This is a genomic window from Paracoccus sp. C2R09, assembly GCF_018860625.1.
Taxonomy (GTDB): Bacteria; Pseudomonadota; Alphaproteobacteria; order Rhodobacterales; family Rhodobacteraceae; genus Paracoccus.
In genome coordinates this window covers 428,347-485,453 of the sequence record NZ_JAHKQB010000029.1, presented here as the reverse complement: position 1 = coordinate 485,453, position 57,107 = coordinate 428,347, and the positions used below count along the sequence as shown (strand labels likewise).

General features: G+C 65.7%; 53 protein-coding genes and 3 tRNA genes (1 of these 56 running past the window's edge). 26 read left to right on the top strand and 30 right to left on the bottom strand.

The annotated features are described in order from the left end of the window. On the bottom strand, positions 1-626 hold the beginning of the coding sequence (locus KO490_RS14265; protein WP_216020056.1) for a peptide ABC transporter substrate-binding protein. 976 nt of this gene lie to the left of the window's left edge; only the first 626 of its 1,602 coding nucleotides appear in the window; its start codon is at positions 624-626; the stop codon falls past the left edge of the window. Positions 627-754: 128 nt separating this feature from the next. Here KO490_RS14265 and cobU point away from each other — a divergent pair, with 128 nt between their 5' ends. The 5 genes from cobU to KO490_RS14240 all read left to right on the top strand — a co-directional run bounded on the left by cobU (position 755) and on the right by KO490_RS14240 (position 5,503). After that, positions 755-1,285 carry a bifunctional adenosylcobinamide kinase/adenosylcobinamide-phosphate guanylyltransferase gene (gene cobU / locus KO490_RS14260; RefSeq protein ID WP_216020055.1) on the top strand — a complete coding sequence of 177 codons (531 nt, stop codon included), beginning with the start codon at positions 755-757 and terminating at the stop codon, positions 1,283-1,285. Beyond that, on the top strand, positions 1,272-2,225 hold the full coding sequence (cobT, locus tag KO490_RS14255) for a nicotinate-nucleotide--dimethylbenzimidazole phosphoribosyltransferase (RefSeq protein ID WP_216020054.1): 954 nt from the start codon (positions 1,272-1,274) through the stop codon (positions 2,223-2,225). Before cobU ends, cobT begins: the two co-directional genes overlap by 14 nt. A gap of 1 nt (position 2,226) precedes the next feature. Then, the gene (locus KO490_RS14250; protein WP_303463295.1) at positions 2,227-2,934 is read left to right on the top strand and encodes an adenosylcobinamide-GDP ribazoletransferase; all 708 of its coding nucleotides are present in this window, start codon (positions 2,227-2,229) and stop codon (positions 2,932-2,934) included. A gap of 119 nt (positions 2,935-3,053) precedes the next feature. Then, positions 3,054-3,656 carry a TRAP transporter small permease subunit gene (locus tag KO490_RS14245; protein ID WP_216020052.1) on the top strand — a complete coding sequence of 201 codons (603 nt, stop codon included), beginning with the start codon at positions 3,054-3,056 and terminating at the stop codon, positions 3,654-3,656. Beyond that, complete coding sequence (locus KO490_RS14240; protein WP_216020051.1) at positions 3,653-5,503, top strand: TRAP transporter large permease subunit; 1,851 nt, start codon at positions 3,653-3,655, stop codon at positions 5,501-5,503. The genes KO490_RS14245 and KO490_RS14240 overlap by 4 nt, the downstream gene beginning before the upstream one ends. Positions 5,504-5,562: 59 nt before the next feature. Here the strand turns inward: KO490_RS14240 and KO490_RS14235 are convergent, their stop codons facing one another. Next, a complete protein-coding gene (locus KO490_RS14235; protein ID WP_216020179.1) occupies positions 5,563-6,681 on the bottom strand; it encodes a TRAP transporter substrate-binding protein in 1,119 nt (372 codons plus the stop codon). A gap of 239 nt (positions 6,682-6,920) precedes the next feature. Here KO490_RS14235 and KO490_RS14230 point away from each other — a divergent pair, with 239 nt between their 5' ends. Then, positions 6,921-8,342, top strand: coding sequence for a PLP-dependent aminotransferase family protein (locus KO490_RS14230; protein WP_216020050.1), 1,422 nt, complete (start codon positions 6,921-6,923; stop codon positions 8,340-8,342). Positions 8,343-8,375: 33 nt separating this feature from the next. On the opposite strand, the gene eno is transcribed toward KO490_RS14230, so the two are convergent. From eno to KO490_RS14215, 3 genes are all read right to left on the bottom strand, one after another. Further along, on the bottom strand, positions 8,376-9,650 hold the full coding sequence (gene eno, locus KO490_RS14225; RefSeq protein WP_216020049.1) for a phosphopyruvate hydratase: 1,275 nt from the start codon (positions 9,648-9,650) through the stop codon (positions 8,376-8,378). 68 nt (positions 9,651-9,718) lie between these two features. Next, positions 9,719-10,429, bottom strand: coding sequence for an endonuclease/exonuclease/phosphatase family protein (locus KO490_RS14220; protein WP_252727185.1), 711 nt, complete (start codon positions 10,427-10,429; stop codon positions 9,719-9,721). A 42-nt stretch (positions 10,430-10,471) separates the two neighbouring features. Continuing rightward, positions 10,472-11,869: a YdiU family protein gene (locus KO490_RS14215; protein ID WP_216020048.1), complete on the bottom strand. Its 1,398-nt coding sequence runs from the start codon at positions 11,867-11,869 to the stop codon at positions 10,472-10,474. 111 nt (positions 11,870-11,980) lie between these two features. Between KO490_RS14215 and obgE the strand changes: the two genes are divergently transcribed. Further along, positions 11,981-13,012 carry a GTPase ObgE gene (gene obgE, locus KO490_RS14210; protein ID WP_216020047.1) on the top strand — a complete coding sequence of 344 codons (1,032 nt, stop codon included), beginning with the start codon at positions 11,981-11,983 and terminating at the stop codon, positions 13,010-13,012. Continuing rightward, on the top strand, positions 13,009-14,112 hold the full coding sequence (gene proB / locus KO490_RS14205; RefSeq protein WP_371822365.1) for a glutamate 5-kinase: 1,104 nt from the start codon (positions 13,009-13,011) through the stop codon (positions 14,110-14,112). The genes obgE and proB overlap by 4 nt, the downstream gene beginning before the upstream one ends. Positions 14,113-14,128: 16 nt before the next feature. On the opposite strand, the gene KO490_RS14200 is transcribed toward proB, so the two are convergent. Then, positions 14,129-15,058 carry a lysophospholipid acyltransferase family protein gene (locus KO490_RS14200; protein ID WP_252727184.1) on the bottom strand — a complete coding sequence of 310 codons (930 nt, stop codon included), beginning with the start codon at positions 15,056-15,058 and terminating at the stop codon, positions 14,129-14,131. Between the two features lie 25 nt (positions 15,059-15,083). Continuing rightward, the gene (gene pepN / locus KO490_RS14195) at positions 15,084-17,657 is read right to left on the bottom strand and encodes an aminopeptidase N (protein WP_216020045.1); all 2,574 of its coding nucleotides are present in this window, start codon (positions 17,655-17,657) and stop codon (positions 15,084-15,086) included. A gap of 181 nt (positions 17,658-17,838) precedes the next feature. Between pepN and KO490_RS14190 the strand changes: the two genes are divergently transcribed. From KO490_RS14190 to KO490_RS14175, 4 genes are all read left to right on the top strand, one after another. After that, positions 17,839-18,615 carry a hypothetical protein gene (locus KO490_RS14190; protein ID WP_216020044.1) on the top strand — a complete coding sequence of 259 codons (777 nt, stop codon included), beginning with the start codon at positions 17,839-17,841 and terminating at the stop codon, positions 18,613-18,615. Positions 18,616-18,804: 189 nt separating this feature from the next. Next, complete coding sequence (locus KO490_RS14185) at positions 18,805-20,379, top strand: Re/Si-specific NAD(P)(+) transhydrogenase subunit alpha (RefSeq protein WP_216020043.1); 1,575 nt, start codon at positions 18,805-18,807, stop codon at positions 20,377-20,379. A 10-nt stretch (positions 20,380-20,389) separates the two neighbouring features. Beyond that, entirely contained in the window at positions 20,390-21,832 is a 1,443-nt protein-coding gene (locus KO490_RS14180; protein WP_216020042.1) for an NAD(P)(+) transhydrogenase (Re/Si-specific) subunit beta, read from the top strand. A 197-nt stretch (positions 21,833-22,029) separates the two neighbouring features. After that, the gene (locus KO490_RS14175) at positions 22,030-22,377 is read left to right on the top strand and encodes an arsenate reductase family protein (protein WP_252727183.1); all 348 of its coding nucleotides are present in this window, start codon (positions 22,030-22,032) and stop codon (positions 22,375-22,377) included. Between the two features lie 33 nt (positions 22,378-22,410). Here the strand turns inward: KO490_RS14175 and KO490_RS14170 are convergent, their stop codons facing one another. From KO490_RS14170 to KO490_RS14155, 4 genes are all read right to left on the bottom strand, one after another. Further along, entirely contained in the window at positions 22,411-22,839 is a 429-nt protein-coding gene (locus tag KO490_RS14170) for a TIGR01244 family sulfur transferase (RefSeq protein ID WP_216020041.1), read from the bottom strand. Positions 22,840-22,917: 78 nt separating this feature from the next. Then, on the bottom strand, positions 22,918-23,631 hold the full coding sequence (gene gph, locus KO490_RS14165) for a phosphoglycolate phosphatase (protein WP_252727182.1): 714 nt from the start codon (positions 23,629-23,631) through the stop codon (positions 22,918-22,920). A 126-nt stretch (positions 23,632-23,757) separates the two neighbouring features. Further along, positions 23,758-24,969, bottom strand: coding sequence for an MFS transporter (locus tag KO490_RS14160; protein WP_216020040.1), 1,212 nt, complete (start codon positions 24,967-24,969; stop codon positions 23,758-23,760). A 46-nt stretch (positions 24,970-25,015) separates the two neighbouring features. Further along, positions 25,016-26,617 (bottom strand): sodium:solute symporter, encoded by a 1,602-nt coding sequence (locus KO490_RS14155; RefSeq protein ID WP_216020039.1) that lies wholly within the window; start codon positions 26,615-26,617, stop codon positions 25,016-25,018. Positions 26,618-26,901: 284 nt separating this feature from the next. Here KO490_RS14155 and KO490_RS14150 point away from each other — a divergent pair, with 284 nt between their 5' ends. The 3 genes from KO490_RS14150 to grxD all read left to right on the top strand — a co-directional run bounded on the left by KO490_RS14150 (position 26,902) and on the right by grxD (position 27,848). Then, positions 26,902-27,072, top strand: coding sequence for a hypothetical protein (locus KO490_RS14150; protein ID WP_216020038.1), 171 nt, complete (start codon positions 26,902-26,904; stop codon positions 27,070-27,072). Positions 27,073-27,171: 99 nt separating this feature from the next. After that, positions 27,172-27,414: a BolA/IbaG family iron-sulfur metabolism protein gene (locus tag KO490_RS14145; protein ID WP_216020037.1), complete on the top strand. Its 243-nt coding sequence runs from the start codon at positions 27,172-27,174 to the stop codon at positions 27,412-27,414. Positions 27,415-27,485: 71 nt separating this feature from the next. Beyond that, positions 27,486-27,848: a Grx4 family monothiol glutaredoxin gene (gene grxD / locus KO490_RS14140; RefSeq protein ID WP_216020036.1), complete on the top strand. Its 363-nt coding sequence runs from the start codon at positions 27,486-27,488 to the stop codon at positions 27,846-27,848. A 33-nt stretch (positions 27,849-27,881) separates the two neighbouring features. On the opposite strand, the gene KO490_RS14135 is transcribed toward grxD, so the two are convergent. From KO490_RS14135 to KO490_RS14110, 6 genes are all read right to left on the bottom strand, one after another. Next, a complete protein-coding gene (locus tag KO490_RS14135) occupies positions 27,882-28,451 on the bottom strand; it encodes a phage holin family protein (protein WP_216020035.1) in 570 nt (189 codons plus the stop codon). A 7-nt stretch (positions 28,452-28,458) separates the two neighbouring features. Further along, on the bottom strand, positions 28,459-28,890 hold the full coding sequence (locus KO490_RS14130; protein WP_216020034.1) for a YqjD family protein: 432 nt from the start codon (positions 28,888-28,890) through the stop codon (positions 28,459-28,461). Between the two features lie 117 nt (positions 28,891-29,007). Further along, positions 29,008-29,091 (bottom strand) — tRNA-Leu (locus KO490_RS14125). An 83-nt stretch (positions 29,092-29,174) separates the two neighbouring features. Continuing rightward, positions 29,175-30,125 carry a lipoyl synthase gene (lipA, locus tag KO490_RS14120; protein ID WP_216020033.1) on the bottom strand — a complete coding sequence of 317 codons (951 nt, stop codon included), beginning with the start codon at positions 30,123-30,125 and terminating at the stop codon, positions 29,175-29,177. 69 nt (positions 30,126-30,194) lie between these two features. Further along, positions 30,195-31,097, bottom strand: coding sequence for a LysR substrate-binding domain-containing protein (locus KO490_RS14115; RefSeq protein WP_216020032.1), 903 nt, complete (start codon positions 31,095-31,097; stop codon positions 30,195-30,197). A 122-nt stretch (positions 31,098-31,219) separates the two neighbouring features. Next, the gene (locus KO490_RS14110; RefSeq protein WP_371822358.1) at positions 31,220-32,275 is read right to left on the bottom strand and encodes a DUF6456 domain-containing protein; all 1,056 of its coding nucleotides are present in this window, start codon (positions 32,273-32,275) and stop codon (positions 31,220-31,222) included. A gap of 285 nt (positions 32,276-32,560) precedes the next feature. Between KO490_RS14110 and KO490_RS14105 the strand changes: the two genes are divergently transcribed. Then, positions 32,561-32,890 (top strand): DUF6477 family protein, encoded by a 330-nt coding sequence (locus KO490_RS14105; protein ID WP_216020031.1) that lies wholly within the window; start codon positions 32,561-32,563, stop codon positions 32,888-32,890. On the opposite strand, the gene KO490_RS14100 is transcribed toward KO490_RS14105, so the two are convergent. Beyond that, positions 32,887-34,455, bottom strand: coding sequence for a helicase HerA-like domain-containing protein (locus KO490_RS14100; RefSeq protein ID WP_216020030.1), 1,569 nt, complete (start codon positions 34,453-34,455; stop codon positions 32,887-32,889). The two genes, KO490_RS14105 and KO490_RS14100, sit on opposite strands and share 4 nt — an antisense overlap. A 417-nt stretch (positions 34,456-34,872) precedes the next feature. Here KO490_RS14100 and KO490_RS14095 point away from each other — a divergent pair, with 417 nt between their 5' ends. Next, entirely contained in the window at positions 34,873-35,679 is an 807-nt protein-coding gene (locus tag KO490_RS14095; RefSeq protein ID WP_216020029.1) for an invasion associated locus B family protein, read from the top strand. A gap of 73 nt (positions 35,680-35,752) precedes the next feature. Here the strand turns inward: KO490_RS14095 and KO490_RS14090 are convergent, their stop codons facing one another. The 4 genes from KO490_RS14090 to KO490_RS14075 all read right to left on the bottom strand — a co-directional run bounded on the left by KO490_RS14090 (position 35,753) and on the right by KO490_RS14075 (position 40,144). Then, on the bottom strand, positions 35,753-36,961 hold the full coding sequence (locus KO490_RS14090) for a beta-ketoacyl synthase (protein WP_216020173.1): 1,209 nt from the start codon (positions 36,959-36,961) through the stop codon (positions 35,753-35,755). Positions 36,962-37,071: 110 nt separating this feature from the next. Further along, positions 37,072-37,338, bottom strand: coding sequence for an acyl carrier protein (locus tag KO490_RS14085; RefSeq protein WP_216020028.1), 267 nt, complete (start codon positions 37,336-37,338; stop codon positions 37,072-37,074). A gap of 11 nt (positions 37,339-37,349) precedes the next feature. Further along, the gene (lpxD, locus tag KO490_RS14080; RefSeq protein ID WP_216020027.1) at positions 37,350-38,450 is read right to left on the bottom strand and encodes a UDP-3-O-(3-hydroxymyristoyl)glucosamine N-acyltransferase; all 1,101 of its coding nucleotides are present in this window, start codon (positions 38,448-38,450) and stop codon (positions 37,350-37,352) included. Between the two features lie 74 nt (positions 38,451-38,524). Continuing rightward, positions 38,525-40,144: a murein L,D-transpeptidase gene (locus KO490_RS14075; protein ID WP_216020026.1), complete on the bottom strand. Its 1,620-nt coding sequence runs from the start codon at positions 40,142-40,144 to the stop codon at positions 38,525-38,527. Between the two features lie 304 nt (positions 40,145-40,448). Between KO490_RS14075 and KO490_RS14070 the strand changes: the two genes are divergently transcribed. Then, a complete protein-coding gene (locus KO490_RS14070) occupies positions 40,449-41,009 on the top strand; it encodes a DUF882 domain-containing protein (protein WP_216020025.1) in 561 nt (186 codons plus the stop codon). Between the two features lie 143 nt (positions 41,010-41,152). Beyond that, entirely contained in the window at positions 41,153-41,740 is a 588-nt protein-coding gene (locus tag KO490_RS14065) for a TetR/AcrR family transcriptional regulator (RefSeq protein WP_216020024.1), read from the top strand. On the opposite strand, the gene KO490_RS14060 is transcribed toward KO490_RS14065, so the two are convergent. Continuing rightward, positions 41,737-42,354, bottom strand: coding sequence for a TetR family transcriptional regulator C-terminal domain-containing protein (locus KO490_RS14060; protein WP_216020023.1), 618 nt, complete (start codon positions 42,352-42,354; stop codon positions 41,737-41,739). The two genes, KO490_RS14065 and KO490_RS14060, sit on opposite strands and share 4 nt — an antisense overlap. A 141-nt stretch (positions 42,355-42,495) precedes the next feature. Here KO490_RS14060 and KO490_RS14055 point away from each other — a divergent pair, with 141 nt between their 5' ends. The 6 genes from KO490_RS14055 to KO490_RS14030 all read left to right on the top strand — a co-directional run bounded on the left by KO490_RS14055 (position 42,496) and on the right by KO490_RS14030 (position 48,807). Then, positions 42,496-43,815, top strand: a complete 1,320-nt coding sequence (locus tag KO490_RS14055) for an aspartate aminotransferase family protein (RefSeq protein WP_216020022.1) — start codon at positions 42,496-42,498, stop codon at positions 43,813-43,815. A 109-nt stretch (positions 43,816-43,924) separates the two neighbouring features. After that, positions 43,925-45,169, top strand: coding sequence for a Zn-dependent hydrolase (locus KO490_RS14050; RefSeq protein WP_216020172.1), 1,245 nt, complete (start codon positions 43,925-43,927; stop codon positions 45,167-45,169). A 109-nt stretch (positions 45,170-45,278) separates the two neighbouring features. Then, positions 45,279-46,052 (top strand): ABC transporter ATP-binding protein, encoded by a 774-nt coding sequence (locus KO490_RS14045; protein WP_216020021.1) that lies wholly within the window; start codon positions 45,279-45,281, stop codon positions 46,050-46,052. 13 nt (positions 46,053-46,065) lie between these two features. Beyond that, positions 46,066-46,959: an ABC transporter permease gene (locus KO490_RS14040; protein WP_252727210.1), complete on the top strand. Its 894-nt coding sequence runs from the start codon at positions 46,066-46,068 to the stop codon at positions 46,957-46,959. After that, entirely contained in the window at positions 46,956-47,798 is an 843-nt protein-coding gene (locus KO490_RS14035) for an ABC transporter permease (RefSeq protein ID WP_216020019.1), read from the top strand. The genes KO490_RS14040 and KO490_RS14035 overlap by 4 nt, the downstream gene beginning before the upstream one ends. Before the next feature lie 22 nt (positions 47,799-47,820). Next, complete coding sequence (locus KO490_RS14030; protein ID WP_371822357.1) at positions 47,821-48,807, top strand: ABC transporter substrate-binding protein; 987 nt, start codon at positions 47,821-47,823, stop codon at positions 48,805-48,807. A gap of 3 nt (positions 48,808-48,810) precedes the next feature. Here KO490_RS14030 and KO490_RS14025 read toward each other — a convergent pair whose 3' ends face one another. The 7 genes from KO490_RS14025 to tig all read right to left on the bottom strand — a co-directional run bounded on the left by KO490_RS14025 (position 48,811) and on the right by tig (position 55,873). Further along, a complete protein-coding gene (locus KO490_RS14025) occupies positions 48,811-51,930 on the bottom strand; it encodes an efflux RND transporter permease subunit (protein WP_216020018.1) in 3,120 nt (1,039 codons plus the stop codon). Between the two features lie 4 nt (positions 51,931-51,934). Beyond that, positions 51,935-53,074, bottom strand: a complete 1,140-nt coding sequence (locus KO490_RS14020) for an efflux RND transporter periplasmic adaptor subunit (RefSeq protein ID WP_216020017.1) — start codon at positions 53,072-53,074, stop codon at positions 51,935-51,937. Positions 53,075-53,210: 136 nt separating this feature from the next. Next, positions 53,211-53,285 (bottom strand) — tRNA-Val (locus KO490_RS14015). Positions 53,286-53,347: 62 nt separating this feature from the next. Further along, positions 53,348-53,872 (bottom strand): histidine phosphatase family protein, encoded by a 525-nt coding sequence (locus KO490_RS14010; RefSeq protein WP_303462549.1) that lies wholly within the window; start codon positions 53,870-53,872, stop codon positions 53,348-53,350. Positions 53,873-53,893: 21 nt separating this feature from the next. Next, a tRNA-Gly gene (locus KO490_RS14005) sits at positions 53,894-53,967 on the bottom strand. A 46-nt stretch (positions 53,968-54,013) separates the two neighbouring features. Further along, positions 54,014-54,436, bottom strand: coding sequence for a DUF1489 family protein (locus tag KO490_RS14000; protein WP_216020016.1), 423 nt, complete (start codon positions 54,434-54,436; stop codon positions 54,014-54,016). Positions 54,437-54,538: 102 nt separating this feature from the next. Continuing rightward, complete coding sequence (gene tig, locus KO490_RS13995) at positions 54,539-55,873, bottom strand: trigger factor (RefSeq protein WP_216020015.1); 1,335 nt, start codon at positions 55,871-55,873, stop codon at positions 54,539-54,541. A 157-nt stretch (positions 55,874-56,030) separates the two neighbouring features. Between tig and selD the strand changes: the two genes are divergently transcribed. Beyond that, on the top strand, positions 56,031-57,092 hold the full coding sequence (gene selD / locus KO490_RS13990; protein WP_216020014.1) for a selenide, water dikinase SelD: 1,062 nt from the start codon (positions 56,031-56,033) through the stop codon (positions 57,090-57,092). Positions 57,093-57,107: the final 15 nt, after the last annotated feature.

Sequence of the window (57,107 nt, the reverse complement as noted above, 5' to 3'; positions counted from 1 at the left end):
CCGTTGCCCACCAGGTTCGCGGGCTGGGTCCAGGCGTCGCCGTTTTCCTCGACCACGGATTGCGGGACCGGGAAGGTCGTCGCATGGGACAGCGTGTTCAGGAAATAGGGGGTCGGCGTGGTCAGCTTGACTTCCAGCGTCTTGTCGTCGATCGCGCGGACGCCCAGCTGATCGGGGGCGGCTTCGCCCGCGACGATCTGGGTCGCGTTCTCGATGTTCATCAGCTCGATGTACCAGGCGTATTCGGAAGCCGTCTCGGGGTTCACGACGCGCTGCCAGGCATAGACGAAATCGCCTGCGGTGACCGGTTCGCCGTTCGACCAGTTCGCGTCACGCAGCTTGAACGTATAGGTCAGCTGATCCTCGCTGACCTCGTGGCTTTCGGCGACGCCGGGGATCATGTTGCCCTGCGCGTCCTCGTTCATCAGCCCCTCGAACAACGAACGCAGCACGTCCGAGCCCTCGACATCGGTGTTCTTCGCCGGGTCCAGCGACTTGATCGCGTCCAGCAGCCAATAGGTATAGGTCTGGTTTTCGGCCAGCGTGTCGCCCTCGGCGATCTCGACGGCATAGGCGGGAAGCGACAGCGCCGCCAGCAGGGCGGTGGTCGTGAAAAGCTTGGTCATCCCATCTCCTCCAAGTTGAAGTTCGGCGTCTTCTGCACCGGAATGGCGCGAAGTTACCTATGATGCAAAAATCGGCAAGCGGCTTTGGTGCTTCCCAAGCCCCTCGGGCTGTGGAATGGATGCTGACCATGACGCAAAACGGACATATCACGCTGGTCACCGGCGGTGCGCGGTCGGGCAAATCGGTCCTGGCCGAAAGGCTGATCGGACGCCATCCGGGCAGGCCGATCTATATCGCCACGGCCGAGCCCCGCGATGGCGAGATGTCGGAAAGAATAGTTCAACATCAATCACGTCGGGGTGAAACCTGGGACCTGCACGAGGAACCGCGCGCCCTGGCCCGCGCCCTGCGCGCGACCGACGGGCAGGGACCGCGACTGGTCGATTGCCTGACGCTGTGGTTGGCCAATTGCGAAGGCTCGGCGGATTTCGGCGCGCTTGCCGCGACGTTACGTCAACAATGCTGCCCTGTCGTGATCGTGACAAATGAACTGGGGCAGGGGATCGTCCCGGACAATGCCCTTGCCCGCCGGTTCCGCGACGATCACGGGCGGATGAACCAGATCGTCGCCGAGCTGGCCCACGAGGTGTGGATGTCCGTCAGCGGTCAGCCCCTGCGACTGAAACCGGGAAGGGACCCGATAGATGAGCCGATTTGACCAATCCGCCGCCGAGGCCGCCCGCGTAAGGCAGGATCAGCTGACCAAGCCGCAGGGCGCGCTTGGGCGGCTCGAGGATCTGGCCGTCTTCATGGCGGGCTGGCAGGGTCGCGAACGGCCCCGGATCGACCGGGCGCAGGCGCTGGTCTTTGCGGGGAACCACGGCGTCGTCGCGCAGGGCATCACGCCCTTCCCGCCCGAGGTGACGGCCGCCATGGTCGCGAATTTCGATGCGGGCGGCGCGGCGATCAACCAGCTCTGCCGGGTTGCAGGCGCCGATCTGTCGGTGGTTGCACTGGATCTGGATCGCCCGACCGCGGATTTCACCACGGGACCCGCGATGACCGCGGCCGAGGTGACGCAGGCCATGGCGCACGGCGCCGATGCTGTGGACGCGGATGCCGACATCCTGATCCTGGGCGAGATGGGGATCGGCAATTCGACCATCGCGGCGGCGCTTGCGGCATCCGTGCTGGGTGGGCGGGCCGAGGATTGGGTCGGGCCGGGCACGGGATCGGTGGGCGAACAGCTTGCGGCCAAGATGCGCGTCGTGACCGAAGGGCTGGCCCTGCACGCGCCGGACAGCGCCGAGACCACGCTTGCGGCCTTTGGTGGCCGGGAACAGGCGGCGATCTGCGGCGCGATCCGCCGCGCAAGGGATCTGGGGATTCCGGTGATCCTGGACGGGTTCATCTGCTGCGCGGCGGCCATCGTGCTGACGCGTGACGATCCGGATGCCCTGTCGCATTGCCTGGTTGGCCACGAGAGCGCCGAGCCGGGCCACCGTCAGCTGATCGCCGCGATCGGAAGTCGGCCGATCCTGTCGCTGGACATGCGCCTGGGCGAAGGATCCGGCGCGGCGGTCGCGCTGATGGTCCTGCGCGCGGCGCTCGAATGCCATGACGGAATGGCAACCTTCGCCGAGGCCGGCATTGGCTAGGGTGCGACAGCTTCTGCTGGCCACGGCATTCCTGACACGGCTGCCGGTCGGGCGGTTCCTGCCGCCCCGGATGCTGCCCCTGAACGAGGCGCTCTGGTCGTTTCCGCTGGTAGGCATGCTGATCGGAACGATCGCGGGGCTGCCCATCCTGATCTTCGGGCAGGGGCTGCTGCAGGCCGCGCTGGCGGTTGCGGCGGCAAGCCTTCTGACCGGCGCCCTGCACGAGGATGCGCTGGCCGATTTCGCGGATGCCGCCGGCGGCCGCGACCGGGAAACCCGGCTGGCCATCATGCGAGACAGCCGGATCGGAAGCTTCGGCACCATGGCGCTGATCTGCGTGACGGCGATCCGCATCGCCGCGCTGGCGCATCTGCCGGTCACGGCCCTGATCGCGGCTGCGGGTGCTGCGCGGCTTGTGCCCGTGCTGCTGATGCGGGGCATGCGGCCCGCCCGAACCGATGGTTTGGGCCATGGCGCAGGCCGACCGGACGGCGCGCAGGTGCTGGCCGCGCTGTGCTTCGCCGGAATGGCCCTGCTGATCGGCCCCGCACCCCTGGCGGCGATGCTGGCGCTGACCGGTGCCGCGATCTGGACCGCGCGGCGTGCCTGGCACCTGGTCGGGGGGCATACCGGCGACGTGCTGGGCGCGGCCACCATTCTTGCCGAAACCGCAGCGATTTGCGCGATGGCACTGATTTCGCTTCCCTGATCGACGGAATTCTTGACCGGGACGCTTCGCTTGCATCATACCGAAATGCACGGAGACAAGACCCGGCGGGAACCGGGGGCGCGGGCGGTCACGCCCCGCCATGAGGGAGGGACGACATCATGGGTGGCCTACTGGCCCTTTCGCGCGGCATCGACCGCATGACCACAGCCATCGGCAGAAGCGTGGCCTGGCTGATCCTGCTGGCGATCCTCGTCAGTGCGATCAATGCCATCGTGCGCAAGGTGTTCAGCATATCCTCGAACGCATGGCTCGAACTGCAATGGTACCTGTTCGGGGCGGCCTTCATGCTGGCCTCGGCCTATACGCTGCTTCAGAACGAACATATCCGCATCGACGTGGTCTATGGCCGCTGGTCGCGGCGGGCGCAGCATTGGATCGACCTGGCCGGAACGGTTCTGTTCCTGCTGCCCTTCACCGCGCTGATGATCTGGGTCGTCACGCCCAAGCTGATCGAGAACATCGCCGAGAACGAGGTCTCGATGAATGCGGGCGGCCTGCTGATCTGGCCCGCGCGCGCGATCCTGCTGGCGGGCTTCGTCCTTCTGTTCATCCAGGGCCTGTCCGAGATCGTGAAGAAGATCGCCGTCATGCGTGGCCGGATCCCCGATCCGCACCATCGCACATCGCCGCATGAAAGCGTCCTGCATGAGGCAGAACTGATGACGGGCGGCCATGGTCACCTGCCGGAGGATCGCAAGTGATCGATCTCATCGCGCACAACCTTGCGCCCATCATGTTCTTCTCGATGGTCGTCTTTCTGCTGTTCGGATATCCCATCGCCTTCGCGCTGGCGGCGAACGGGCTGCTGTTCTTCTTCTTCGGCGTTTTCCTGACGCCGCTCTCGGATCAGGTGAACCTGGGTTGGAACCTGCTGGGGGCGCTTGGCGACCGGGTCTTCGGTGTCATGCGCAACGACACATTGCTGGCGATCCCGTTCTTCACCTTCATGGGGATCGTGCTGGAACGGTCCCGCATGGCCGAGGAGCTGCTGGACACGATCGGTCAGCTGTTCGGGCCCGTCCGCGGCGGTCTGGCCTATGCCGTGATCCTGGTGGGCGCACTTCTGGCGGCGACCACGGGGGTTGTCGCGGCCTCGGTGATCTCGATGGGGCTGATCTCGCTGCCGATCATGATGCGCTACGGCTATGACAAGCGGGTGGCGACGGGGGTCATCACGGCATCGGGGACGCTGGCGCAGATCATCCCGCCCAGCCTGGTGCTGATCGTCCTGGCCGACCAGCTGGGCCGTTCGGTGGGCGACATGTATCGCGCCGCCATGCTGCCCGCGCTGGCACTGGTCGGCGTCTTCATGATCTATGTCCTGGTCCTGACCATCATTCGCCCGAAATCCATGCCCGCCCTGCCGCCCGAGGCGCGACAGCTGGGGTCCGGGGGCTGGTCGCTGCTGGGGGCGGTCCTGGCATCCGTCGCGATCTACTGGCTGACCGAACGGCTGATGGGCCCCAGCCTGGGCGATGACAGCCAGATCTGGGCCGCGGCGCTGACCGTGGTGATCATGCTGCTGATCGCGCTGGCCGACGAACGCCTGCGCACGGAGCTGCTGTCGCCCATGACGCGGCAGGTCATCATCGTGATGATCCCGCCGCTGGCGTTGGTCTTCCTGGTGCTGGGCACGATCTTCCTCGGGATTGCCACCCCGACCGAGGGCGGCGCGATGGGCGCGACCGGCGCGCTGATCCTGGCCGCGATGAAGCGCCGCCTGTCGCTGAAGGTCGTCGATCAGGCGCTGCTGGCCACCGTCAAGCTGTCGGCATTCGTGATGTTCATCCTGATCGGGGCGACGGTCTTCTCGCTCACCTACTATTCGATCAACGGACATATCTGGGTTCGCGATCTGCTGACGGCACTGCCGGGCGGGGAATACGGCTTCCTCATCGCCGTCTGCGCGATCATCTTCTTCTTGGCCTTCTTCCTCGATTTCTTCGAGCTGGCCTTCGTGATCGTGCCGCTTCTGATCCCCGCCGCAAACGCGCTGGAGATCGACCTCGTGTGGTTCGGCGTCATCCTTGCGGTGACGATGCAGACCTCGTTCCTGACGCCGCCGGTGGGCTTCGCTCTGTTCTACCTGCGCTCCGTCGCCCCGAGCGAGCCCTATCAGGACCATGTCACCGGGCGCACCATGTCGGCGGTGACGACGCTCGACATCTATCGCGGGGCGGTGCCCTTCGTCGGGCTGCAGGTGCTGATGATCGCGGCGGTGATCATCTTCCCGGGCATGGTCATGCACTACAAGGGGCCGGTCGTGGACACCTCGAACGTCAAGATCGAGATCCCGATGGGCGGCGGGTTCGGCGGCCTTGGTGGCGGTCTGGGCGGCGGTCTGGGCGGCGGCCTGGGTGGCCAATCGGGCAGCCAGTCGGGCGGCGGTTTTGGATCGCTCGGGGGGCTGGGCGGCGGGTCGCCGTTCGGCGAACAGCCCAGCCCCACGCCGCCCGAGGAACCGGCCCAGGACCCCGAAGCGCCCGCATCCTCGGGCGGCATGGGGCTGGGCTTCGGCAGCCCGCCTCCGGGCCTGTCGGGCAACTGAGAAACGAAAAAGGGCCGGCGGATCGCCGGCCCTTCGCATTGGTGATGCCCCGTGGGCGATCAGCCTTCGGTCGCCAACGCGCCGTTGCGCTGCTGGATCATCATGAAGGTGTCGAAGGTGTATTCGGTCGTCTGCTGGTACAGATACCATTCGTCGCGATAGGCCAGCATCGCCTCGTACTGGGTCTTGAACGACTCGTTCTCGGCCGAGATCTCGTCATAGACCTCTTGCGACGCGTTGAACGCGGCGGTCAGCACCTCTTCGCTGAACGAGCGCAGCTGCGCGCCGGTGGCGACCAGCTCCTTCAGGGCGGCGGGGTTCTTCATGTCGTATTTCGCCAGCATGTTCTGGTCGGTCGCCTGGCAGGCGGTGCGGAACAGCGACTTGTAGTTGTCGGGCAGTTCGTCCCACTTGCCCCTGTTCACGAAGAAGCTGACCGTCGGGCCACCTTCCCAGAAACCGGGATAGTAGTAGTAGGGCGCGACCTTCTGGAAGCCCAGCTTGCTGTCGTCATAGGGGCCGACCCATTCGGCCGCGTCGATCGTCCCACGCTCCAACGAGGGATAGATGTCGCCGCCCGCGATCTGCTGGGGCACGACGCCCAGCTTTTCCATCACGCGACCCGCCAGACCCGAGATGCGCATCTTCAGGCCCTGCATGTCGGACAGGCCGTTGATCTCCTTGCGGTACCAGCCGCCCATCTGCGCGCCGGTATTGCCGCCCGGATAGCTGATGAGGTTGTGCTGTTCCAGGAAGGTGTTGTACTGCTCGATCCCGCCGCCGTGATAATTGTAGGCCGCCTTGGCGCGTGCCGACAGGGTGAAGGGCAGGTCCGCACCGCAGGCGAATGCCGGGTCCTTGCCCCAGTTGTAGTAGCCCACCGAATGCGAGCATTCGACCGTGCCGTCCGTCGTCGCGTTGATCGCGTCCAGACCCGGAACGATCTCGCCAGCCGAGAAGACCTGGATGTTGAACTTGCCGTCGGTGGCCTCGTTCAGGCGCTGCGACAGTTCCTCGGCACCGCCATAGATCGTGTCCAGCGATTTTGGGAACGACGAGGCAAGCCGCCACGAGACCTGCGGCGCCTCCTGCGCGATGGCGGGCGCGGCAAGCACGCTGCCTGCGGCCGCCGTCGCGCCGCCGACCGAGGCCGTGGTCAGAAAGGACCGGCGGTCCAGCTTCTTCTGGTCTTTCATATGTCTTCCTCCTCTGCGGGCGTGGCCCTTCACGGCCTGTTCTCCGCCCCTCCGTCTGCGCAGTTTAGCCCTGCGCACCATTCTGTCGAGGGTGAATGGATGCCGAACGCACGATTATTTCTGCGGGATTACGCGGGTTTGGCGCTTGTTGCGCGCCGGTTTCGATTGTGTCGGTCAGATTGTCGCATTAATGTCTTTCGGGCGCTGATGAAAGGATGGGCATGGGAATGCGGATCGAGGACTGGGACCCGGACCTTGCACGGCATTCCGGGCCGAAATTCAAGGCCTTGGCAAATGCCCTGCGCGAGGCCGCCCGTTCGGGCGAGCTGGCGCCCGGCACCCGTCTGCCGCCGATGCGCGATCTTGCATGGCGATTGAAGGTGACGACCGGCACGGTGGCGCGCGCCTATCAGCTTGCCGCCACCGAGGGCGTCGTCGAGAGCCATGTGGGCCGGGGCAGCTTCATCGCCGCACCGCGTTCCGACAGGCCCGCACCGCAGCCGCTGCTGTACGAAAGCGTCGATCGTGCCGATGGCGGGGACGAGATCGCGGATCTGCGCGTGCCGCGCCTTCCCGATCTGGGCCAGTCCGCAACCATCGGCCGCATCCTGGCCCAGGTCGCGGCCGAGATGGACGAGGACGTGCTGGATTACACCCCGCTTCGTCGCGATCTTGCCTGCCGGGAGATCCTCGTGGACTGGATGGCGCATCGCCCCGTGGGCGGGCTGGATGCGGACGATCTGGTGCTGACCAATGGCGGCCAGCACGCGATCACGCTGGTGATGTCGCTGGCATTGGCGGATCGACCGGGCAAGGTCATGGTCGAATCCCTGACCTATCCGGGGATCGTCCAGGCCGCACGGCTGATGCGGACCGAGACGCTGGCCGTCGCGATGGACGATCAGGGCATGATCCCCGCAGATCTGGAACGCGTCACCCGCGAAAGCGGCGCGCGGCTGATCTGCCTGACCCCTTCGGCGCAGAACCCGACGCTGGCCTCGATGGGTCACGAGCGGCGGTCCCAGATCGTCGCGATCGCGCGGCGGCACGACCTGCAGATCATCGAGGACGAATGCTATGCCCCCAGCCGCCATACCGACGCGCTGCCGACGCTGCGGATGCTGGCGCCCGAACGCGTCTGGCATGTGGCAAGCCTGTCCAAGGTCGTCGCGGCGGGCCTGCGTTTCGGCATGATGATCTGCCCCGAGGGCATGGGACAAAGCGCGCGGATCGCGGCGCAGCACAGCCATATGGGAATATCGCTGCCGATCCTTGCGCTGGTGCGTCGCCTGATCGAGGGCGGAGAGGCCGCGCGCATTGCGCATGACGTCCTGGTCGAGGTCGAGGATCGCCGTTGGCTGGCGCTGGACATGCTGGGCGGGCTGGGCGCGGTGACGCAGCCGGGCGTGCCGCTGCTGTGGCTGCCGCTGCCCGCGCCCTGGCGGGCCGAGGATTTCGTCGCGCGGGCTGCCGCATCGGGCGTCATCCTGCGCCCCGCGTCGGATTTCCGCGTCGGAAGTGGCAAGACCCCCGAAGCGGTTCGCATATCGCTGAATTGCAGGCAGGATCGCGCGCGGTTGGCCGAAGCCTTGGCCACCATCGCGCAGATGGCGCATTCCGGCCCGGATATCGGTCCGGAATGACGAAGGCGGCCCGCGAAGGGGCCGCCTGTCAGGTCAGCGAAGGATCGAGCGGCCGGCGTAGACCGCGGTCTCGCCCAGCATTTCCTCGATGCGGATCAGCTGGTTGTATTTCGCAAGCCGGTCCGAACGCGCCAGAGAGCCGGTCTTGATCTGACCGCAATTGGTGGCGACGGCCAGATCCGCGATGGTCGCGTCCTCGGTCTCGCCCGAACGGTGCGACATCACGCTGGTAAAGCCCGCGCGGTCGGCCATGCGCACTGCGTCCAGCGTTTCCGACAGGGTGCCGATCTGGTTAACCTTGACCAGCAGGCTGTTGGCGCAGCCCTTCTCGATGCCGTCGGACAGGCGGGTCGGGTTCGTCACGAACAGGTCGTCACCTACCAGCTGGACCTTGTCGCCCAGTTTGTCGGTCAGCAGCTTCCAGCCTTCCCAGTCGTCCTCGGAACAGCCATCCTCGATCGACAGGATCGGATAGTCGGCGCAGAGCGCGGCCAGGTAGTCGACATTCTCGGCCGGGGTCAGCGACAGACCCTCACCCTTCATCTCGTACTTGCCGTCCTTGAAATACTCGGTCGAGGCGCAGTCTAGCGCCAGCATGATGTCCTCGCCCGGCTTGTAGCCGGCCTTCTCGACGGCCTTCAGGATGAAGTCCAGCGCATCGCGGGTGCTGGACAGGTTCGGCGCGAAGCCGCCCTCGTCGCCGATGCCCGTGGACAGGCCCGCCGCCGACAGTTCCTTCTTCAGCGTGTGGAAGACTTCCGAGCCCATGCGGACGGCTTCGCGGATGTTTTCCGCGCTGACCGGCATGATCATGAATTCCTGGATGTCGATCGGGTTGTCGGCATGTTCGCCGCCATTGATGATGTTCATCATCGGGACCGGCAGGACATGCGCCGAGGTGCCGCCGATATAGCGATAGAGCGGCTGGCCCGTCGCCTCGGCCGCGGCCTTGGCGACCGCCATCGACACGCCCAGGATCGCGTTCGCGCCAAGGCGGCCCTTGTTGGGCGTTCCGTCCAGTTCGATCATCAGCGCGTCGATGGCGCGCTGCTCGGTGGCGTCCTCGCCGACCAGGTTCTCGGCGATCTCGCCGTTGACGGCGGCCACGGCCTCCAGCACGCCCTTGCCCATGTAGCGCGACTTGTCGCCGTCGCGCTTCTCGACCGCTTCATGCGCGCCGGTCGATGCGCCCGAGGGGACGGCCGCGCGGCCCATGGTGCCGTCTTCCAGCGTCACGTCGACCTCGACGGTCGGGTTGCCGCGGCTGTCCAGGATCTCACGCGCGAAGATATCAACGATGATGGTCATAAGCCCCTCCTTCAGAAGAATGTTAGCGCCTTCATAGCGGCGCGATGCCGCACCTGAAAGCGACAATTTCATGGCATGGCGATCCGCGCCCAGATCGGCAGGTGGTCCGATGCGTCCCGCGCCTGCGCCCCGTGAAAGACCCCGCTGTCCTGCAAATCCAGGTTTCGCGACATCGCGATGCGGTCCAGCCGCAGGCGCGGAAGCGGCGCGGGCCAGGACGGTCCGGGCGCAATCACGCGAAAGCCCGCCAGCGATTCAAGGCCCCGGTCATCGGACCATTCGTTGAAATCGCCCATCAGGACGATGTGGTCTTCCGATATCCGTGCGGCCTGCGCGGTGATGCGCGCCAGCTGCGCGCGGCGCGACGACCGCACCAGCCCCAGATGGACGCCGATCACCGTCAGCCCCGGCAGGCGCAGCGCCACGGCACCGCGCGGTTCCAAGCCGGGCAGGGGCAGGCGGCGCATGACCGCGATCTCGGCCAGGTGGGGGCGCATCAGGATGGTCTGACCGTGCCAGCCGAGGCTGCTTTCGCTGGTCCCGGACATGCGTGCGGGCACAAGGCCGGTCTCGGATAGGATCAGCTTGCGGGGCAGGGCCTCGAGCCGCGCCCCGAGACGAAAGTCCACCTCTTGCAGGGCGATGATGTCGGGGGCCAGGTCGCGGATGACGGCAAGGTTGCGTTCGGGGGCATGGGGACCGGTCAGCCCGCGGCATTTGTGAAGGTTGTAGCTGGCAAGCGTGAGCATCCGGTCCTCGTTCCCGTTCGGGCCGATCATGCGCGCCGCGCGCCCGACCGCAAGGGGCGCGCGGCAGTTAATTCAGGTCCCGCAGAAGGTATTGTGCACCGCCTCGGTCTTGGTGGGGGCCACGGCCAGATCCGCCCATTCCGCGCGGTCGTCGAAGGGATGGGTGCAGGCATCCAGCAGCCTGCGGAACGGATCCATGTCGCCCGCGACGGCAGATGCGATGGCCGCCTCGATCCGGTGATTGCGCGGGATGCGGCGCGGGTTGGCCCGCTGCATCCGCGCGCGGTCCGGCGACAGCGCCTGCCACTGGGCCGCCCATGCATCGAAACCCTTGCGGTCCATGAACTCGTCACGGGCATCGCCATGCGTCAGGGCGTCGAAGACGCGGGTGAAATCCGCACGCTCGACCGCCATCAGGGTCAGCAGGCGTTCGACAAGCGCTTGATGCGCCGTGCCGTCGATGCCCAGCTTCGCGCCGAAGCGTTCCAGCCAGGCCTGCTGATAGAGCGGCGCGAAGCGATGGACCGCCTTCGTGGCAGCCTCGACCGCGGTTTCCTCGTCACCCATCAGCGGGATCAGGCAGGTCGCGAACTGGGCAAGGTTCCACACCGCGATCTGCGGCTGCTGCGCCCAGGCATAGCGCCCCTGCCGGTCGATCGAGGAGAAGACCGTGTCGGGGTGATACCCGTCCATGAAGGCGCAGGGGCCATAGTCGATCGTCTCGCCCGAGATGGCCATGTTGTCGGTGTTCATCACCCCGTGAATGAACCCGAGCGACATCCAGTCGGCGATGGTCCGGGCCTGCCGTTCGACCACCGCGTCCAGCAGCGCCAGCGGGTCGCCGCAATCGGGGTAATGCCGCGCGATCACGTGATCGGTCAGGTGCTGCAGGCGGGTCTTGTCATCGCGGACGGCGAAATACTGGAAGGTGCCGACGCGGATATGGCTGGCGGCCACGCGGGTCAGCACGGCGCCCGGCAGGCCGCCCTGTTCGCGGAACACCAGATCGCCCGTGGACACCGCAGCCAGCGCGCGGGTCGTCGGCACGCCCATGGCGGCCATGAATTCGCTGACCAGGTATTCGCGCAGCACCGGTCCCATCCATGCGCGACCGTCGCCGCGACGCGAAAAGGGCGTCGGCCCCGAGCCCTTCAGCTGCAGATCGAAACGCGCGCCGTCTGGCGCGATCACCTCGCCCAGAAGCACCGCGCGGCCATCACCCAGCTGGGGTGAAAAGCCGCCGAACTGGTGACCGGCATAGGCCTGGGCGATGGGCTCGGCCCCCTCGGGGACGGCGTTGCCCGCAAGGACGCCCAGTCCGTCGCCGGCAAGATGCCCCGCATCCAGTCCCAGCCTCTCGGCCAGCCCCTCGTTCAGGGCCAGAAGCTGCGGGCTGCTGACGGGTGTGGGGTCGATGCGTGCAAAGAAGCCCTGCGGCAGGCGGGCATAGCTGTTGTCGAAATGGATCATCGCGAACTCCTTCGTCACAAACATAGGTGCGCCGCGGCGCTTTGCCAGTGCGGCGGGCTTGCGCCATATGGCTCAAGCGCGTATCCGCAGGGCCGAACAAGGAGCCTCGCGATGAAATTTCTGGACCTCGCAAAAGTCTATATCCGCTCGGGCGGGGGTGGCGCCGGCTGCGTGTCCTTCCGTCGCGAGAAATTCGTTGAATATGGCGGTCCCGACGGTGGCGACGGCGGCAATGGCGGCGACGTCTGGGCCGAGGCGGTCGACGGGCTGAACACGCTGATCGACTTCCGCTATCAGCAGCATTTCTTCGCCAAGTCCGGCCAGCACGGCATGGGCAGCCAGATGACCGGCAAATCCGGTTCGGACATCGTGCTGCGCGTGCCCGTCGGGACCGAGATCCTGGAAGAGGACGAGGATACCGTGATCGCCGACCTGACCGAGGTCGGTCAGCGCGTGCTTCTGGCGCGCGGCGGCAATGGCGGCTGGGGCAACCTGCATTTCAAGACCTCGACCAACCGCGCGCCGCGCAACGCCAATCCCGGCCAGCCGGGGGTCGAACGCACGATCTGGCTGCGGCTGAAGCTGATCGCGGATGGCGGCCTTGTCGGTCTGCCCAATGCGGGCAAGTCGACCTTCCTGTCCACCGTGTCGAATGCCCGTCCCAAGATCGCGGATTATCCCTTTACCACGCTGCATCCGAACCTGGGCGTCGTGGGCATCGACGGACATGAATTCGTGATGGCCGACATTCCGGGCCTGATCGAGGGCGCAAGCGAGGGCAGGGGCCTTGGCGACCAGTTCCTGGGCCATGTCGAACGCAGCAACGTGCTGCTTCACCTGATCGACGGCACCTCCGAGGATGTGGCGGCCGATGCGCGCACCATCCTGACCGAGCTGGAGGCCTACAGCCCCGTGCTGATGGACAAGCCCCGCGTGACGGTCCTGAACAAGATCGATGCGCTGGACGAGGATACGATCGCGGAACGCCACGCCGCGCTCGAGGCCGAGATCGGCGGCAAGGTCCGCCTGATGTCCAGCGTCGCCCAGCAGGGCGTGCAGGAGGTTCTGCGCGCCCTCTGGGCCGAGGTCGAGCCCAGCCGCCGCCCCGTGGACGAGGGCGACGACGCACCGTGGCAGCCGTGACGCCGGCGCTGCGCGACGCCCGGCGGCTGGTCGTCAAGATCGGCTCGGCCCTGCTGGTCGGGGACGACGGTCTGCGCGCCGACTGGCTGCGGGGGCTGTGCGACGACGTGGCCGAATGGCGACGCCGGGGGACGGATGTGGTGCTGGTCAGCTCGGGCTCGATCGCGCTTGGGCGGCGGGTGCTGGACCTGCCGCAGGGCGCGCTGCCGCTGGAACAGGCGCAGGCGGCCGCGGCGGTCGGACAGATCCGCCTGGCGCGCGCTTACGAAGAGGCGCTGGCCCCGCATGGCGTGAAGACCGCGCAGGTCCTTCTGACGCTGGAGGACAGCGCCGATCGCCGCCGCTACTTGAACAGCCGTGCGACGATGCAGACGCTGCTGTCGCTTGGCGCGGTGCCCATCGTGAACGAGAACGACACCGTTGCCACCGACGAGATCCGTTTCGGCGACAACGACCGCCTGGCGGCGCAGATCGCCGTGACCTGCGGCGCGGACCAGCTGCTGCTTCTGTCGGATGTGGACGGGCTCTATACCGCGAACCCCAAGACCGACCCGGATGCGCGCCACCTGCCGGTGATCGAGGCGATCACCCCCGAGATCGAGGCGATGGGCGGCGATCCCGTGTCGGGTCTGTCCAAGGGCGGCATGAAGACCAAGCTGATGGCCGCGCGGACCGCCGTGGCGGGGGGCTGCGCGATGGCCATTGCCGAGGGTTCGGTGATGCGGCCCTTGTCCGCGGTGGCGAATGGCGCGCGCGCCAGCTGGTTCCTGCCCGAGAGCGATCCGCAGGCCGCCCGCAAGCGCTGGATCGGGGCGATGAAGCCCCGCGGCGCGCTGCATGTCGATCAGGGTGCGGTTGCGGCACTGGGGCGCGGGAAATCGCTGCTGCCCGCAGGCGTCACGCGGATCGAGGGCGATTTCGGCCGCGGCGAACCCGTGGCGATCACGGGGCCGGCGGGCCAGACCATCGGTCTGGGGCTGACGCGATATACCGCGACCGAGGCCGCGATGATCGCGGGCCATCAATCGGCGGAAATCGAAGCCATCCTCGGCTATGCCGGTCGCGCGGCGCTGATCCATCGCGACGACATGGCGCTCTAGGCGCCCGCGCGTTCCGTCACGCCTTCTGGTTCAGCCGGCGACGCTGCCCGACCACGCGCCCGATGCCACGACCCGGCTGCCATTGCGGCGAGGTCGCGCCCGGCTCGGGCAGCGACAGCGTGCGTTCGCGCAGCAGCTGGATCGCCTCGTCACCGCTGCGCGGCAGGTCGGCCGGACGGATCGGCGATCCGATCGTCACGCGATAGGGCTGACGCGTCTTGTTCAGGACCTCGTTGAACAGGGTCACGTCGCGCAGCGTCGGGTGGATCTTGTCGAACAGATAGAACAGCAGCGAATTGCGCGCGCGGATGCGCAGCGGGATCACCGGCACGTCGAACTTGCGCGCGATCATGGCGGCGCTGGCCATCCAGGGACGTTCGTGCAGATCGGTGCCTTCGCGCTTGGCCAGCCGCCCCGAGGGGAAGATCAGGCCGATCCGCCCGCTTTCCAGCGCGGCGCGGGTGTAATCCATCGTGGCCTTGGTCTTAGCGTGGCTGCGTTTCTCGTGCCGCCATTCGACGCCGGCGATCATGTCCTCGGTCTGCGGCAGGACGCGGATCATGTCGTGATTGGCATAGATGAACAGATCGTCCCGCATCTGCGATATCAGCGCATGCAGGAAGATGCCGTCCGCGATGCCCGTCGGGTGGTTCGCCACGATCAGTGCCGGACCCGATGCGGGCAGGTTCTCCATCCCCTCGACCGTCAGGTTGTGAACGATCATGTCGCCCATCCGGCGCATGATCTCGTCCGAGGGCAGGTCGCGGAACTGGGCACCCAGCTCGATCGTCCGGGGATAGCGCAGAAGCCACATCATGGCCCATTTCGCCAGCCGGTGATGCGGCCTGCCGGAATAGAGCCATGGCGCACGTTCCGCGATCAGCGGGTCCAGACGTGCGCGCATCTCGCGCTTGGCTTCAGCCGTGGCTTTCCCGGTTCGGATCATGTCCCTTCCCCCCACCGTCGCGACCTCAGGCACCGGCCGCGATCATGCGCGAGACCATTTCGCGCGTATTGCGGCTCAAACCCCTACGGGCGGCAATCCGTTCCAAGGCAGCCAGGGCATGTGCCCGGCGACCGTCATCATAGCGCGGCCACGTCTCGAATGCCGTGGACATGCGCGCGGCGATCTGCGGGTTGACCTCGTCCATCCGGATCAGCCAATCCGCCGTGAAATCATAGCCCGAACCGTCCGCGGCATGGAAGCCCGCATGGTTCGCGGCCAACCCCCCGATCAACGAGCGGAAGCGGTTCGGGTTCTTCCAGTCGAAATCGTCGCGCGCGGCCAGCGTCTTCGCGACCTCGGCCGCATGTTCGGGTGGTGCGGACATGGGCTGGACGGCGAACCACTTGTCCATGACCAGCCGATTTCCGCCGAACTCGGCCAGCATGGCATCCAGCGCGGCCTGACCGCGACCCTGGCGCAGCAGCACCGACAACGCGCCCATGCGTTCGGTCATGTTGCCGGCCGCGCCGAACAGGACCTGCGCACGTTCCCCGTTGTCGATGCGGCCAAGCAGGCCCAGGGCCGCAAGGCGCAGCGCGCGGCGCGCGGCACCATCGGCATCCGGGCTGTAGGGGCCGGTGACCTCCATCGCCTCGAAGATGTCGGCCAGCAGGTCCTGATGCGTCACGGCGATGCGATGGGCCAGTCCGTCGCGGGCGGCATGGATCGCATCGGGATCGGGGATCGCACCCTGCGCCGCAAGGCGGGTGGCGATCTCCTCCTCGGAGGGCAGTGCAAGGCAGAGCGCGCGGAACGCCGGATCGGCGCTGCGGTCGGCTGCCAGCGCGCCGATGGCCTCGACGTAATCCGCGCCGGATTCTTGGCCCTGGGACAGGCGCGTCAGGGCCGACAGCGCCAGTTCGCGACCGGCTTCCCACCGGGCGAAGGGATCGGTGTCATGGGCCAGCAGGAAGGCGCGGGTCGCGTCGTCAATCTGCCGTTCCAGCATCACGGGCGCCGAGAAGCCGCGCAGCACCGACACCACCGGGCGGGCGCCTAGGTCGTCGAACGAGAAGCTCTGTTCCGCCTCGGTCATCTCGAGGATGCGGGTCGGCAGCACCTCGTCGCCATTCGGCCCGATCAGACCCACCGCGATGGGGATCACCCGGGCAGGCTTGTCGGGTTGACCGGGCGTCGGCGCGGTCGATTGGGCGAAGCGCAGCGTCAGGCGGCCATCGGACCATTCCTCGGTCATGGTCAGTCGCGGCGTGCCCGCATCGGTATACCAGCGCTTGAACTGGGACAGATCGCGGCCCGTCGCATCCTCGAAGACCTTCAGCCAATCCTCGATGGTGGCCGCATCGCCGTCATGCCGCGCGAAATACAGATCCAGCGCCTTGGCATAGCCGTCCTCGCCGACCAGGCGCTTCAGCATGCCGATCACCTCGGCGCCCTTTTCATAGACGGTCGCGGTGTAGAAGTTGTTGATCTCCTCGTAGCGATCGGGACGCGGGGGATGCGCCAGCGGGCCCTGATCCTCGCGGAACTGGCGCGCGCGCAGGGTGCGCACATCCTCGATCCGCTTGACCGGTGCGCTGCGCATGTCGCTGGTGAACTGCTGGTCGCGGAAGACGGTCAGACCTTCCTTGAGACACAGCTGGAACCAGTCGCGGCAGGTGATCCGGTTGCCGGTCCAGTTGTGGAAATATTCATGCGCGATCACCGCCTCGATCCGTTCGTAATCGGTATCGGTCGCGGTTTCCGGGCTGGCCAGCACCAGCTTGGAATTGAAGATGTTGAGGCCCTTGTTCTCCATCGCGCCCATGTTGAAATCGTCGACGGCCACGATGTTGAACACGTCCAGATCGTATTCGCGGCCATAGACGTCCTCGTCCCACCGCATCGACTTGATCAGCGATTCCATCGCGAAGCCCGCGCGATCCTGGTCGCCCGGTCGCACCCAGACGTTCAGCGCCACGTCCCGGCCCGATTTCGTGGTGAAGCCGTCGCTGACCGCCGTCAGATCGCCCGCGACCAGCGCGAACAGGTAACAGGGCTTGGGCCAGGGATCGTGCCATTCCGCAAGGCCGGGTTCCTGCCGGACCGGGTTGCCGTTCGACAGCAGCACCGGCTTGTCGCTGCGGATCGTCACGCGGAAGGTCGTCATCACATCCGGGCGGTCGGGGTAGAAGGTGATGTGGCGAAAGCCCTCGGCCTCGCATTGGGTGCAGAAGATCCCGCCGGACAGGTACAACCCCTCGAACGCGGTATTGGCTGCGGGATCGATCCGCACGCGCGTTTCCAGCGTGAACGGGCCCTCGGGCAGGGCCGCTGCCGCGATCACCAGTTTCTCGTCGTCGCGGGTGACATGCCTGTCGTCGGGACGTGTGCCGTCGATCGACAGCGACAGCAGCTCCAGCCCCTTGCCGCCATCCAGGATCAGATCCTCTTTCCCCTCGCGCGGGGTCATGTCGATGGCCGCCGCAACCTCGGTCGCATGCGGGTCCAGGGTGACGTCAAGGCGCGTCTCGGACAGCAGGAAAGGATAGGGGCGGTAGTCCGAGAGAAGCTGGACGGGCTGATCGATCGGCGAGGGCATGGCGGGCCTTTGCTTTCATTTGAGCTGCAGGAGGGAACCCCTGCCTTGCCATTGTGTTAATCGGCAGAGTGTCTGCCCGCAAGTCGGACTGCGCCCTTCGGCAATTGACAGCATGTTGCGGCCCGGTGTCAAAAAGGCTTGCGCCAGAGGGGCATAACGAAAAACAGAACTGGAGATCCGCATGAGCCATGATCCCAACGATCCGAAGAAAACCGATCGCCACCAGGAAACCTATGTGGAGCCGGTCGAGCGTCGTTCGTCGGCACTGCCGCTGATCATCGGCGTCCTGCTGGCGCTGGCATTGGCTTATTTCGTGTTGCAGCGCTTTACCGCCGACGACACGGTGGTCGAAGGTGACACCACGACCGTGACCACGACCGAGGAAGCCCCCGAACCGGTGGCCGAGCCCGAGGTCGAAGCCGACAACGCCGCGGCCGAAGCCGACGCCACCACGGGCGTCGAGCAGGTCGAACCCGTCCAGCCCGCCGACGAGGCAGCCGAAGCCACCGCCGAGGCCGAGGACCAGCTGCAGGCAGGCGCCGAGGGTGCAGCCGACGCGGCAGATGAAGCGGCCGTCGAGGTCGAACAGGCCGCCGAGGAAGCAGCCGCCGCAGCCGAGGAAAACGCCGAGGACGCGCAGCAGGCCGCTGAATCGACCGCCGATGACGCCGCTGCCGCGACCGAGAACGCGACCGAGGACGCAGCTGCCGCAGCCGAGGACGCCGCCAACGACGCCGAAGCCGCAGCCGACGACGCCGCAGCCGCCGCGGACGAGACGACGGACGAGGCTGGCAGTGCGATCGACAACGCGCTGGACAGTGCCTCGCAGGCCGCCTCGGATGCAGCCGACGCCGCGCGTCGCGCCGCCGACGAGGCAGCCCAGGCCGTCGACGACGCCCTGAGCACCGAAGGCGACGTTCCCGCCGATGAGGCCGAGACGACTGCCCCCGCAAACTGATCGACATACGATCACCGTCACGAAGGCCCGGGTTCACGCCCGGGCCTTTTTTCATGCGCGTCACATGTGGAAAACGTGACGCCTCGTCAAATGCGCAGCGCCGCCGGATCCCGACCCGCTTGTGAAAGAATGTTGCGCAGTGCTAAGACTTGCGCCGACAGTGACAAAACGATGGGGGACGTTAGGATCATGAAGATTGGCGCATTGCGCGAAGGCTTCGAGGGAGAGGCGCGGGTCGCGATCACTCCCTCCTCGGCCGGCCATATGGCCAAGCTGGGGCACGAGGTCTTCGTCGAAAGCGGCGCGGGCGACCGTGCCGGATTTTCCGACGATGATTATCGCAAGGCGGGCGTGACCGTCTGCCAGACCGCCGCCGAACTGATTGCGGCGGTGGACATGGTGGCCAAGGTTCGCCAACCGACCGAGGCCGAGATAGAGGGGATGCGCGAAGGGCAGACGCTGATCTCGTTCTTCTATCCCGCGCAGAACCAGGATCTGCTGGCCAAGGCCAAGGATCAGGGCATCACCGCCATCGCGATGGACATGGTGCCCCGGATCAGCCGCGCGCAGAAGATGGACGCGCTGTCCTCGATGGCCAATATCGCAGGCTATCGCGCCGTCATCGAGGCTGCGAACAATTTCGGCCGCTTCTTCACCGGTCAGGTCACCGCCGCGGGCAAGGTTCCGCCCGCGAAGGTTCTGGTCGTCGGGGCAGGGGTCGCGGGTCTTGCGGCCATCGGGACGTCGGCCAGCCTGGGCGCGCAGGTCCATGCCTTCGACGTGCGGCCCGAAGTGGCCGAGCAGATTGAATCGATGGGCGCGGAATTCGTGTATCTCGATTTCGACGAGGCCGCGACAGACGGTGCCGCGACGGGCGGCTATGCCGCGCCCTCCAGCCCCGAGTTCCGCGAGAAGCAGCTGGAAAAGTTCCGCGAGCTGGCACCGCAGATGGATGTGGTCATCACCACCGCGCTGATCCCCGGCCGCGATGCGCCGGTCCTGTGGACCGCGGACATGGTCGCCGCGATGAAGCCCGGCAGCGTGATCGTCGATCTGGCCGCCGAGAAGGGCGGCAATTGCGAACTGACCGTCCAGGACGAACGGATCGTCACGGAAAACGGCGTCGTCGTCATCGGCTATACCGATTTCCCGTCGCGCATGGGCGCGCAGGCGTCCGAACTGTACGGTAACAACATCCGGCATTTCGTGACCGACCTGACGCCCAAGAAGGACGGCGTCTTCGATCACAACATGGAGGATGACGTGATCCGCGGCGCGACCGTCGCCCATGATCACGACGTGACCTGGCCGCCCCCGCCGCCCAAGGTCGCGGCCATCGCGGCCCAGAAGCCGAAGGAGAAGAAGAAGGAGCTGACGCCCGAGGAACGCAAGGCCGCCGAGGCCGCCGCGTTCAAGGCCGACACCCGCAACCAGGTCGGGCTGCTGCTGGGCGGCGGTCTGGTGGTCCTGCTGGTCGGTCTTGTGGCGCCTGCCAGCTTCATGTCGCATTTCATCGTCTTCGTGCTGGCCTGCTTCGTGGGCTTCCGCGTGATCTGGAACGTCGCCCATTCGCTGCATACGCCGCTGATGGCCGTGACCAACGCGATCAGCTCGATCATCATCCTGGGTGCGCTGATGCAGATCGGGTCGGGTTCGTGGCTGGTCATGCTGCTGGGCGCGCTGGCCGTGCTGATGGCGGGCGTGAACATCTTCGGTGGCTTCATGATCACCCGGCGCATGCTCGCCATGTTCCAGAAGTCGTAAGGGGGCAGGAATGGAATACGGATTCACCACCGCGGCCTATGTGGTCGCATCGGTCCTGTTCATCCTGTCGCTTGGCGGGCTGTCGGGACAGGAAAGCGCGAAACGCGCGATCTGGTACGGGATCGTGGGCATGGCGCTGGCCGTCATCGCCACGCTGTTCGGACCGGGCGCGGGCAACTGGCTGCTGTCGCTGATCATGATCGCCATCGGCGGCGCGATCGGTTGGGTCGTCGCGAAACGCGTCCAGATGACCGAGATGCCGCAGCTGGTCGCGGCCATGCACAGCCTTGTGGGCCTGGCGGCCGTCTTCGTGGGCTTCAACGCGCAGATCGAACTGGGCCGCGTGCTGCGCGCCAAGGCCGACGGCGTCGCGCATGAATTCGCGGGCTTTGCCGCGATACTTGCGCACAAGACCCCGGCCGAGATCGCGATGCTGAAGATCGAGGTCTTCCTCGGGATCTTCATCGGTGCGATCACCTTCACGGGTTCGGTCGTGGCCTTCGGCAAGCTTGCGGGAAAGGTCGACGGCAAGCCGAAGAAGCTGCCGGGCGGTCACATGCTGAACGCCGGTGCATTGGCGCTGTCGCTGCTTCTGGGCATCCTCTACTTCACGGGCGTGGGGCCGGCACTGTTCTGGCTGGTGCTGATCACGCTTCTGGCCTTCTTCATCGGGTATCACCTGATCATGGGTATCGGCGGGGCCGACATGCCCGTCGTGGTGTCGATGCTGAACAGCTATTCCGGCTGGGCGGCGGCGATGATCGGCTTCACCCTGTCGAACGATCTGCTGATCGTGACGGGCGCGCTGGTCGGTTCGTCGGGCGCGATCCTGTCCTATATCATGTGCAAGGCGATGAACCGCCAGTTCGTCAGCGTGATCCTGGGCGGCTTCGGCGGCGATACCGGACCCGCGGCCGAGATCGAGGGCGAGCAGGTGGCGATCGACGCCGATGGCGTGGCATCGGCCCTGAACGACGCCGACAGCGTTGTCATCGTGCCGGGTTACGGCATGGCCGTCGCACAGGCGCAGGGGGCGGTCAGCGAACTGACCCGCAAGCTGCGCGCAGCCGGCAAGGAGGTTCGCTTCGCGATCCATCCCGTTGCCGGCCGTCTGCCCGGGCACATGAACGTGCTGCTGGCCGAGGCCAAGGTCCCCTATGACATCGTGCTGGAGATGGAGGAGATCAACGACGATTTCCCCAAGACGGACGTGGTCATCGTCATCGGATCGAACGACATCGTGAACCCCGCGGCGCAGGACGATCCGAACAGCCCGATCGCAGGCATGCCCGTGCTGGAGGTCTGGAAGGCCAAGAACGTCTTCGTCAGCAAGCGCGGCCAGGGCACCGGCTATTCCGGGATCGAGAACCCGCTGTTCTTCAAGGAGAACACGCGCATGTTCTATGGCGATGCCAAGGATTCGCTGAACAAGCTTCTGCCGATGATCGACTGACGCGATCGACATGCAGCGACAATAAGCGGGCCCCTCGGGGCCCGTTTTTCGTTGCGACCGACCGCGCGGACATGGGAATAGGGCAAGACACGCTTACGGAGGTTTCTCATGCGTCTTCTTGTCGGTTTCCTTGCCCTTGCCGCGCTTGCGGGCTGCGGCGTACCCTTCGTCCCGCTGATCTGAGAACGGGGTAGGGGATGTCGGAAAAAACTTTGCAGATGCTCGGGCTGGGGCATTGCTCGACCTGCGTCAAGGCGCAGAAATCGCTGGAAGAACACGGTTGGACGGTCGAATTCCGCGACGTTCAGAAGGACCCCTTGTCGGATGCCGAGCGTGAAACGCTGCACGCAGAATTCGGGGACAAGATCGTCAATCGAGCCAGCCTTACCTGGCGCGGCATGTCCGAAGATGAACGGGCAGGGCAGCCCGTCGACATGATCGGCGCCAAACCCGCATTGATGAAGCGCCCCGCGATTCGGGTAGGGGATCTTCGGCTGCTTGGATGGACGGCAAATGTCAAGCGAGCACTTGGCGTGCCTGCCTGAAAAGGGCAGGGCAGGGGGATCCCCCTTGCCCGCTCAGCCCTTGCGGCTTGCCAGGGATTCGATCAGGGGTGCGACGCCGCTGATGTCATATCCCGCGCCGGCTGCGGTCTCGACGATCTCGGGTGCAGGCATGCGACCTGCCTGGTTCAGCGCCCAGAGCACGGTGCTGCGGTTGCCCGACCGGCAATAGGCGACGACCGGCCCGCCCGATGCGATGGCGGTCCCGAAATCCGAGATCAGGTCCGGCGTGATCTGCCCCGGCTGGAACGGCAGATAGTGATAGCTCATCCCCGCATCCGCCGCGGCCTTGGCCATCGCCTCGTGATCGACCTCGGGGCCTACCTCGTCATCGGGACGGTTGTTCACCAGCACCTTGAACCCGGCATCGGCCAGCGCGGGCACGTCTTCGGGCAGGATCTGCGGCGAAACCGCAAGGTTCGGATTGATCTGGCGAAGGTCCATGACGCACCTCTGATTATGGTGATGACGGAACGGAATTGACGCGGTTCGGGGGCCGTGTCAAGGAAACAGCCCGTGCGCTCAGGTCGTTTGCAGCAGCCGCTGCACGATGCCGGGCAGCGCGTCATGGTGGTCGAAGCTTGCATCATGGCGCATCCGGTCCACGGGCGTATTGCGATATCCTTGCGTGAACAGCAGGAACGGAACCTGCATCGCCGCCGCGCAATCCGCATCGAATTCGCTGTCGCCCACGAAAATGCCGGATCCGCCCAGTTCCGCGAAGGCCGCCTGCAAGGGCGCAGGATGGGGCTTGCGTTCGGGCTGGGTATCGCCAGCGACCACGACCGCCATGAATTTCGCCAGCCCGAAGTGATCCAGAACCTTGCGCGTGGGTGCCAGAGGCTTGTTCGTGCAAAGCCCGATGGGATGACCGGCGGATTTCAGCTGTTCCAATGCGTCCAGCACGCCGGGATACAGCGTCGAATGCGCAGTGGCTTGCTGGTAATGGTCCATGAAGACATCGACCAAGCGCTGGTGATGTTCGGGGGCAAGCGATGTTGCCGCGATGATCCGATCCCAAAGCATCTGCACACCGCCGCCCACGAAGCTGCGAACCGTGGCGATGTCCAAGGGCGGTTGATCGAACTGGGTCAGCGTCGCGGCGACACAGGCGTGGATGTCCGGAACACTGTCGACCAGCGTTCCATCAAGGTCGAAGACTATCGGGATCGGTGTCACGTTCAGGCTTTCGTCTGGTTTCGGGAAATGCGTATCCGAGGCAAGGGGCAAACGCAAATTGCAGTTCATGTGACATAATACCGATTACTCAACTTAGGTATCAGTTCGAATTTCCGCCCTGCGCCGACGTCCGGATGGCATTTGGCGGATGGATCGCTGCCTGCGATCCATCCGTTTTCATACTCAGCGCAGATCGCCTTCGACCGGATGCGGCGTCAGCGGACGTGCGGCGTAACGCTCGCTCGTTTCCGGGTCGGTGCGCACCAGCATTCGGATGATGCCCCAGACCGCGATCGCGCCTTGCAGCAGCGCCAGCCCGAGCGGAAGCCCCCGCGGCCCCGTGGCGTCCATGATCGCGCCGACCATCAGCGGTCCGAATGCGGCCCCTATTCCCTGCAGCAGGACAAGCCCGCCCGAGACCGACAGCAATGCCGAACCCGGTGCGCGGTCATGGACATGGGCCACGGCGATGGCTTGCGCCGGCAGAACCAGACCACCGATCACGAAACCGCCCAGCAGCAGGATCGGCGCACTGGGTGCGACATAGGACACCGGCGCCAGCATCATCACCGTGCAGACCAAGGCGACCGTCACCCCGAGGCCCCGGCGGCTGACGCGGTCGGAAAGCCATCCAAGCGGGAATTGCAGCAGCAGCCCGCCGATGGTGAAGAACGCGATCAAGGCCGCAATGCGTGATTGCGAATATCCCAACTGCTGCGCATAGAGCGGTGCCAGACCGTAGAACGTCCCGATGGACGCCCCCACCAGCGCCGCGGCCACCGCGCCATATGGCGACAGCCGCCACAGCCGACGCAGCGAAGGCGGTTCCTGCTCTTCCTCGGATCGCGGGCCTTCGACGCGCGCAAGCGAGATCGGGATCAGCGCGATCGACATGGTGATCGAGACGAGCACGAACAGCGTGAAGGTCGCCGGATCGCCCAAGTTCAGCAGGAACTGTCCCAAGGCCCCCGCAGCCATCCCGGCCATCCCATAGACCGACAGCATCCGCCCGCGCTGCGAGGATGCGACCGAGGCGTTCAGCCAGCTTTCGGTGACGATGATCAGGCCCGCGAAGGCAAAGCCCGTCAGCGCACGCACGACGATCCACACATATGGATCGACGAAGGTCAGGTGCATCAGCGCCGCCGCCGATGCCAGCGACGCCAGTGCCGTGAAGGTGCGGATATGGCCCACGCGGTTGATGAAGCGCGGCGCCGTCAGCGACCCCAGGCTCATCCCGGCAAAGAAGCCCGACATGATCAGGCCGGTCGAGAGCGCGCCGAAGCCCTCGATCCCTGCCCTGACGGCCAGCAGCGTTCCCTGCAAACCGTTGCCCATCTGCATGAGGGCGAAACCGATCAGAAGCGTCGAGAGACTGAGGATGGATGCGCGCATGCGGACCCCTTTCTGCTGCAAGGATGTTTCGGGGTGGATCTGCCCGTCACCAGAACCAAACGATGACGGCGATCAGGCTGACGGAAAGCAGCGCGGACCACAGGATGCGGGATTTCCACATCGGCCGCTCGATGGTCAGGAAGGCGTCCTTGGCCTCGGCCATCGACCAGACGAGGTCGCGGGTGTTTTCCTTGGCCGGGCGGCGCGTCGCGGCCGAAATGCCCATATGCAGCGCGATGCCGATGGCCATCATGATCGACGACATGATCGTATAGTGGATATCGGGCAACCCGATATCTGCCCAGATGCTCGTCACTTCCTTGGCGATGAACAGCGGAACGCCCACGACCAGCCCAAAGACGATCGTCCAGAATGCACCGTTGCCATTCAGCCAGGGGATGAACAGCCCCAGGATATAGACGACGACGATGGTCGGCACGACATAGGACAGCGAGGATTGGAAATAGCTGAACAGGCTCTCGAACCCCGCGATCATGGGGGCATAGAGCGCGCCGAAGATCATGACCGCACCCGTGACCAGCCGCCCCAGCTGGACCTGTCGCTTCTCAGAGACGGCCTTCATGGGCAGCACGAAATCCTTGACCACGAGCGTCGCCGCGGAATTCATGGCGGAATCCAGCGATGACATGATGGCGGCGATCAGTGCGGCCATGATCAATCCGCGAATGCCGATGGGCATCAGTTCGAACGCCAGTGTTGGGAATGCCAGGTCCGGCGTCTCCAGATCGGGATAGAGCTTGAGTGCGATCAGCCCGGGAAGGATCAGCAGGAACAGGTTCGGCAGCTTCAGGAAGCCCGCGAAGATCGCGCCGATCTGCCCCTGTTTCAGATCCCGCGCCCCAAGCGTGCGCTGGACGACGAACTGGTTGATCGCGAAATAGTAGAACCCCAGCAGGATCACGCCCCAGATGCCGGTCCAGGGCAGGAAATCCTCGTTCGCGGGCAGGATCAGGTGCTGCTTGTCCTCGGGCAGATCGGCGAACATGGCCTCCCAGCCGCCGATCTTGTCCAGGCCCAGCCAGAACAAGACCGCCGCCGCGACGATCAGCAGGATCGCCTGCACCGTATCCGTCACCACGACCGCCGAAAGCCCGCCAAGGATCGTGTAGATCCCTGCCACCAGCGCAAGCACCGCCACCGCCGTCCAGAGGTTCAGGTATTCGGTCACGTTCGAGATCACCAGCCCACCGGCATAGAGCGCGCCTGCGCTGTCGATGAACAGGATCGCAAGGATCGTGAACAGCGAGAACGCGCGTCGGGACCGGACGTCGTAACGCGCCTCCAGAAACTCGGGGACGGTGGTGACCTTGGCCCGCAGATAGGATGGCAGGATGAAGATCGCGAACAGGATCAGGACGAAGGCGGCGGTCCATTCGTAATTGTAGATGACGATCCCGTTGTCATAGGCCCCACCCATCAGGCCCACGAAGCTGGATCCCGACATGTTCGACGCAAACAGAGAGAAGCCGATCAGATACCAGGGCAACGACCGCCCGGCGAGGAAGTATTCCTCCGCCCCGCCCTTGTTTTTGCGGGACACATGCAGGCCATGCGCCACGATCGCGATGAAATAGATTGCCACGATCGCATAGTCGATCAGGTGCAGGTCGAACTTCGCTTCGCCCAAGGGGTGCCTCTTGCGTTTGGTGCCGCGTTTCGGGTCGGTTCGCGGGGCCAACGACATCGCGGCCAATTCGTTTCATCCGACATGGGCGTCATCGGGCATTTTCCGAACCCGCCCGGTTCATGGGCAGCCCGTGCATGCAAGGGATTGATAAGGTCGTACAATTCGACGATCGCGCGCGATGCAGGCAGGCGCATGGGCGGGATATGGCGCGGCCCCCGTCGCAGGGCGTGGAACCCCTGCCCGCGCCATGCGTCATGCCATAGATGCCAAAACCGGAGGATCCCATGTCCATCACCAAGACCATCGCAGTCCTTGCCGCCACGCTGACCCTTGCAGCCTGCGGCGACACCGTCGGCGAACGCGCAGCCACCACCGGCCTTGCCGGTGCCGCAGTCGCAGGCCCCGTGGGTGCCGCAGCCGGCGCCACCGCAGGCGCGATCACCGCTGCGAACTGACATTGCTTCGGGGCGGCATCTTCATGCGCTGTCGCCCCGGCACTTGCAGGCCTCTGTGGGTTCCCCTACATCTTTGGGATACCGATACGAGGATGTAGAATGGCGATTGAAGCGCATGAGATCGAAGCCCTGATCAAAGAGGCTTTTCCCGACGCCCAGATCACGATCACCGACCTGGCCGGAGACGGCAATCACTATGCCGCCGAGGTCATCGACGCATCCTTTCGCGGAATGAACCGTGTCCAGCAACAGCGTGCTGTCTATGCCGCGTTGAAGGGCAAGATGGATGGCAGCAACGGTGAATTGCACGCCTTGGCCCTGACCACCAAGGCACCGGATTGACCACCCTGCCCCGGCAGAATTGACACTGGCCCGCCCGATCGGCGGGCTTTTCGAATGGAAGGATACACGCGATGAGCGACGTGACCACCCGCATCCAGGAAGCCATCGACAGCAGCGATGTCGTGCTGTTCATGAAGGGCACCAAGGAAATGCCGCAATGCGGTTTCTCCAGCCGGGTCGCAGGCGTCCTGAACTACATGAATGTCGGCTATCAGGACGTAAACGTCCTTGCCGATCAGGACATCCGCCAAGGCATCAAGGATTTTTCGGATTGGCCGACGATCCCGCAGCTCTACATCAAGGGCGAGTTCGTGGGCGGCTGCGACATCATCACCGAGATGACGCTGTCGGGCGAACTGGACCAGATGTTCGAACAGAAGGGCGTGGCCTTCGACAAGGAAGCCGCCGACCGCATTCGCGAAGCCAACGGCTGACGAAACAGAAAGGGCGCCCACCGGGCGCCCTTTTCACAGGTCATCGTAGAAGTCGTCTTCTTCCTCGTCTCGGTTCCTGTCGCGGATCGCGGATGCGATCGTCAGGCCGACGGCAAATGCACCGATCAGCTTGCCCATGCTTCCCAGATTGGTCTCGGCCATGTCGTGAACCTGCTCGGTCCCCTTCACCATGCCCGACCGTGCCGATGCGGCAGTCGATGGCGCAAGGCCGACCTTGGCCGCGCTGTCACGCAATGGCTGAACGACATCGTCGAACTTCGAACGCGCCTGATCGACGGCGGCGTTTTTGGCAACCGCCAAACGGGCCTGCATCTCTCGCTTCAGATCGTCGCCGGTCGGCATCTCGTGACGTCGCTTGCGCGCGGACAGGATCACGATCAGCGCGATCAGCAGCAGCAGGACCCCGATCGCAAGGGATGCCAAGGTCGAACCCCAGTCCAGATCATTCGCCAAAAACGACCAGAGCGCCGCGACAAGAAAGCCCAATGCGACGGCGGCAACAACGCCGCCCGCCGCCTTGAGCCCTGCCCTTCTGAAGCTGTCCGAGACTCCGCGCTTCAGGTTCTGCGCGAACTCGATCACCGCGGCCTCAACGACGCGAGATCAGCAGACCGACGAGGAAACCGACCCCCGCCGCGATACCTAGGGATTGCGCCGGGTTGCGGCGAACCATGTCCGACACCTCGTCATAGCGCAGTTCGGCATAGGCCCCCGCATCATCGGCCAGATGCTGCCCCTTGGCATAGAGACGGTCGGCTTCGGCCTTGGCGCGTTCGGTGTATTCGCGACCTGCGGTGCGCGCGCGATCGACATATTCGCGACCGGCATCCGACGCTTCGTTGACCAGCCCGGCGCCCTTCTCCATCAGGCGTTCGGCGCTGGCATTGTGGCGGATGTTTTGCGCGGTCTCGCGGATATCGTCACGGATCTTGCCTGCGCCCTCGCGCAGGTCGTTGCCGGCCTCGTCGGCGGCAGCTGCGGCGTCGCGTTGCAGATCGTTGGCGGAATTCGGATTTGCCATGACATGGTCCTTTCACTCGGTGATGGTCACCTTCGAATGGACAACAATGCAATTGCGGCAATCGTTCCAAGCCTCTGCGACCAAATGCGCAAAAAAGCGGAACTTTCTGGAAAGGCATGGTAGGGACGGTCGGACTCGAACCGACACTCATTGCTGAAGCGGATTTTGAATCCGCCGCGTCTACCATTCCGCCACGCCCCCGGATCGATCCGGTGCCTTTCCGGGCAGGGCCGCGGCCCCGCACGGAAATCCGTAATCGGGGGCCGCGGGAAATGCAAGACCGCTCAGGCGCGACCCAGCTTTTCCAGTCGTGCATCCCGCAGGCGGGCGAAATCGTCGCCCGCGTGATAGGACGAACGCGTCAGCGGCGTGGCCGAAACCATCAGGAAGCCCTTGCCATAGGCCGCCTTTTCGTAGCCCGCGAATTCCTCGGGGGTGACGAAGCGGTCCACGCGGTGATGCTTGGGCGTCGGCTGCAGATACTGGCCGATGGTGATGAAATCGATATCGGCGGCGCGCATGTCGTCCATGACCTGCAGGACGCTCGGGCGATCCTCGCCCAGGCCAACCATGATGCCCGATTTGGTGAACATCGTGGGATCCAGTTCCTTGACCCGTTGAAGCAGGCGCAGCGAATGGAAATACCGCGCACCCGGACGGACCGAGGTATAGAGAGCGGGCACCGTTTCGAGGTTGTGGTTGAAGACGTCGGGGCGCGCCTCGACCACGGTTTCCAGCGCACCGGGCTTCGATTTCAGGAAGTCGGGCGTCAGCACCTCGATCGTGGACCCCGGCGAGCGGTGGCGAATCGCGCGGATCGTCTGGGCGAAATGTTCGGCCCCGCCATCGTCCAGATCGTCGCGATCGACGCTGGTGATGACGACATGGTTCAGACCCAGCTTCTGGACGGCGTGGGCGACGCGGCCCGGTTCGAACGCATCCAGATCGTTTGGACGACCGGTGGCGACGTTGCAGAAGGTGCAGCCACGGGTGCAGATCTCGCCCATGATCATCATGGTCGCGTGGCCCTGGCTCCAGCATTCGCCGACATTGGGGCAGCCTGCTTCCTCGCAGACGGTGGACAGGCGGTTCTCGCGAAGCAGGTCGCGCGTCTGCTTGTAACCTTCCGAGGTCGGCGCCTTGACGCGGATCCAGTCGGGTTTGCGGGGCTGTGCCTGATCGGGGCGGTGCGCCTTTTCCGGGTGGCGCTGATCCGGAAGTCGTAGGTCGCGCAAAGCAATTCCTTTCGGTCGCGGTTCCGACAGAAATAGGCCTTTCGGACCGGAATGGCAACGCGCCACGCGTCAGGCCAGCAGCGGCCCCGCCGCCTGGCGCAGGATGCCTGCCAGGTCGTCGATCCAGCCGCCCGCCGGGGTCGAACTTCGGCGCAGCAGCAGAACCTCGCGCAGGGGCTGCGGATCGGGGAACCGCATTGCGGTCAATCCGGGGGCGGCAGCCAGTTCCTGGGCGCGCGCGATTTCGGGCAGAAAGGTCAGACCCATGCCCTGCGCCGCCAACCTGCACAGCGTCGCCAGCGATGCCGCACCCAGATCCAGCCGCCCGCGCCCGCGACCAAGGCCGCAGACCTCCAATGCCTGATCGCCCAGGCAGTGCCCTTCGTCCAGCAGCAGCAGCTGGCCGGGGTCCAGCGTGCGCGGCTCGACGATCTGGCCGCGCATCTCCTCGATGCGGTTGGTGCTGCCGGCCAGAAGAAACCGATCGGTGAACAGGGGGATCGCATCCACGCCCGCCTCGGTCGGCGGGGTCGCCACCACGATCGCATCCAGATGGCCGGTGGTCAGTTCGTCCATCAGGCGTTCGGTCTGCGCCTCTCGCAGGTGCAGGTCGCGCCCGATATCGCGAGCCCGCAGCAGGGGCAGCGCCGCAGGCAGCAGATAGGGCGCGACCGTGGGGATCATCCCCAGCATCAGGCGACCGCCCTGCCCCGGCCTGCGTACGGCCAGTTCCAGCCCCGCCATGGATGCCATGACCCGCCGCGCCTGTTCCTCCAACGTGCGGCCCTGGGGCGTCAGGACGACACCGCCGCTGGTCCGCTCGACCAGCTTAGCGCCGATCTCCTCCTCCAGCGCGCGGATCTGCATGGACAAGGCCGGCTGCGTCACGTTGATCGCCTCGGCCGCGCGGGTGAAATGCGCATGCTCGCAGAGGGACAGGAAATAGCGCAGCTGGCGGAGGGTGATATTCATGAGATCCGTGATCGGACATGTTGCAAATGCTGCAACGACCCTAATCCTGTGCCGGGGGGAACAACAAGGCGGCAAAAAGGGGGGCATCGACGGCCCCCCTTTTTGCAGCATGTCGATCCGGGTCAGCCGATCAGGCGCGCGCCCTTGCCATAGGTTTCCGCGTAATGGCGTTCCAAGCGCATCAGGGCCAGCCGCAGCACGATCTTGCCCGAGCGGGCCGACCAGCCCAGGCGCCGTTCGGTCTGCTCGATCCCGTCGAGGAAGCAGCAGACCCGCAGCACGACGTCGCCCAGCCCCGGGCCCAGTTCACGCAGCGCCATGGCGACGCGGTCGCGGGCCGATTCCGATCCGCCGCGATACCCGCTGCCCGAATGCGACACGTCGATGCCCGCGGTCATGAAGCCGTCCCAGTTCTGGGTCACCCGCGGCCCCATCTGTGCCAGCTCGAAATCCTCGCGCAGACGTTCGCCCGCGGCGACCTGCGCGGTGGTCAGGAAGGGCTGGCCCATGTGGTCGCGGCGACGCGCCATGACCAGAAGCGGGCTCTCGGCGATATTGACGCGGGTCCGTCGGCGCTGGCCGTCTTCTGGGTCCTCGATGACGCGTTCGTCCCAGACGCGGTGGTTGTCGGCGTGATCGAAGCCGGCCTGGGCCTCGGCCATGCCCTCGGTCTCGACCGGGCGTGCATCGGCGAACGAGGTATGCCCCGGAACGGCCCCTTTCTGCCGCGCGGCCCGCATCATCTTGCGCAACGCGTCCCGACCGGCAGGTGAAATGATATAGCGCAGGATCGCTCCGCCCTGCCCCTTCTGGACGACCCAGCCGCTCAGCGCCATCTGTTCGGCCAGCGCCCGGTCCAAGACGGCGGTGCGCATGTCGTCGCGGCTGACGATCGCCTTCTCCATCGAGGGAGAGGATGCCATGACCGCGCCCGGCTCGGCCAACCGGCGAAGGACGCGCAGCATCTCGCGGTCGTCACCGGGGCGCTGGGGCGCATCGGTCAGGGCCGCATCCACCAGCGGGTCTTCGCGGCGGGCCTCGAAGCGGCGGATGCGACGCAGGATGGTGGATGCGTGGCACCCTGCCTCGCGGGCAAGGGCGCGGATGGTGATGCCGTCTTCGACATGGCGCAGATACATCTTCGCGTCGTCGGTCAGGTCGTCGCGTGCAGTGCTCAAGGGTTGTTGCACCGAACGGTGCTCCGCAACGCTTGGATCAATTGCGAAATCACCGGTCAAAATAGTCATGTCAGGTCCCTTGTTGTCCTTGGGCAGCCCAACAGGAGACTACCCTGGGTTGCATTCCCTCCCTGTTGGTTAACAGGGTGTTGAAGCAGATAGACGCAACAATCCCTAACAATCCCTAAAGAAACCCTGCCCGAGCGCGCGCTGCTTCGGGCGATCCGGCAACACATCAAAAAGTTGTGTGAAGGTCTGTCCATGCACCCAGAAAGGACAGCAACCATGAATAATGCGACGAATGTCATTCAGTTCCGTGCCCGCCCCCGCACCGGTGAACTGCGCCGTCCCGGCACCCTGATCCGCGCCGCCCGCGAGGGTCAGCGCGGCTGGCGGCGCGACCGCGATCTGCCGCGCCTGCTGCATTCGGACCGTTGCCCGGCGCCCGGCATGGCGCTGTCCCGGTTGCGCGCGGAAGAGCAGATCCAGAACGACATGCGTCTTGAGAAGCTGGCCGAATACGACATCAAGCGGCATGTGCTGCTGGTCATCGCGATCCTTGCCGAGATGCGCGCCGCCATCGCGGCCGCGCCCCCCGCCAGCGCCGCAATCTAGGTCCGCTTGCCCAGCAGCGAACCCAGCACCCCCCGCACAAGCGCCTTGCCGGTCCGCGTTCCCAGCTGCCGTGCAAGGCTCTTGCCGAAGGTTTCGGCGATGCTGTCCGACCTGCTGGACCTGGTGCTGCGCGCGGGTCGTTCCCGCGGCTCATATCGCCGCCCGCGGCTGTATTCCGACCCGCCGTTCGGCATGTCGAACAGATCGTCGTCGGAACGTTCCTCCTCGGCCGCCTTCGCAGCGGCTTCCACGGTGCGCCTGGCCAGGATCTCGTGTGCGGATTCACGGTCCAGCGGCTTGTCGTATTTCGCGCCCATCGGCGATGCCGCCAGGATCCGGGCGCGTTCATCGGCGGTGATCGGACCCAATTGGCTGAAGGGCGGACGTATCAGCGTCCTCTGCGCGATACCAGGCTGCCCCTTGCGCATAAGAAAGGAAGTCACCGCCTCGCCCGTGCCCACCGCCTGGATCGCATCGGCGATGTCGAATTCGGGATTTGGTCGGTAATTCTGCGCCGCGTCGCGCAGCGCCTTCTGATCCTTGGCGGTAAAGGCCCGAAGCGCATGCTGGACCCGGTTGCCCAGCTGCCCCAGCACGTCGTCGGGAATATCCGCAGGGTTCTGGCTGACGAACCAGACGCTGACCCCCTTGGAGCGGATCAACCGCGCGACCCGCTCGACCTTTTCGATCAGGGCCTTGGGTGCATCGTCGAACAGCAGATGCGCCTCGTCGAAGAAGAAGGCGGCCTTCGGCACGTCCGGGTCGCCCACCTCGGGCAGCTGCTCGAACAGCTCGGACAGCAGCCACAGCAGGAACGTCGCATAGAGCCGCGGCGCGTTCATCAGCCTGTCGGCGGCAAGAATGTTGACCACACCCTTCCCGTCAGGTGCGACGCGCAGCAGGTCCGACAGTTCCAGCGCGGGTTCCCCGAACAGGCTGTCGCCGCCCTCGTTCTCGAGCACCAGCAACGCCCGCTGGATCGCGCCGACGCTGGCCGTGCTGACATTGCCATAGCGCAGCGACAGGTCCGAGGCGTTCTGCCCGACCCAGATCAGCATCGACTGAAGATCCTTGAGGTCCAGCAGCGGCAAAGCCTCTTCGTCGGCCACGCGGAAGGCGATGTTCATCACCCCCTCCTGCGCAGGCGTCAGGCCCATCAGGCGCGACAGCAGCAGCGGCCCCATCTCGGCCGGGGTGGTGCGAACGGGGTGGCCCTGCTGGCCCCAGACGTCCCAGAAGGTCACCGGGAAATCCTGGTAATCCAGCGTCAACCCGATCCTGTCGGCGCGCGACAGGAAGGCATCGTGCAGCTTGGCCGCTTCGGATCCGCTGCGCGCCAGACCCGACAGATCGCCCTTCACATCCGACAGAAAGACCGGCACGCCCGCCAGCGACAGGCTCTCGGCCAGGGTCTGCAGGGTCACCGTCTTGCCCGTACCCGTGGCGCCCGCGATCAGGCCGTGCCGATTGGCATAGTTCAGAAGCAGGGTTTCGGGGGTCGCGTATTCCTGCCCTGCGCCGCCGACGAAGGCGGTCCCGTTCTCCAGATCCAGAACTCCGGCCATGACCCCTCCTGTCGTCGCAGCAACATGCGCATCGAAAAGACAATCTTAACCTTCCTTTGGCAAGGTTGGATTGTCCGTATCGCACCGACTGGCGGCGCTTTTCGGCGGATGTTCCTCTCTGTTGACTGGCCGCGCCTTTCGGGGCGCGGCTTTTTTGTGATCGGCGCGATATGTCTGCACGGTTGACTGATCACGGGTTCGAGACTAGCCTGCCCCCAATGATGACCGGCCAGTCCGGCAGGGAAAATTGCGAAAGCAAGGGGCCGCGGCAAAAGCTGCGGCCTTTCGCGTTTTTCACGCCCTGTCAGTCGCTTGTGTTCAAGCCAAGGTGATGCCAGCCTCTCTGCGTAAACAACTGACAAGCTGCCTTGGTCATGCTAGGGCGCGTCAATGGATCGAGCAAAGGGAAGATAACACATGCTCAAGACCACCTCTCAGGCACTTGCCGCGGCGCTGGCCCTGATCGCTGTTCCGGCCTTCACGCACAGCGCCCTGGCGCAGGACGCGGCCCCCGCCGAGGAACAGCCAGAAGCCGGGGCCCAACCCGAAGCCGGGGCCCAGACCGAAGCACCGGCAGCCGAGGATCAGCCCGCTGCCGACGAGGCAACCGGGACCGCCGAAGGCACCGAGGCGGCTGCGGATCCCGCAGAGCCCGACGCCGACGAGGCCGCCGCCCAAAGCGCTGCCGCCGAACAGTCCGAAGGCCCCGGCAGCTACTATGCCAAGTCCGAGCATGGCGACTGGATGATCCGCTGCATTCGTGCCGACCAGGGCAAGGACCCCTGCGAGATGTACAAGCTGCTGAGCGATCAGAACGACAACGCCGTTGCCGAATTCTCGCTCGTGCCGCTGACCAATGGCGATGTGGCGGCCGGTGCCACGCTGGTGGCCCCGCTGGAAACCGATCTGATCGAAGGTGTCGGCATGCAGATTGATGGCGGCGAGGTTCGCGGCTATCCCTTCGCGTTCTGCGCGCCGGTGGGCTGCGTGTCGCGCCTGGGCTTCACCAATGGTGAGCTGGCCGCGCTGAAAGGTGGCCGCGAGGCGACGCTGCAGCTTCTGCCCTTCGGCGGCGACCCGGAAAAGCCCGTGCGCCTGCCGGTCTCGTTGTCGGGCTTCACGGCGGCATTCGATGAATTGGCGGCCTATGCCAAGGAACCCGCACCTGCAGCCCCGGAAGCCGGCGAAGCCGAGCTCGAGGCCGAGGAAGCCCCCGCCGAGTGATCCAGCCCGGTTGATCGACATGGAAAAGGCCGCGCCAACCGGGCGCGGCCTTCTTCGTTCGTCGGAAGCCGCCTCAGACGCGGCGCAGCGCAATGACCGCGTTCAGGCCCCCGAAGGCGAAGGCATTCGACAGCACGGCATCGACCTTGGCCTCGCGCGCCTCGTTCGGAACGACATCCAGCGCGCATTCGGGATCGCTTTCCTCATAGTTGATCGTGGGCGCGATCACCCCGTCGCGCAGCGCCATGATGCAGGCCAGCAGCTCGACCGCGCCGGTGCCGCCGATCAGGTGGCCGTGCATCGACTTGGTCGAACTGATCATCAGCCGATCCGCGTGATGCCCGAAGGCCCGCGCCACCGCCGCGCATTCGGTCTTGTCGTTGGCCGCCGTGCCGGTCCCGTGCGCGTTGATATAGCCGACCTGCTCAGGGTTCAGCCCCGCATCGACGATCGCGCCGCTGATCGCACGTTCCGCCCCTTGGGCCGAGGGCATGACGATGTCCTGCGCGTCCGACGACATGGCAAAGCCCACGACCTCGGCCAGGATCTCGGCTCCGCGCGCCTTCGCGTGCTCATAGCTTTCGAAGACGAAGACGCCCGCGCCTTCGCCCTGGACCATGCCATTGCGATTGGCGCTGAAGGGGCGGCAGGCGTCCTTGGACATGACGCGCAGGCCTTCCCAGGCCTTCACTCCGCCGAAACACAGCATCGCTTCGGACCCACCGCAGAGCATCACTTCGGCCGCGCCCGACCGCACCATCTGGAAGGCCAGCCCCATCGCGTGGTTCGAACTGGCGCAGGCCGTGGCCACGGTGAAGGCCGGGCCGCGCAGGCCGAATTCCATGCTGACATGGCTGGCGGCCGCGTTGTTCATCAGCTTCGGCACGACGAAGGGGTGAACGCGATTCTTCCCCTCTTCGTAGACGGCGCGATAATTCTCATCCCAGGTGTTCAGACCGCCGCCCGCAGTCCCGAGGATCACGCCGGACCGCAGTCCCAGGGCACCTTCGAAATGCAGCCCGGATTCCTCGACCGCCTGCTTGGCGGCAAGCAGCGTGAACTGGGTGAACTTGTCGTAGAGCAGGATCTGCTGGCGGTTGAAGTAGGTCTCGGGCGACCAGTTGTGAACCTGCGCGCCGATCTGGATCGACAGCCGTTCCACGTCGCGGAAATCCAGCTGCGTGATCCCGCAGCGCCCCTCTCGATATGCCTCGAGCGTGGTCTTCACGTCATGGCCGAGCGCGTTGATCGTGCCCGCCCCGGTGATCACCACGCGACGCAACCCGTCGCGGCGCAGTTCGCCCGCGCTGGTCGCGACCGAAGGGGCGGACACGCCCGCGTCGATCCGCGCTTCCTTGCTGGGGCGCGGCGCTTTTTCGGTTTTCTTGCCGCTCATGCCGCCTTCTGCGCCACCAGCCGCTCGACCGCCGCGATGATCGTGCCCATGTTCGAGATGTCGAATTCGGATTTCTCGGGTTCGTTCGCGTTGAAGGGGACCGAGATGTCGAACTCCTCCTCGATCGCGAAGATGGATTCCACGAGGCCCAGGCTGTCGATGCCCAGTTCCTCGGGGGTGGCGTCATCCGTGACCTGTTCGGGTTCCAGCATCGCCTGTTCGGCGATGATGTTGCGGATGCGGGATTTGATGTCGTCAGTCATGTGGCCTCCTATCAGTCCTTTTCCGACAGGCGTGTAACGATTTCCTGAAGCTTGGACAGTTGCTGCGACAAACGCGGCAATCTTCTGACTGCTTTCTGGATTTCCAGCTGGGTTTCCATCTTCACCGCGGGGTTGCCCAGAACGACGCGGCCCGACGGGACGCGGGTGAAGATCTTGCTGGCCCCGCCCGCGATCACGTCGTCGCCGATCTCAATATTGTCGTTGACGCCGACCTTGCCTGCCAGAACCACGCGGTCGCCCACCCTGGACGATCCCGCGATGCCGACCTGGCTGCACAGAAGGCAATCCTCGCCCACGACGACATTGTGGCCCAGCATGACCAAGTTGTCGATCTTGGTGCCGCTGCCGATGCGGGTCGCGCGGATGGTGCCGCGGTCAATGGTGGCGTTCGCGCCGATCTCGACATCGTTGCCGATCTCGACCGTCCCGAGCGAGTGGATGCGCGTCCAGTGCTGCTGGCTGATGGCGGCCCGGGCACCAAGCGTGCGGCGGATCTCCTCGATGCCCGATTCCTCGGGCGTCACGAACGAGAAGCCGTCGCCCCCGATCACCGCGTTCGACTGTACGATCAGGCGATCGCCCGCCACGATGCCATGCCCGATGCGCACGCCCGGATGCAGCAGCAGGTCGTCGCCCAGCTTTGCGCCGCGCCCGATGCTGACATGTGCCCCGATCCGGGCCCGCGCGCCGATGGTCACATCCGCGCCGATCACGACGAAGGGCGCGATCGAGGCGCCCTCGGCTATGGTCGCGGAGGGATCGATCACGGCGGTCGGATGGATGCCTTCCGCGATATCCGGGCCGGGATCGAACGCGCGCGTCAGTCCGGCCATCACCAGTCGGGGCCGGGGCGCAAAGATCGCGGCCTTCAGCCCCAGGGCTTCGGGGTCCATGCCTTCGGCCAGCAGCGCGATGCTGCCCGGCGACAGGCTGTCTGCATATTTCGGGGCCATGGCCAGCGCGATCTGACCGCCTTCCGCGCCGACCGGGCCGGTGGATGCGGGCTCTCCTGCGCCGGTGACGCGGATGGTCCCGTCGCCCCACATGCGGGCATCCAATGCGCGGGCAAGTTCCTCGATCGTGACAGCCATGAAGCCCCCTTTCCTTATGGCAGGGGATTACCGCGTTTGGCTGCCTCGTTCCAGCGAAAGCGGCAGGGTCGCGATCACGGAGTGCCGTCGTCGAAACCCGCCTCGGCCATCGCCTGCCAGATCCGCGCATCGCGGCCATAAATGTCGCGATAGCTGCGCAGCCCGCCCTGCCCGTCGGGCCATGCGGTGAAATAGACCAGGTGGACCGGCACGGCGGGCGTCAGGCGCAGCCAGCGTTCCTGACCGCTGTCGCGCGCCGCCTGGAAGGTCGCATCGGCATCGCGAACCTGCGGGGCCAGCAGCAGCCGCGCGAAGTCCTGCGGGTCGCCCAGGCGGATGCAACCGTTCGAATCCGCGCGGACGCTGTTGCCGAACAGGTGCTTGCTGGGGGTGTCGTGAAGATAGATGTTCCACTTGTTCGGAAAGATGAATTTCACCGTTCCAAGCGCGTTGTCGTCACTGGGCTTCTGGCGCAGACGATAGGGGAAGCTGCGATCGGTATAGGCGGCGAAATCGATGCCGTCGCGCGCCACGACCCGACCGGCGCGATCGACCACATCCAGATGCGACAGCGCGTGGCGGTTGGCCCGAAGGCGCGGAAGGTAGTCGCGGATGGTGATGGACCGCGGGACGTTCCAGCTGGGATTGACCACCACATTCGCCATCATGTCCGAGAATTCGGGCGTGCGCCAATTCTCTCGATCCTTGCCCACGACGCTACGGGTGCGAAAGATCTCCTGTCCGTCCTCGAACACCGTGGTGCTGAATTCGGGGATGTTCACCCAGATGTAACGACCATCGAAGGACGCATCGCCCATCCAGCGCAGCCGCTCCATCGCGATCAGGATGGCGCGGCGCCGGGCGGGCGCCACGGCCCCCTCGCCGTTCAGGGCGCGCACCGTGCGCGGCCCGGCGATCCCGTCGGCCGCCAGCCCCATCGCCTGCTGATAGGATGCGACCGCCTGCGCAAGCGGGGCGTCGAAGATCCCGGCATCGGGGCTTTCGGCGGTGAAGCCGATCGAGGCAAGCCGCGCGCGCAGGGCGGTGATGGCCGGACTTTCGGTGCCGATGCGCCAGACGCCCTCGGGGATCGGGGTCAGATCGGCCTGGACCGCAAGCTCCTCGGGGCCGGCTAGGGCTTGCTGCAACTGGGCATAGGCCGGGTGACGCGGCGCGGCCGACATGATCGCCGCATGCGGATCGCGGGCGGCGGCAAAGCGGATCATCGCGTCGGCCACACTGACATCGGCGCGGCTGCGCTTGATCTCGGGGTCGACGCGGGACGCATCCAGCACCCCGCCCGACAGGTCGCGCAGCATCATCGCAGCCTGACGGGCATGCGCCAACTCGGCCTCGACGGCGCTGCGCGGGGGGCCGAATGCGGTCGAATCGTATCGCTGGACCGGTATGCCATGCGCGGGCATCAAGGCCACCGCACGCCGAAGCGCAGCACGCAGCACCGCGCCGTCCGGCCCGGTGAACACCATGCGAAGCCCGTTCGCCCCATAAAACGCGGCCAGATCGCTGTCCGCAGCGACTGCGGTCGCAAGCTCCATCTGCGCGGCCGAGAAGGTCAGACGTGGCGCCACGGCCGCAGTCACCGACATCATGCCATCCTGAGCGGATGCAGGGATCGGCGCCATGGCCACGGCCGCGAAGGCCGCGGAAAGTACGAATTTACCGATGAACCGCATGTCGTGGCCTCACTATTTCAGGTCATATTCTCTCATGTGAACGTTTCGACAACCAGCAAAGGAGGCGATGCGAAAACCGCGCCCGATCAGGCTGTTGCGGGAATGTCACAAGCCTGTGGCTTCCGGTCACGCTAAAGGCGTTCGGCAAGAACTCGCCTACAAGCCCCAGTTGACCATGCACTCAGCGCAGAAACAGTTTCCACGGCGCACTGGAATTTGACATATTGTTAAGAGCTCGGGGCTAAACCCGGCGGGCCGCGACAACATCGTGCGCTGAAGAACGAAGCAGGACAGGCGATCTGACATGACAATGGACCTCATCTCCCGTCGCGGCATTCTTGGTGCCTTTGCGGCGACCAGCGTGGCTGCCGCACCAGTAATGGCCAATGCCTTCGGTTTCCTACGCGGTGCCGGCGACATGCGGCGCGTCCGGATGTATTCCGGCCGCACCGGCGAAAGCATCGACACCGTCTACTGGGTCGATGGCAAATACATCCGCGAGGCGCTGAACGAGATCAACGTCTTCATGCGCGACTGGCGCACGGGCGAAGCGATCGGGATCGACCCGCGTACCATCGACATCGCGGCCGCGTCGTCGCGGCTGATGCAGACCAACGAACCCTACATGATGCTTTCGGGCTACCGCTCGCCCCGGACCAACGCGATGCTGCGTCGGCAATCCAGCGGCGTGGCGCGCAATTCGTTGCACATGACGGGCAAGGCGGCGGATCTGCGGCTGAAGTCGCGTTCGGTGGCGCAGATGTATCAGGCCGCGGTCGCATGCCGCGCAGGCGGCGTGGGTCGCTACAGCGGTTCGAATTTCGTGCACATGGATTGCGGCGCCGTTCGCACCTGGGGCAGCTGAATTTCGGCACGACCGATGCAAGCACCGCCGATCCTTCGGGGTCGCGGTTCTCCGATGCCCAAAAGGCGCGGAGCATTTTGAAGCTTGCGTTCGGTTACCGCTCACGTCACCCTGTGATCACATATATTCGTGAAGGGTAAGAGATGAGCCCCCAGACCACGCGTCGCTTCCGCACTGCCAAGAAGATCCAGTTCGCCGCCGTCGAGCTGGCCGTTCGCGATGGGCTGAGCAACGTCACGACCGAGGCGATCGCCAAGGAAGCCGGGATCAGCACGCGCAGCTTCTTCAACTACTATGCCTACAAGGAAGCGGCCCTGATGGGCCCGCCCCCCGATTACCCCGCCGAGGCTTCGGAGGCCTTCGTGATCGGCAAGGGGAAGCTGATCGACGATCTGTCGATCCTGATCGAGGCGCATCTGAAGCGCTTCCTGAACGAACGCGAGATATTCGCGCAGATCCTTCACCTCAGTGACAGCGACCCCAAGCTGAACGCCCTTCGCAACAGCGCCATGCTGGCGCGGCGCGCGCAGATGCGCGGCCTGCTGCATCGCCGGACGCCCGGTTCGGACACCCGCCTGATCGAGATCCTGGCCGCGGCCGTGATCGCCGCGACCAATGCCGCCGCCAAGGATTGGGCCGCGGGCGAACGCCCGGATCTGATCGCCGCGGCCAAGGAAAACCTGGTCCTGATCGAGAAGGCCGGCATGCTTCTGGAAAGCATCCCCAACTAGACGCTCAGCATCTTGCGATAGAGCTGTTCGAGGAACTTCTCGGCCTCGTCGAACGGATCGTGGCCCGGCCCCAGCACCGCGCGCACCTGCACGTCGAAATCGGCATAATGCTGGGTCATCGACCAGATCGAGAAGATCAGGTGCTGCGGCTGCACCCGTGCCAGCCGCCCCTGATCCATCCAACCCGCGATGACGACCACGGCACGGTCGACAATGGTCTTCAGATCCTCCTCCAGAACCTCGGTCAGATGCGGCGCACCCTGCAGGATCTCGTTGGCGAAAAGGCGGCTTTCGCGCGGATAGTCGCGCGACATGTGCAGCTTGGCGCGGACATAGGTCAGCACCTCTTCCAGCGGGTCGCCTTTCGGGTCGAATCGCGACAACGGCGCCAGCCACATTTCCAGCAGGCGCGTCAGCAGCGTCTTGTGGATCTCGTCCTTGGACCGGAAATAGTAGAGGACGTTCGGCTTCGACAGCCCGGCGGCCTTGGCAATCTGGTCGATCGTCGCGCCGCGAAACCCGTTCGAGGCGAAAACCCCGAGCGCGCCGTCCAGGATCAGCTGTCGATTCTTTTGCTGAATGCGCGTCATCGGGGCCGTTTTGCCGTTTGTCATTGCCGCTCCTGCTCTGGCATGATCGCGAAACGGGCAGTTTGAAAACCGCCATTCCGTCTCGGGTGCCCGTTCTTGACTGACCCCTGCCCCGTGCTAGCGTGACCCTGACCAATTGGTCAATAATTTCCGAGGTTTGAATCCATGCCGCTTGACCGCAAGCCCGCTCCGAATGATCTGAATGCATTCTGGATGCCCTTCACGTCCAACCGCCAGTTCAAGTCCGATCCGCGGATGCTGGTGGCTGCGAAGGACATGCATTACACCTCGGCCGACGGGCGCCAGATCCTGGACGGCACCGCCGGATTGTGGTGCTGCAATGCCGGACATTGCCGCCCGAAGATCACCGAGGCCGTCCAGCGCCAGGTGGCCGAGATGGATTACGCCCCGGCCTTCCAGATGGGTCATCCCCTGGCATTCGAGCTGGCAAACCGCATCGTCGATGTCGCCCCGGACGGGATCGAGCATGTCTTCTACTGCAATTCCGGCAGCGAGGCCGTCGATACCGCGCTGAAGATCGCGCTGGCCTATCACCGGGCACGCGGGGATTCCGCGCGCACCCGCCTGATCGGGCGTGAACGCGGCTATCACGGTGTCGGCTTCGGCGGCATCTCGGTCGGCGGCATCGTGAACAACCGCCGCCACTTCGGCACGCTGCTGGCGGGCGTCGATCACCTGCCCCATACCCATCTGCCCGAGAACGTCTTCACCAAGGGACAGCCCGATCACGGTGCCCATCTGGCCGACGAGCTGGAACGCATCGTGGCGCTGCACGGCGCCGAAACCATCGCGGCCGTGATCGTCGAGCCGATGGCAGGTTCGACCGGGGTCCTGATGCCGCCCAAGGGCTATCTTCAGCGGCTGCGCGATATCACCCGCAAGCATGGCATCCTGCTGATCTTCGACGAGGTCATCACCGGCTTCGGTCGTCTGGGCAGCCCCTTCGCGGCGCAGCATTTCGACGTGATCCCGGACATGATCACCTGCGCAAAGGGCCTGACCAACGGCGTCATCCCGATGGGCGCGGTACTGACCACCCCAGAGATCCACGACGCCTTCATGCAGGGCCCCGAGCATGTGATCGAGCTGTTCCACGGCTATACCTACAGCGGCAACCCCATCGCCTGCGCGGCGGGCATCGCGACACTGGATACCTATGCCGAGGAAGGCCTGCTGACCCGCGCGGCCGAACTGGAGACCTACTGGCAGGATGCGTTGCACGGGCTGCGCGATCTGCCGAACGTGATCGACATCCGCAACATGGGGCTGATCGGCGCCGTGGAGCTGGCCCCGATCGAGGGTCAGCCCGGCAAGCGCGCCTTCGACGCATTCCTTCGCGCCTACGAGGCCGGGATCCTTATCCGCGTGACCGGCGACATCATCGCGATGTCCCCGCCGCTGATCATATCCAAGGAACAGATCGACCAGCTGATCGGCACGCTTGCCGACGTGCTGAAGGGCTGAACGACACCGGGCGGGGCCGTCACGGTCCCGCCCGCGCATATTTTCCGACCACGCGCAAAGACGTGGCGGACGACAGGAAGGAACGGGAATGGAAGATGACAGCGCCGTGATGACGGCACCCAACATGACGGTCGATGGCGACCGGCTCTGGAGCAGCCTCGAACAGATGGCGAAGGTGGGACCGGGCATCGCGGGCGGCTGCAACCGCCAGACGCTGACCGATGCCGACGCCGAGGGCCGGACCCTGTTCGCAGGTTGGTGCCGGGATGCGGGCATGTCGATGACGCTGGACCGGATGGGCAACATGTTCATGCGCCATGAGGGGACCCAGCCCGATCTGGATCCGATCTATATCGGCAGCCATCTGGATACCCAGCCCACCGGCGGGAAATACGATGGCGTGCTGGGCGTGCTGGCGGGGCTCGAGGTGGTGCGCGCCATCCGCGACATGGGCCTGCGCACCCGTCGCCCCATCGTGGTCGTCAACTGGACGAACGAGGAAGGCACCCGCTTCGCGCCCTCCATGCTGGCCTCGGGCGTCTTCACCGGCATGCATTCCGAGGAATACGCCAACAGCCGCGTGGATGCCGAGGGCAAGACCTTCGGGGACGAACTGGACCGCATCGGCTGGCGGGGTGACGAGGCGCCGGGCGACCGGCGCATCCATGCCATGTTCGAATATCATATCGAACAGGGCCCGATCCTCGAGGCCGAGAACAAGCAGATCGGCGTGGTCACGCATGGCCAGGGTCTGTGGTGGCTGGAGGTCACGCTGACCGGCAAGGACGCCCATACCGGGTCCACGCCGATGTCGATGCGCGTGAATGCAGGTCTGGGAATGGCCCGGATCACCGAGGCGGTGCATCGCATCGCGATGGCCCATCAGCCCGATGCCGTGGGTGCGGTCGGTCAGGCGAACCTCTATCCCAACAGCCGCAACGTGATCCCCGGCAAGGCCGTCTTCACCATCGATTTCCGTACGCCCGATGCCGCGAAGCTGGCCTCGATGCGGTCCCAGTTGGAGGTAGAAGCCGCTGAGATCGCGAAGGAATTGGGTCTGGGCCTGCAAATCGAAGTGACTGGCCATTACGAGCCCGTGACCTTCGATCCCACCCTGGTCGGCAAGGTCCGCGACGCCGCGGACCGTCTGGGGCTGTCGCATATGGATATCGTCTCGGGGGCCGGTCACGATGCCTGCTGGATCAGCAAGGTGGCCCCGACCGCGATGATCTTCTGCCCCTGCGTCGATGGCCTGTCCCACAACGAGGCCGAGGAGATCAGCCCCGAATGGGCCAAGGCGGGATGCGACGTGCTGCTGCACGCGGTGCTGGATGCGGCCGAAATCGTGACCTGAGGGGCCACCTGCCCGACATGAAACCGACCTGCCGGCGGGCCCTCCCGCCGGACGGAACACTGTTGCCCGATGGGCCGCAGCCCGAGGCCATGACCCGAGGAATACCGCGATGAGCGTCATCGAAGCCCAGAATGTCAGCCTGACCTTTCCGACCGCCGATGGCCCCGTCCACGCGCTGAGCGCGGTGAACCTGTCCATCGAGCGCGGCGATTTCGTCAGCTTCATCGGTCCGTCGGGTTGCGGCAAGACCACCCTTCTGCGCAGCATCGCGGCACTGGAAACCCCGACCGGCGGCAGCATGTCGGTCGCGGGCCGCGATCCCGATGCCGCCCGCAAGGCGCGTGCCTATGGTTACGTGTTCCAGGCCCCCGGGCTGTTTCCCTGGCGGACGATCGCGGGAAACATCTCGTTGCCGCTGGAAATCATGGGCTTTTCGAAATCGGGACGGGCCGAACGCGTGGCCCGCGTGCTGGACCTGGTCGAATTGGAGGGCTTCGGGGGCAAATATCCCTGGCAGCTTTCGGGCGGCATGCAGCAGCGCGCCTCGATCGCGCGGGCGCTGGCCTTCGATGCCGACATCCTGCTCATGGACGAACCCTTCGGCGCATTGGACGAGATCGTCCGCGACAGGCTGAACGAGGCGCTGCTGCAGCTGTGGCGCAAGACGGGCAAGACCATCGGCTTCGTGACGCATTCCATCCCCGAGGCCGTCTACCTGTCTACCCGGATCGTCGTCATGTCCCCGCGCCCGGGACGGATCACCCGGATCATCGACAGCCCCCTGCCCGCCGAACGCCCTCTGGATATCCGCGATACGCCCGAATTCATCGCATTGGCCCACGAGGTCCGCGAGGCGCTGCGCGAGGGTCATGCCCATGACTGACGGCACCCTTCCGATGCCCGCCATCCGCAGCTTCCGCCTGCCCCTGGCCAAGGCCGCGCCCGTGGTCACCGTTCTGCTGGTGATCGTTGCGATCTGGTATGCGGCGGCCATCGGGATGAACGCCCGTTGGGAACGCGATCAGGCCGCCCGCGCCGGGACCCAGATCGCCCCGTCACAGCTTGTCCTGCGCACCCTGTCGCAGGATCGCCCCGTCCTGCCGGCACCGCATCAGGTGGCGGTCGGGCTCTATGACGGCATCGCCGGGCAGAAGATCACCTCGCGCCGCAGCCTGGTCTGGCATGCCTGGGTCACGCTGTCGGCGACGCTTGCGGGCTTTGCCATCGGGACCGCTGCCGGATCGGCCCTGGCCATCGGGATCGTGCACAGCCGCAGCATGGATCAATCCGTCATGCCATGGGCCGTGGCCAGTCAGACGGTCCCGATCCTTGCCATCGCGCCGATGGTGATCGTCGTGCTGTCGTCGATGGGCATCACGGGCCTTCTGCCCAAGGCGCTGATCGCGGCATGGCTCAGCTTCTTTCCCGTGCTGGTCGGGATGGTGAAGGGCCTGCGCACGCCGGATGCGATGCAGCTGGATCAGATGCGGTCATGGAACGCCAGCCGTGCGCATGTCTTCTGGTTCCTGCGGCTGCCCGCCTCGCTGCCCTACCTGTTCGCCAGCCTTAAGGTCGCCATCGCGGCAGCGTTGGTCGGCACCATCGTGGCCGAGCTGCCCGCAGGCGCGACCGCCGGGCTGGGTGCGCGGCTGCTTTCGGGCAGCTACTACGGGCAGACGGTGCAGATCTGGGCCGCGCTGTTCACCGCCGCCGCCCTGGCCGCCACGCTGGTCGCCGTCGTCGCCCGGGTCGAGCGGATCACCCTGCGCAAGATGGGGATGCAGGCATGAGCGCGCTTCCCATCATCGGCCTGTGGCTGGGCGGCTGGGCGCTGAACATCTGGCTGGCCCGCTTCGACCGGCCCCTCACGCGCGGCGCGGTCGCCGCGATCTTCGGACTGACGGTCCTGCTTTTGTGGGAAATGACCGTCCGCATCTACCAGGTGCCCACGATCATCCTGCCCGCGCCCAGCCAGATCATCGAAAGCCTCGTGCAGAACCGAAGCCTGCTGCTGACGGATTTCGTCCAGACCATCCTGCGGGGTGCCTTGGGCGGCTGGGTGATCGGGGCGGCGGCCGCGATTCTTGCCGCCATCGCCATCGATCGCAGCCCGTTCCTGCAGAAGGGCCTGCTGCCCATCGGCAACTTCGTGGCCGCCCTGCCCATTGTGGGCATCGCCCCGATCCTGGTGATGTGGTTCGGCTTCGACTGGCACTCCAAGGCGGCCGTCGTCGTGGTGATGGTCTTCTTTCCGATCCTGGTGAACATGGTCGCGGGCCTGCGGGCGACGGATGCCATGCAGCGCGACCTGATGGCCAGCTGGGCCACGCCCTATGCCGCATCGCTGTGGAAGATGCGCCTTCCGGCGGCGCTGCCCTTCCTGTTCAACGGCCTCAAGATCACCACGACGCTGGCGCTGATCGGCGCCATCGTGGCCGAGTTCTTCGGCAGCCCGACCAAGGGCATGGGGTTCCGCATCTCGACCGCGGTGGGGCGGCTGGACCTGCCCCTGGTCTGGGCCGAGATCGTGGTCGCCGCCATTGCGGGCACCTGTTTCTACGCCATCGTCGCGCTGATCGAACGTCGCGCGACTTTCTGGCACCCTTCGCAACGCATCAACCGGGGCTAGGCCCTTTCGACAGGAGAGACGGATGATGAAACGGATCATGCTGGGCAGCGTCGCTTGCGCGATCATGGGCAGCGCAGCCGCCGCAGATGAGCTGACCCTGCAGCTGAAATGGGTCACGCAGGCGCAGTTCGCGGGATATTACGTCGCCGAGGCCAAGGGCTTCTACGACGAGGAGGATCTGGACCTGACGATCCTTGCGGGTGGTCCCGACATCGCGCCGACCCAAGTGCTGGCCGGGGGCGGCGCCGATGTCATCGTCGAATGGATGCCCGCAGCGCTGGCAGCCCGCGAAAAGGGCCTTCCGCTGGTCAATATCGCCCAGCCCTTCAAGGCGTCCGGCATGATGCTGACCTGCCTGAAGGAATCCGGGATCGAGAACCCCGAAACCGATTTCGCGGGCAAGACCCTGGGCGTTTGGTTCTCGGGGAACGAATATCCGTTCCTCAGCTGGATGAGCACGCTCGGCCTGTCGACCGAAGGCGGCGAGGATGGCGTGACCGTGCTGAAGCAGGGCTTCAACGTCGATCCGCTGCTGCAGAAGCAGGCGGCCTGCATCAGCACCATGACCTATAACGAATACTGGCAGGTCATCGATGCGGGCCTGTCGCCCGACGATCTGATCACCTTCAAATATGAGGATCAGGGCGTCGCCACGCTGGAAGATGGCCTCTATGCGCTGGAGGAAACCCTTCAGGACGAGGACAAGGTCGAGGCGCTGGCAAAATTCGTGCGCGCCAGCATGAAGGGCTGGGAATACGCCGCCGCCAACCCCGAAGAGGCCGCCGAGATCGTGCTGGAGAACGACATGACCGGCGCGCAGACGCTGGAACACCAGACCCGCATGATGACCGAGATCGCCAAGCTGACCGAAGGGTCGGACGGCACGCTGGATCAGGCCGATTACCAGCGCACCGTGGACATCCTGATGGCCGGCGGGTCGGACCCGGTGATCGAGGCCGCCCCCGAAGGCGCCTTCACCACCGTCGTCACCGACAAGGCGCTGCAGTAACGCCTACCCTGCGGGGGCGGCGCCGCGACGCGCCGCCCTCCGATCCGCACGGGCGACGCGACGACGCCCGTCCCATGCCAGCAGCGTCGGCGTCAGGAACAGCGTGACCGCCGTCGCCACCACCAGCCCGCCCGCGATGCCGGTGGAAAGCTGGATCCAGAACTGCCCCGACGGCGCCCCGAAATAGAGATCGCGCCCGACGAAATCGATCGTCATTCCCATCACCATGGGCAGCAGCCCGATCACCGTCGTCGTGGCCGTCAGCAACACGGGCCGGAAACGTTCCGCCGCCGCACGGCGCGCCGCGCGATCCGGGTCGATGCCCGCCGCGCGATGTTCGTTATAGGCGTCGATCAGGATGATGTTGTTGTTCACCACCACGCCCGCCAGCGCCATGATGCCGATCCCGCTCATGACGATCGAGAACGCCTCTTGCCGGACGATCAGCCCCAGGAACACCCCCGCGATCGAGAAGATGATCGCCGACAGAACCAGCCCCGCCTGATAGAAGCTGTTCATCTGGATCAGCAGGATCAGGAACATCAGGAAGATCGCCGCGACGAAGGCCCCCGACAGGAAGGTCATCGCCTCCTGCTGGTCTTCGACCTCGCCACCGAAGCGGATCTCGACCCCGGGGGGCAGTTCCATCCCGCCGACGGTTTGGTCGATGCGCGCAAGTTCCGCGGTCAGCGTCGCGCCGGGGGCAAGGTCCGCGCTGATGGTCTGCGTTTCCTTGGCGCCGATGCGGGTGATCGCGGTCGGCGCGGGCGCGGGCAGGATGTCGGTCACGTTGCTGATCGGCACCTGCGCGCCGGACTGGACGCGGACGCGCAAGCTCTCGAGATTTTCGAAATCGCGCTGCTCGGGCGGGTATCGCAGGACGATATCGACCTCTTCGTCGGCGAAATCCGGCAGATAGGTGCCAAGGCTGACCCCCGTAGTCAGCAGCTGGACCGAGGTGCCGATGCTGTCCATGTCCACGCCGTAACGCGCCGATTCCTCGCGGTCCACGGACAGGCGGATCTCGGGGTTGGGGCGGGGCGTGTCGTTCTGGATATCGACGAAGCTGCCCTGCGCCTTCATCAGGCGCTCGATCTCGGCGGCGGCAAGCTGCAGGACCTCGCGGCTGTCGGCAGAGACCTCGACCTGGACGGGACGCGCCTCGGCGGGGCCGGAAGCCGCGGCCTCGACCTGGATGCCCAGGCCCGGCACCTCGGACGCGGCCTGCCGCATGGCGTCGATCACCTCGCCGGACGGGGCGCGGGTCTGCCAATCCGTGAACTCGACCTGGATCTGGCCGATCACGTCGCTTGGCAGGCTGGAGCGTACGCGTTCCTCGACGCTGCCGATGGTGCGGGCATACACGCGGTCCACGCCGTCGATCTCGGTGACCCGCGCCTCGACCAGGCGGACCAGCCGATCGGATTCGCGCACCGACAGGTTGCCCGATGCGGTGATCTGGACCTGCGCGCGTTCGGCGTCAGTCTCGGGGAAGAACTCGACCCCGCGGCCAAGCTGGGCATAGGCGAAGACGACGCCCACCATCAGCGCGCAGGACAGCGCCAGCGTCAGGCCGGGACGCGCGATCGTCCAGCGCGACAGGCTGTTGATGACGGACGGCACCTCGTCGGGTTCATCCTCGGGCAGGCGGTCCTGCGCCTTGCCCAGCACGGTGCCGGTCACCGGCACGAAGATCAGCGCCATGATCAGGGACATGATCAGCGTCGCGATCATCGTGGCGGGCAGATAGAACATGAACTGCCCCGCCAGACCCGGCCAGAACAGCAGCGGAAAGAACACCGCCAGCGTCGTGGCGGTGGATGCGATGATGGGCCAGGCCATGCGCTGCGCGGCCATGCGGAAGGCGTCGCGCTTGCGATGACCCTGCGCGATCAGGCGTTCGCCCAGCTCGACCACGACGATGGCGCCATCGACCAGCATGCCCACCACCAGGATCAGCGAAAACAGCACGATGACGTTCAGCGTGAAGCCCAGTGCCCAGATGATCAGGATCCCCGACAGGAACGCGCCCGGAATGGCCACGGCCACCAGCATCGAGGCCCGCACGCCCAGGAACAGCACCGTCACCAGCATCACCAGGACGACCGCCGCGATGACGTTGTTCTGCAGGTCGGACAGCAGGTCCACCATTTCCTCGGACTGGTCGTTGAGAAAGCTGACCTGCACCTGCCCGGGCCAGTCGGCCGAGAGTTCGGCCACCGCCTGCCGGACGGCAGCGACGGTATCGATCACGTTGGCGCCCGCCGATTTGCGCACGTCGATGGCCAGCGCCGGCTGACCGTCGATACGGGCGAAGCTGGTCGCATCCTTGAAGGTCTGGCGCACCTGGGCCACATCCTGAACGCGCAGCACGGTATTGCCGTCGACCAGAACCGGGATCGACATGATCTCGTCCAGCTGCACCACCGTGCCCGGAATGGACACGGCCAGCCGACCCGCACCGTTGTCGAAGGACCCCGCGGCGATCAGCTGGTTGTTGGCCTGCACCGCCTGCGCCAGCTGGCCCGGCGCGATGCCATAGGTTTCAAGCGCGATCGGGTCGATCAAGACCTCCAGCTGATCCTCTCGGTCGCCGGTCAGATCGGCCTGAAGGACGCCGGATACCGTCTCGATCCGATCGGACAGATCGCGGCCCAACCGGATCAGGTCGCGTTCGGGAACCTGCCCCGACAGGGCGACCGTCAGGATGGGAAAGATCGACAGGTCGATCTCTCGCACGAAGGGGCCATCGGCGGCGGGCGGGATGTCGGGATCGGCGTCATCCGCCGCATCCTTGACCGACTTCTCGGCCTCGGCCTGATCGAAGCCCGGCTCGAACTCCAGCGTGACCGAGGCGAAACCCTCGGCGGCGACGGTCTTCATCTCTCGCAGGCCGTCCAGCGACTTCATCTGGCGTTCCAGCGGCTCGGCCAGCAGGGTCGCAGCATCCTCGGCGCTGACACCGCTATAAGTGACGTTGACGATGAAGATCGGGATATCGACCTCGGGCATCGATTCCTTGGGGATCGACTGATAGGCGATGAAACCCGACACCAGCAGCGCGACCATCATCAGGATGATCGTGCGGACGCGGGTGAAGGCGGCGGCGATGATCCCGTTCATCGCATCACTCCTGCACCGCGTCGCCGATCAGCGCGGCGGCATCGCTGGCGGCCATCTCGTCGCCCAGGACGCCGCGAAATTCGGGCGGCGTCTCCTCGACCCGCACGGCCTGCCCGTCGCTCAGCGCGCCCTGCGAGATGGTGACGATCCGCGCGACATCGGGCAGCCCCGTCACCCAGATCGCCTCGGCCTGCGCCTGCACGACATCGACGGGCAGAAACCGCAGATGTGCGCCATCCTCGGCCACGACGAAGACGCCGATGCGGCCCGCATCGTTCAGGCGGATCAGCGCAGGAGAGATGCGATGCGCGGTCCGTTCCTGCAGCGGAAGGCGCACTTTGGCGGCAAGGCCCGCAGGGGTGCGGCTGTCCGGATTGGCGACCTCCAGCTCGACCTTGAAGGTGCGCGTGTCGGGGTCCGCCACCGGAGAGATGAAGGTGACGCGGCCCTCGGCCATCCGGTCGTCCTGGAATTCCACATCGGCGGTCTGGTCCAGCGTGACGGCGGTAATCTCGGACTGGCGCACCTGTATCTCGACCTTGAGGGGGTCGTTGTTCACGATCTCCAGCACCTCGCCGCCCGATTGGACGAAGCTGCCGATCTCGACCGGGACATCGCTGACGATGCCGGTGATGGGCGCCGTCAGGTTGGTGTTCTGCAGCTCCAGCTCGGCGGCGCGCAGGTTCGCGCGGGCGCTTTCAAGCGCGGCAAAGCGGTTGCGTGCCTCGGCATCCGAGATCACGCCCCGGCCCTGCAGTTGCTCGGCAGCCTCGTAATCGCGTTCGGCGGCAGCAAGCTCGGCCCGGGCGCGGGCAAGGGTCGCCTCGCGGTCGTCGGCCGAGATGCGGCCCACCGGATCGCCCGCCTCGACCCGCGTGCCGACGCGCGCGACGTCTTCGATGATGCCGCCCGTGCGGGGGCGCAGGATGGATCGCTGGTTGGGGACGACATTGCCGAACAGCACGCTTTCGGGGCGGATCGTCTCGGCCCGGCTTTCGCTGGCGGCGACCTCGGGGGGTGGGATTTCGGCGGGGGCGGCCTGTTCGGGCGCCTCGCGGCCCAGCATTCCCCCGCCGATCCACAGCACGAGGAATGCAAGGATGCCCAGAAAGACGAGGGTCGATGATGAAAGCAAACGCCGCATTGTGATCCTGTCGTCGAAAACGGTCCGGCGGCAGTCGGATGCGGCATGGCTGCCGCGCGCGCCTTGGGGTCAGCTCAACAGATGGCGAAAGAGGTCCTGCCGGTCAATGAAATTGCCTGCGACATGGGCGCGCGAATGGTGGCCCGTGAGAGATTCGAACTCCCGACCGGCCCGGTGTAAACGGGACGCTCTACCACTGAGCTAACGGGCCATCCGCAGCGCGTGGCGCATGTCAAAAGCAAATTCGGCCGCGTTGCAAGTGCAAATTCGGCCCTATTCCAGCAGATATTCGCGCCCCCCGCGCAGCAGATGCACACGGCCCTGCCCCGCATCCCCATCCGATATCCGGTCCATCGGCAGCCCCAGCACCAGAAGGCGCAGCATCCGCAGCGTGATCCCATGGGTCAGGATCACCGCAGGCCCGTCGAGATCGCCAAGAAAGCTGCGGCAACGCCGTGCCAGGGCCTCGAACCCCTCGCCGTCGGGGCAGCGGTCGTACCAGGACAGGTCGTTCGTGAACAGATGGGGATGGTCGCGCCTCAGATCGGTCAGCAGTAGGCCGGCGAACGCACCGATGCCGATTTCGCGCAGCCGCTCGTCAGTGGTGAAGCCCGGTCCGAAGGCGATATCCGCGGTGGCCTGCGCTCGCCCCTGCGGGCTGCAGAAGCGCCGACCGGGAAGGCTGCGGACCAGCACGGCAAGCTTGTGGGCCTGGGCCACGCCCCGCGCGGTCAACGGTGCGTCCATGGCGCCCTGAAGACGGCCAGCACGGTTCCACGTCGTTTCGCCGTGGCGGATCAGATGAATGTCGGGAAAATCTGGAGCGGGTGAAGGGAATCGAACCCTCGTCGTAAGCTTGGGAAGCTTCTGCTCTACCATTGAGCTACACCCGCCTTGGCTGATCGCGTATCGCATGGCCGCGCCATCGTCAAGCGGCCTTTAGCGCAGTCCCATCTCGGCCAGGGCGGCCGCGATGGCGGGGGGCAGCGGCTCCTCGGCCTCGCGCCCTTCGGGCAGATCCTGCGGCGCATCCTCGGTCGCAAGATACCGCCAACCCTGGAACGGGCGGCGCGGCACGGCAGATACGCGCACCAGCTTGCGATCCAGCACGATTCCGCATCGTGCGATGCCGTCCTCGCCCTCGACGCGCTGCAGGTCCAGAATACGCTGACGTGCCAGCATGACGCCCTTGAACACCCAGAAGATCGAGCCACCATCCAGCAACTCGGCCTCGCGCTTGGGCCACATGCGGGTCACGTGACGCGCATTGCCCGTGCCGAAACGCTGCGCTTGCCAGGCGGCCAGATCCTCCGGCCCCTCGGCACCTACGCAAAGTTTCATCAGATTGAGAGATCCGCTCATGCAGATGATCTAGTCGCGCCCGGCCCGCTTCTCAAGCCGCGAAACGAAAAGGGGCCGCACCCTTGTGGGATGCGGCCCGCGATCATTCGCCTTGCGGCAGGATCACAGCTCGTCGAGCTTCTCGACGGCCTTTTCCAGTTCGTCCTTCGAGATGGTCTTCTCGGTCACTTCGGCCTTGTCGGCGATGTGATCGACGACCTTGTCCTCGAAGATCGGCGCGCGCAGCTGCTGCTGAGCCTGCTGGTTCTGCTGGATGAACTCGAAGAAGGCGCGTTCCTGACCCGGATACTGACGGGCAGCCTGCATCACGGCCTGCGTCATTTCCTGATCGGTCACGGTCACTTCGGCGTTCTGGCCGATCTCGGCCAGCAGCAGACCCAGGCGCACGCGGCGCTCGGCCAGCTTCTTGTGCTCGTCGGTGGGCTCGATATTGGCGTGATCGTGGCCCTGAACCTCGGGGTTCTCCTCGTGCCACAGCTGATGCGCGATCTGGGCGGCCTCGGCCTCGACCAGCGACGCGGGCAGGTCGAACTTCACCTTCTCGTCCAGCTGGTCCAACAGGCCGCGCTTCATGATGGCGCGCGAGGCACCGGCATATTCGGCTTCCAGACGCTCGGCGATCTGCTTCTTCAGGCCGTCGAGATCCTCGGCGCCGAACTTCTTGGCCAGCTCGTCGTCGATCTCGGCTTCCTTGGGGGCCTTAACGGCCTTCACCTTGCATTCGAAGGTGGCTTCCTTGCCGGCCAGATGCGCGGCACCGTATTCCTCGGGGAAGCTGACGGTGACGGTCACGTCTTCCTCGGCCTTGGCGCCGACCAGCTGATCCTCGAAGCCGGGGATGAAGCTGTTGGACCCCAGAACCAGCGGATAATCCTCGGCCTCGCCGCCTTCGAACGCTTCGCCGTCGACGAAGCCCTTGAAGTCGATCACGACCTGATCGCCGTCCTTGGCCTTGCTGCCCTTGCGACGGTCCTCGAAGTTCTGGGCCGATTTCGCCAGGTTCTCCAGCGCCTCGGTGATCGCGGCGTCTTCCGCCTCGACCTTCAGACGCTCGAGCTTCAGACCCGACAGATCGATCTCGGGGATCTCGGGCAGCTTTTCATAGGACACGTTGACGACGACGTCGTCGCCCTCTTTCCAGCTGTCGCCGTTTTCCATCTCGACCGCGGGCTGGGTCGCCGGGCGGTCGCCCGATTCCTCGAGGTGCTTGCGCAGCGCACCATCGACTGCTTCCTGCATGGCATCGCCAAGCACGCGCTGGCCGAACTGCTTCTTCAGCATGGCCATCGGGACCTTGCCCTTGCGGAAGCCCTTCATCTCGACTTCGGGCTGCGCCTCCTTGAGCTTGGCGTCGACCGTCTCGGCCAGTTCGGCGGCGGGCAGGGTGAACTGATAGCCCCGCTTCAGACCTTCGTTCTGGGTTTCCTTGACCTGCATCATCGTCCTCATAGAAAGAAGGGCCACCGGACCCGGCGGCCTGAGAATTTGGGCCGTTCTAGTCGTCGGGAACGGGCGCTGCAAGCAGATAGCGCGGGGGCCGCTGGAACAGCCCCGCTTATGGGCCTATGTTCCCCCCGAAACCACGGAGAAGCACATGTCCGATACCACCGCCCCCGAACCCCGGCTGACATCGCTTGCCCATGGCGGAGGCTGCGGCTGCAAGATCGCCCCCGGCGTGCTGTCCGGCCTGTTGCGCGGCAGTGCCGCCCTGCCCGTCCCGCCCGAACTGCTGGTCGGGATCGAAACCTCGGACGATGCCGCCGTCTACAGGCTGAACGACGAACAGGCGCTGGTCGCGACCACCGATTTCTTCATGCCCGTCGTGGACGATCCGCATGATTTCGGCCGCATTGCCGCGACGAACGCCATCAGCGACGTCTATGCGATGGGGGCCACGCCGATCTTCGCGCTGGCCGTGGTGGGCATGCCCATCAACGCCCTCTCTCACGAGACCATCGGCAAGATCCTCGATGGCGGGGCATCCATCTGCCGCGAGGCGGGGATTCCCATCGCCGGCGGCCATACCATCGATTCGGTCGAACCGATCTATGGCCTGGTGGCGATCGGCATCGTGCATCCCGACCGCATCGCTAAGAACGCCGCTGCGCGGTCGGGCGATGTCGTGATCCTGGGCAAGCCGCTTGGCGTGGGCGTCATGTCGGCGGCCCTGAAGAAGGGCCAGCTGAGCGACGAGGACTATGCCCGCATGATCGAGGTCACGACCCGGCTTAACCGCCCCGGTCCCGATCTGGCCGCCCTGCCCGGCGTTCACGCCATGACCGACGTGACGGGCTTTGGCCTTGGCGGGCATGCGCTGGAAATGGCGCGCGGTTCGGGTTGCAACATCCATGTGAACTGGCCCGCCGTGCCACGCCTGCCCGGCATCGACGACCTGATCGCCGCGGGCAATGTCACCGGCGCATCGGGGCGGAACTGGGACAGCTATGGCAGCGGCGTCGCCCTGCCCGACGGCTTTGCCGATGCCGATCGCGCGCTGCTGACCGATCCGCAGACCAGCGGCGGGCTGATGGTCGCCTGCGCCCCCGAAGCCGCGGACGAGGTTCTGGCCATCTTCGCGCGCCACGGGTTCGACGCCGCCACCGCGATCGGGCGCGTCGGCGACAAGACCGACCAGCCCCGCGTCCGGCTGGACTGAGCGCGCATGCGGTGA

Excerpts from the sequence above, each read along its gene's own strand:
- cobU (WP_216020055.1), top strand. The coding sequence starts at position 755 with ATGACGCAAAACGGACATATCACGCTGGTCACCGGCGGTGCGCGGTCG.
- cobT (WP_216020054.1), top strand. The coding sequence starts at position 1,272 with ATGAGCCGATTTGACCAATCCGCCGCCGAGGCCGCCCGCGTAAGGCAG.
- KO490_RS14245 (WP_216020052.1), top strand. The coding sequence starts at position 3,054 with ATGGGTGGCCTACTGGCCCTTTCGCGCGGCATCGACCGCATGACCACA.
- KO490_RS14230 (WP_216020050.1), top strand. The coding sequence starts at position 6,921 with ATGGGAATGCGGATCGAGGACTGGGACCCGGACCTTGCACGGCATTCC.
- eno (WP_216020049.1), bottom strand. The coding sequence starts at position 9,650 with ATGACCATCATCGTTGATATCTTCGCGCGTGAGATCCTGGACAGCCGC.
- KO490_RS14220 (WP_252727185.1), bottom strand. The coding sequence starts at position 10,429 with ATGATCGGCCCGAACGGGAACGAGGACCGGATGCTCACGCTTGCCAGC.
- KO490_RS14215 (WP_216020048.1), bottom strand. The coding sequence starts at position 11,869 with ATGATCCATTTCGACAACAGCTATGCCCGCCTGCCGCAGGGCTTCTTT.
- obgE (WP_216020047.1), top strand. The coding sequence starts at position 11,981 with ATGAAATTTCTGGACCTCGCAAAAGTCTATATCCGCTCGGGCGGGGGT.
- KO490_RS14200 (WP_252727184.1), bottom strand. The coding sequence starts at position 15,058 with ATGATCCGAACCGGGAAAGCCACGGCTGAAGCCAAGCGCGAGATGCGC.
- pepN (WP_216020045.1), bottom strand. The coding sequence starts at position 17,657 with ATGCCCTCGCCGATCGATCAGCCCGTCCAGCTTCTCTCGGACTACCGC.
- KO490_RS14190 (WP_216020044.1), top strand. The coding sequence starts at position 17,839 with ATGAGCCATGATCCCAACGATCCGAAGAAAACCGATCGCCACCAGGAA.
- KO490_RS14185 (WP_216020043.1), top strand. The coding sequence starts at position 18,805 with ATGAAGATTGGCGCATTGCGCGAAGGCTTCGAGGGAGAGGCGCGGGTC.
- KO490_RS14180 (WP_216020042.1), top strand. The coding sequence starts at position 20,390 with ATGGAATACGGATTCACCACCGCGGCCTATGTGGTCGCATCGGTCCTG.
- KO490_RS14175 (WP_252727183.1), top strand. The coding sequence starts at position 22,030 with ATGTCGGAAAAAACTTTGCAGATGCTCGGGCTGGGGCATTGCTCGACC.
- KO490_RS14170 (WP_216020041.1), bottom strand. The coding sequence starts at position 22,839 with ATGGACCTTCGCCAGATCAATCCGAACCTTGCGGTTTCGCCGCAGATC.
- KO490_RS14160 (WP_216020040.1), bottom strand. The coding sequence starts at position 24,969 with ATGCGCGCATCCATCCTCAGTCTCTCGACGCTTCTGATCGGTTTCGCC.
- KO490_RS14150 (WP_216020038.1), top strand. The coding sequence starts at position 26,902 with ATGTCCATCACCAAGACCATCGCAGTCCTTGCCGCCACGCTGACCCTT.
- KO490_RS14145 (WP_216020037.1), top strand. The coding sequence starts at position 27,172 with ATGGCGATTGAAGCGCATGAGATCGAAGCCCTGATCAAAGAGGCTTTT.
- grxD (WP_216020036.1), top strand. The coding sequence starts at position 27,486 with ATGAGCGACGTGACCACCCGCATCCAGGAAGCCATCGACAGCAGCGAT.
- KO490_RS14130 (WP_216020034.1), bottom strand. The coding sequence starts at position 28,890 with ATGGCAAATCCGAATTCCGCCAACGATCTGCAACGCGACGCCGCAGCT.
- KO490_RS14115 (WP_216020032.1), bottom strand. The coding sequence starts at position 31,097 with ATGAATATCACCCTCCGCCAGCTGCGCTATTTCCTGTCCCTCTGCGAG.
- KO490_RS14105 (WP_216020031.1), top strand. The coding sequence starts at position 32,561 with ATGAATAATGCGACGAATGTCATTCAGTTCCGTGCCCGCCCCCGCACC.
- KO490_RS14100 (WP_216020030.1), bottom strand. The coding sequence starts at position 34,455 with ATGGCCGGAGTTCTGGATCTGGAGAACGGGACCGCCTTCGTCGGCGGC.
- KO490_RS14095 (WP_216020029.1), top strand. The coding sequence starts at position 34,873 with ATGCTCAAGACCACCTCTCAGGCACTTGCCGCGGCGCTGGCCCTGATC.
- KO490_RS14085 (WP_216020028.1), bottom strand. The coding sequence starts at position 37,338 with ATGACTGACGACATCAAATCCCGCATCCGCAACATCATCGCCGAACAG.
- lpxD (WP_216020027.1), bottom strand. The coding sequence starts at position 38,450 with ATGGCTGTCACGATCGAGGAACTTGCCCGCGCATTGGATGCCCGCATG.
- KO490_RS14075 (WP_216020026.1), bottom strand. The coding sequence starts at position 40,144 with ATGCGGTTCATCGGTAAATTCGTACTTTCCGCGGCCTTCGCGGCCGTG.
- KO490_RS14070 (WP_216020025.1), top strand. The coding sequence starts at position 40,449 with ATGACAATGGACCTCATCTCCCGTCGCGGCATTCTTGGTGCCTTTGCG.
- KO490_RS14065 (WP_216020024.1), top strand. The coding sequence starts at position 41,153 with ATGAGCCCCCAGACCACGCGTCGCTTCCGCACTGCCAAGAAGATCCAG.
- KO490_RS14060 (WP_216020023.1), bottom strand. The coding sequence starts at position 42,354 with ATGACAAACGGCAAAACGGCCCCGATGACGCGCATTCAGCAAAAGAAT.
- KO490_RS14055 (WP_216020022.1), top strand. The coding sequence starts at position 42,496 with ATGCCGCTTGACCGCAAGCCCGCTCCGAATGATCTGAATGCATTCTGG.
- KO490_RS14050 (WP_216020172.1), top strand. The coding sequence starts at position 43,925 with ATGACGGCACCCAACATGACGGTCGATGGCGACCGGCTCTGGAGCAGC.
- KO490_RS14045 (WP_216020021.1), top strand. The coding sequence starts at position 45,279 with ATGAGCGTCATCGAAGCCCAGAATGTCAGCCTGACCTTTCCGACCGCC.
- KO490_RS14040 (WP_252727210.1), top strand. The coding sequence starts at position 46,066 with ATGCCCGCCATCCGCAGCTTCCGCCTGCCCCTGGCCAAGGCCGCGCCC.
- KO490_RS14035 (WP_216020019.1), top strand. The coding sequence starts at position 46,956 with ATGAGCGCGCTTCCCATCATCGGCCTGTGGCTGGGCGGCTGGGCGCTG.
- KO490_RS14030 (WP_371822357.1), top strand. The coding sequence starts at position 47,821 with ATGATGAAACGGATCATGCTGGGCAGCGTCGCTTGCGCGATCATGGGC.
- KO490_RS14025 (WP_216020018.1), bottom strand. The coding sequence starts at position 51,930 with ATGAACGGGATCATCGCCGCCGCCTTCACCCGCGTCCGCACGATCATC.
- KO490_RS14020 (WP_216020017.1), bottom strand. The coding sequence starts at position 53,074 with ATGCGGCGTTTGCTTTCATCATCGACCCTCGTCTTTCTGGGCATCCTT.
- KO490_RS14000 (WP_216020016.1), bottom strand. The coding sequence starts at position 54,436 with ATGAGCGGATCTCTCAATCTGATGAAACTTTGCGTAGGTGCCGAGGGG.
- tig (WP_216020015.1), bottom strand. The coding sequence starts at position 55,873 with ATGCAGGTCAAGGAAACCCAGAACGAAGGTCTGAAGCGGGGCTATCAG.
- selD (WP_216020014.1), top strand. The coding sequence starts at position 56,031 with ATGTCCGATACCACCGCCCCCGAACCCCGGCTGACATCGCTTGCCCAT.